General features: G+C 36.3%; 42 protein-coding genes (2 of these 42 cut by a window edge). 19 read left to right on the top strand and 23 right to left on the bottom strand.

Features of this window, described 5'->3' with window-relative positions; translation table 11 throughout:
• A protein-coding gene (locus tag IPJ53_02355) for a gliding motility-associated C-terminal domain-containing protein (GenBank protein ID MBK7797932.1) crosses the window boundary here: on the bottom strand, positions 1 to 1,294 show its 5' portion. It extends 1,979 nt beyond the left edge of the window; 1,294 of the gene's 3,273 nt are visible here — the first part of the coding sequence; its start codon is at positions 1,292 to 1,294; its stop codon lies off the left edge, out of view.
• 304 nt (positions 1,295 to 1,598) lie between these two features.
• Between IPJ53_02355 and serC the strand changes: the two genes are divergently transcribed.
• The 7 genes from serC (at position 1,599) to IPJ53_02320 (ending at position 7,757) form a co-directional block, all read left to right on the top strand.
• Complete coding sequence (gene serC / locus IPJ53_02350) at positions 1,599 to 2,669, top strand: 3-phosphoserine/phosphohydroxythreonine transaminase (GenBank protein ID MBK7797931.1); 1,071 nt, start codon at positions 1,599 to 1,601, stop codon at positions 2,667 to 2,669.
• Positions 2,662 to 3,414, top strand: a complete 753-nt coding sequence (locus IPJ53_02345; GenBank protein MBK7797930.1) for a M48 family metallopeptidase — start codon at positions 2,662 to 2,664, stop codon at positions 3,412 to 3,414. The genes serC and IPJ53_02345 overlap by 8 nt, the downstream gene beginning before the upstream one ends.
• Positions 3,415 to 3,543: 129 nt before the next feature.
• Positions 3,544 to 4,119 (top strand): RNA polymerase sigma factor, encoded by a 576-nt coding sequence (locus tag IPJ53_02340; protein MBK7797929.1) that lies wholly within the window; start codon positions 3,544 to 3,546, stop codon positions 4,117 to 4,119.
• Positions 4,082 to 4,939 carry a hypothetical protein gene (locus tag IPJ53_02335; GenBank protein MBK7797928.1) on the top strand — a complete coding sequence of 286 codons (858 nt, stop codon included), beginning with the start codon at positions 4,082 to 4,084 and terminating at the stop codon, positions 4,937 to 4,939. Before IPJ53_02340 ends, IPJ53_02335 begins: the two co-directional genes overlap by 38 nt.
• Before the next feature lie 33 nt (positions 4,940 to 4,972).
• On the top strand, positions 4,973 to 5,863 hold the full coding sequence (locus IPJ53_02330) for an outer membrane beta-barrel protein (GenBank protein MBK7797927.1): 891 nt from the start codon (positions 4,973 to 4,975) through the stop codon (positions 5,861 to 5,863).
• 129 nt (positions 5,864 to 5,992) lie between these two features.
• A complete protein-coding gene (gene queG, locus IPJ53_02325) occupies positions 5,993 to 6,910 on the top strand; it encodes a tRNA epoxyqueuosine(34) reductase QueG (protein ID MBK7797926.1) in 918 nt (305 codons plus the stop codon).
• Between the two features lie 94 nt (positions 6,911 to 7,004).
• Positions 7,005 to 7,757: a succinate dehydrogenase/fumarate reductase iron-sulfur subunit gene (locus IPJ53_02320; protein ID MBK7797925.1), complete on the top strand. Its 753-nt coding sequence runs from the start codon at positions 7,005 to 7,007 to the stop codon at positions 7,755 to 7,757.
• On the opposite strand, the gene IPJ53_02315 is transcribed toward IPJ53_02320, so the two are convergent.
• Entirely contained in the window at positions 7,758 to 8,294 is a 537-nt protein-coding gene (locus IPJ53_02315; GenBank protein ID MBK7797924.1) for a putative metal-dependent hydrolase, read from the bottom strand.
• 104 nt (positions 8,295 to 8,398) lie between these two features.
• Here IPJ53_02315 and IPJ53_02310 point away from each other — a divergent pair, with 104 nt between their 5' ends.
• Positions 8,399 to 9,649, top strand: a complete 1,251-nt coding sequence (locus IPJ53_02310; GenBank protein MBK7797923.1) for an OmpA family protein — start codon at positions 8,399 to 8,401, stop codon at positions 9,647 to 9,649.
• Between the two features lie 17 nt (positions 9,650 to 9,666).
• On the opposite strand, the gene uvrA is transcribed toward IPJ53_02310, so the two are convergent.
• Complete coding sequence (gene uvrA, locus IPJ53_02305) at positions 9,667 to 12,525, bottom strand: excinuclease ABC subunit UvrA (GenBank protein ID MBK7797922.1); 2,859 nt, start codon at positions 12,523 to 12,525, stop codon at positions 9,667 to 9,669.
• Between the two features lie 105 nt (positions 12,526 to 12,630).
• Here uvrA and IPJ53_02300 point away from each other — a divergent pair, with 105 nt between their 5' ends.
• Together IPJ53_02300 and IPJ53_02295 are read left to right on the top strand one after the other, a co-directional pair.
• A complete protein-coding gene (locus IPJ53_02300) occupies positions 12,631 to 13,197 on the top strand; it encodes an MGMT family protein (protein ID MBK7797921.1) in 567 nt (188 codons plus the stop codon).
• Positions 13,181 to 13,720 carry a hypoxanthine phosphoribosyltransferase gene (locus IPJ53_02295; protein MBK7797920.1) on the top strand — a complete coding sequence of 180 codons (540 nt, stop codon included), beginning with the start codon at positions 13,181 to 13,183 and terminating at the stop codon, positions 13,718 to 13,720. The genes IPJ53_02300 and IPJ53_02295 overlap by 17 nt, the downstream gene beginning before the upstream one ends.
• 52 nt (positions 13,721 to 13,772) lie before the next feature.
• Here the strand turns inward: IPJ53_02295 and IPJ53_02290 are convergent, their stop codons facing one another.
• Positions 13,773 to 14,591, bottom strand: a complete 819-nt coding sequence (locus IPJ53_02290) for a hypothetical protein (GenBank protein MBK7797919.1) — start codon at positions 14,589 to 14,591, stop codon at positions 13,773 to 13,775.
• 516 nt (positions 14,592 to 15,107) lie between these two features.
• Between IPJ53_02290 and IPJ53_02285 the strand changes: the two genes are divergently transcribed.
• Entirely contained in the window at positions 15,108 to 15,452 is a 345-nt protein-coding gene (locus IPJ53_02285; protein ID MBK7797918.1) for a hypothetical protein, read from the top strand.
• Between the two features lie 881 nt (positions 15,453 to 16,333).
• Here IPJ53_02285 and mscL read toward each other — a convergent pair.
• Entirely contained in the window at positions 16,334 to 16,735 is a 402-nt protein-coding gene (mscL, locus tag IPJ53_02280; protein ID MBK7797917.1) for a large conductance mechanosensitive channel protein MscL, read from the bottom strand.
• Positions 16,736 to 16,815: 80 nt separating this feature from the next.
• Positions 16,816 to 19,086 (bottom strand): aconitate hydratase, encoded by a 2,271-nt coding sequence (locus tag IPJ53_02275; GenBank protein MBK7797916.1) that lies wholly within the window; start codon positions 19,084 to 19,086, stop codon positions 16,816 to 16,818.
• A 192-nt stretch (positions 19,087 to 19,278) separates the two neighbouring features.
• Here IPJ53_02275 and IPJ53_02270 point away from each other — a divergent pair, with 192 nt between their 5' ends.
• Positions 19,279 to 19,794, top strand: a complete 516-nt coding sequence (locus IPJ53_02270; protein ID MBK7797915.1) for a hypothetical protein — start codon at positions 19,279 to 19,281, stop codon at positions 19,792 to 19,794.
• A gap of 116 nt (positions 19,795 to 19,910) precedes the next feature.
• On the opposite strand, the gene IPJ53_02265 is transcribed toward IPJ53_02270, so the two are convergent.
• From IPJ53_02265 to IPJ53_02245, 5 genes are all read right to left on the bottom strand, one after another.
• A complete protein-coding gene (locus IPJ53_02265) occupies positions 19,911 to 21,581 on the bottom strand; it encodes a peptide MFS transporter (protein MBK7797914.1) in 1,671 nt (556 codons plus the stop codon).
• 92 nt (positions 21,582 to 21,673) lie between these two features.
• Positions 21,674 to 23,347 (bottom strand): peptide MFS transporter, encoded by a 1,674-nt coding sequence (locus IPJ53_02260; protein ID MBK7797913.1) that lies wholly within the window; start codon positions 23,345 to 23,347, stop codon positions 21,674 to 21,676.
• 180 nt (positions 23,348 to 23,527) lie between these two features.
• Positions 23,528 to 25,138 (bottom strand): M28 family peptidase, encoded by a 1,611-nt coding sequence (locus tag IPJ53_02255; protein MBK7797912.1) that lies wholly within the window; start codon positions 25,136 to 25,138, stop codon positions 23,528 to 23,530.
• The gene (gene rpiB, locus IPJ53_02250; GenBank protein ID MBK7797911.1) at positions 25,135 to 25,572 is read right to left on the bottom strand and encodes a ribose 5-phosphate isomerase B; all 438 of its coding nucleotides are present in this window, start codon (positions 25,570 to 25,572) and stop codon (positions 25,135 to 25,137) included. The genes IPJ53_02255 and rpiB overlap by 4 nt, the downstream gene beginning before the upstream one ends.
• A 6-nt stretch (positions 25,573 to 25,578) precedes the next feature.
• Positions 25,579 to 28,638, bottom strand: coding sequence for a DUF2723 domain-containing protein (locus IPJ53_02245; protein ID MBK7797910.1), 3,060 nt, complete (start codon positions 28,636 to 28,638; stop codon positions 25,579 to 25,581).
• Between the two features lie 177 nt (positions 28,639 to 28,815).
• Between IPJ53_02245 and IPJ53_02240 the strand changes: the two genes are divergently transcribed.
• The 4 genes from IPJ53_02240 (at position 28,816) to IPJ53_02225 (ending at position 31,718) form a co-directional block, all read left to right on the top strand.
• Complete coding sequence (locus IPJ53_02240; protein ID MBK7797909.1) at positions 28,816 to 28,956, top strand: hypothetical protein; 141 nt, start codon at positions 28,816 to 28,818, stop codon at positions 28,954 to 28,956.
• Positions 28,957 to 28,963: 7 nt separating this feature from the next.
• Entirely contained in the window at positions 28,964 to 29,626 is a 663-nt protein-coding gene (locus IPJ53_02235) for an RluA family pseudouridine synthase (GenBank protein MBK7797908.1), read from the top strand.
• A gap of 11 nt (positions 29,627 to 29,637) precedes the next feature.
• Positions 29,638 to 30,660, top strand: a complete 1,023-nt coding sequence (gene thiL, locus IPJ53_02230) for a thiamine-phosphate kinase (protein ID MBK7797907.1) — start codon at positions 29,638 to 29,640, stop codon at positions 30,658 to 30,660.
• 233 nt (positions 30,661 to 30,893) lie between these two features.
• Positions 30,894 to 31,718 carry a hypothetical protein gene (locus IPJ53_02225; protein ID MBK7797906.1) on the top strand — a complete coding sequence of 275 codons (825 nt, stop codon included), beginning with the start codon at positions 30,894 to 30,896 and terminating at the stop codon, positions 31,716 to 31,718.
• Here the strand turns inward: IPJ53_02225 and IPJ53_02220 are convergent, their stop codons facing one another.
• Entirely contained in the window at positions 31,719 to 32,447 is a 729-nt protein-coding gene (locus IPJ53_02220) for a glycosyltransferase family 2 protein (GenBank protein MBK7797905.1), read from the bottom strand.
• Between the two features lie 49 nt (positions 32,448 to 32,496).
• On the opposite strand from IPJ53_02220, the gene IPJ53_02215 reads away from it, so the two are divergent.
• Positions 32,497 to 33,582 (top strand): 2Fe-2S iron-sulfur cluster binding domain-containing protein, encoded by a 1,086-nt coding sequence (locus IPJ53_02215; protein ID MBK7797904.1) that lies wholly within the window; start codon positions 32,497 to 32,499, stop codon positions 33,580 to 33,582.
• Positions 33,583 to 33,591: 9 nt separating this feature from the next.
• Here IPJ53_02215 and IPJ53_02210 read toward each other — a convergent pair whose 3' ends face one another.
• The 11 genes from IPJ53_02210 to IPJ53_02160 form a co-directional block, all read right to left on the bottom strand.
• Positions 33,592 to 34,011, bottom strand: a complete 420-nt coding sequence (locus tag IPJ53_02210) for an SET domain-containing protein (protein MBK7797903.1) — start codon at positions 34,009 to 34,011, stop codon at positions 33,592 to 33,594.
• Between the two features lie 146 nt (positions 34,012 to 34,157).
• On the bottom strand, positions 34,158 to 34,790 hold the full coding sequence (gene pdxH, locus IPJ53_02205; protein MBK7797902.1) for a pyridoxamine 5'-phosphate oxidase: 633 nt from the start codon (positions 34,788 to 34,790) through the stop codon (positions 34,158 to 34,160).
• Positions 34,791 to 34,915: 125 nt separating this feature from the next.
• Positions 34,916 to 35,362: a 50S ribosomal protein L9 gene (locus tag IPJ53_02200; GenBank protein ID MBK7797901.1), complete on the bottom strand. Its 447-nt coding sequence runs from the start codon at positions 35,360 to 35,362 to the stop codon at positions 34,916 to 34,918.
• A 21-nt stretch (positions 35,363 to 35,383) separates the two neighbouring features.
• On the bottom strand, positions 35,384 to 35,650 hold the full coding sequence (locus IPJ53_02195; GenBank protein MBK7797900.1) for a 30S ribosomal protein S18: 267 nt from the start codon (positions 35,648 to 35,650) through the stop codon (positions 35,384 to 35,386).
• Between the two features lie 26 nt (positions 35,651 to 35,676).
• A complete protein-coding gene (gene rpsF, locus IPJ53_02190) occupies positions 35,677 to 36,129 on the bottom strand; it encodes a 30S ribosomal protein S6 (protein ID MBK7797899.1) in 453 nt (150 codons plus the stop codon).
• A gap of 128 nt (positions 36,130 to 36,257) precedes the next feature.
• Positions 36,258 to 36,566 carry a hypothetical protein gene (locus IPJ53_02185; GenBank protein MBK7797898.1) on the bottom strand — a complete coding sequence of 103 codons (309 nt, stop codon included), beginning with the start codon at positions 36,564 to 36,566 and terminating at the stop codon, positions 36,258 to 36,260.
• Positions 36,567 to 36,571: 5 nt separating this feature from the next.
• Positions 36,572 to 37,762 (bottom strand): class I SAM-dependent rRNA methyltransferase, encoded by a 1,191-nt coding sequence (locus IPJ53_02180; protein MBK7797897.1) that lies wholly within the window; start codon positions 37,760 to 37,762, stop codon positions 36,572 to 36,574.
• Between the two features lie 329 nt (positions 37,763 to 38,091).
• On the bottom strand, positions 38,092 to 38,301 hold the full coding sequence (locus tag IPJ53_02175) for a hypothetical protein (GenBank protein ID MBK7797896.1): 210 nt from the start codon (positions 38,299 to 38,301) through the stop codon (positions 38,092 to 38,094).
• Between the two features lie 269 nt (positions 38,302 to 38,570).
• Positions 38,571 to 40,097 (bottom strand): GH3 auxin-responsive promoter family protein, encoded by a 1,527-nt coding sequence (locus IPJ53_02170; GenBank protein ID MBK7797895.1) that lies wholly within the window; start codon positions 40,095 to 40,097, stop codon positions 38,571 to 38,573.
• A 61-nt stretch (positions 40,098 to 40,158) separates the two neighbouring features.
• Positions 40,159 to 41,073 carry a lytic transglycosylase domain-containing protein gene (locus tag IPJ53_02165; protein MBK7797894.1) on the bottom strand — a complete coding sequence of 305 codons (915 nt, stop codon included), beginning with the start codon at positions 41,071 to 41,073 and terminating at the stop codon, positions 40,159 to 40,161.
• A gap of 38 nt (positions 41,074 to 41,111) precedes the next feature.
• Complete coding sequence (locus tag IPJ53_02160) at positions 41,112 to 42,881, bottom strand: DUF4153 domain-containing protein (protein MBK7797893.1); 1,770 nt, start codon at positions 42,879 to 42,881, stop codon at positions 41,112 to 41,114.
• Between the two features lie 86 nt (positions 42,882 to 42,967).
• Here IPJ53_02160 and IPJ53_02155 point away from each other — a divergent pair, with 86 nt between their 5' ends.
• Together IPJ53_02155 and IPJ53_02150 are read left to right on the top strand one after the other, a co-directional pair.
• The gene (locus IPJ53_02155; protein MBK7797892.1) at positions 42,968 to 43,747 is read left to right on the top strand and encodes a TIGR02757 family protein; all 780 of its coding nucleotides are present in this window, start codon (positions 42,968 to 42,970) and stop codon (positions 43,745 to 43,747) included.
• A gap of 138 nt (positions 43,748 to 43,885) precedes the next feature.
• Positions 43,886 to 46,129, top strand: partial view of an insulinase family protein gene (locus IPJ53_02150; GenBank protein ID MBK7797891.1) — the 5' portion only. It continues 534 nt past the right edge of the window; 2,244 of the gene's 2,778 nt are visible here — the first part of the coding sequence; the start codon lies at positions 43,886 to 43,888; the stop codon falls past the right edge of the window.

Below are 46,129 nucleotides of genomic sequence, written 5' to 3'. Positions count from 1 at the left end.
GCAGATTGGAACAGCCATCAATAGCTTCTGCATTTCCATTTTGATTAAGCCATCTTTTGAGAGAATCCCGTGCGGATGGTGAACATTGAAGTAAAACAGGAGTAGCTGGCTTAACTAAAATTGGTTTAACAGTATCATTAATAATGTAATGAGCAGAAAAATACGTTTCATTATTACAATCATCAGTGGCCACAAAATCAACCGTAGTAGTGTCACAAGGCCTAGTTGGTATACTGTCATATTGGGCGTTGATATACACCTTTCCACAGTTGTCCTTGACTGAAGCCCCGCCAGTAGTCGAAACCCAACTTAAAAATAAATTTCTATTATGTGTTTTACAATCGACAATTTTGTCCTTAGGGGGTGTAACAATTTTAGGTGCTTCTTCATCTTTGATAATTATTTCCTGATCAAGGACTTTTGTATTGCCGCATTTATCTGTAATGGTCCATTCTCTAGTCAAAATTTGTTCACAATCATCAACTTTTCGGGTGCTGGACTTTATTTTTACAACCGGATTAGGGTCACAATTGTCGCTTATTTGTAAAACAGCAGGAGGTAAAACGTCCTTCAGACAAGAATAAATTTCATCAAGAGGCTCATTTATCACCATGGGTTCTTCCTTATCAGCAGGGCACTCAAATATTTTAATATCATCTACCAATGTTCCAGCATACACCAAATCACCTACACTACTAAATTCCATATCAGCAGTAGGACCTTGTGCTATAAACATATATGATTGCTTAAACCAGGCTACTGCACCTGAAATGGTAACGGTCCAACTTACATCCAACCATGCACCACCCGCAATTTGTAGGGTACCTGTTGAACTATGTCCGCTTCCATTCTGAGCCGTCCAAAAATCAATTCTATAATTATTTCCGGCCGTAAGTCCTGTAAGCATGTAGGAAATTCCTCCAAAACCAGGAGAACCATGCAAATCGATAAAATTAGTTGCACCATTTGGGTTGCCGTTTCCCAAATTGGCGTGGCTGCCTTCTACATGGTCAATCGTTGCACGAGTTACTCTCCAACCTGCGAAAACCGATCCAGCACCATAAGTAATAAATCCTCCAATGGGAGGGGAAGTTCCTTCTTCAAAATCAAGATTGGGAAAACTTAACTCAGTAAAATTTCCACAACAACAGGTCCCTCCCTGCACAAATCCAAATGGAAGATTAATCTTATTATTTACAGTGTTCAATTGGGCGTTCAGACAAAAGGCAAAAAGTCCTGATAAAACTAAAACTAACCCAATATTATAATTTACTTTATAACGGTATTTCTTCATAGCTTAAAATATCAGGTTAATTCCGTTAATGATAAAAAAAAATCAGGTGTGTCTTCACGGTGGCATGTAAGTATACCTCTGGTATTACCAACCTCGACAATTTTGCAAATAAAGTTTTCTAACCAAACATCCATGAAACTGGTTGAAATTTTTACTATTCTTGACACAGATGAAATTTTAGATAAAATTAGTGGAATTTGATTAATAAAAACAACATTTGTTGACTCTGTTAAAAATTGAACTTTATCCTTCTCTTTATCAAGTAACAATACATAACTTTGCCAATAGATATTTAATGATCCAAATGAAAAAACACAATTTCTATGCAGGACCAGCCATTCTGCCACAATCGGTACTCAATCAGGCAGCGGATTCGGTAATTAATTTCAGCAACATGGATTTGTCCTTACTGGAGATTTCTCACAGAAGTAAGGAATTTGAAGCGGTTATGGCTGAAGCTGAACAACTTGTGAGGGAGCTGCTTTCTCTGAATGACGATTTTGCAGTACTGTTCCTCTCCGGTGGTGCAAGTAGCCAGTTCTACATGGTTCCAATGAATTTGCTTGGCGAAAATGAAAAAGCATATTACATAAATACAGGGACCTGGGCTACAGGTGCAATTAAAGAAGCAAGGCTTTTTGGTGATGTTGAGGTCTTGGCATCTTCAGAAGCCGACTCTTTCAGACATATACCAAAAGGATTTACTGTTCCAGGAGATGGTGCTTATCTTCACTTAACTTCCAATAATACTATTTATGGAAGTCAATATAAATCTTTCCCGAAAGCCGAAATTCCTATTGTCTGTGATATGTCTTCAGATATATTTAGTAAAAAAATAGATGGCAAAGATTTTGGATTGATCTATGCAGGTGCGCAAAAAAATATGGGTCCGGCAGGAGTCACACTCGTAACAGTAAGAAAAGAACTGATGGGTAGAGCGAAGAGGAAGTTGCCGACCATGCTGAATTATAAAACACATGCTGAAAAGAATTCCATGTACAATACGCCACCAGTTTTCCCAATATATGTTTCCATGCTAACCATGCGGTGGATTAAAGAAATGGGAGGTTTGTCAGCAATGGAATCCAGAAACCAGGCTAAAGCTGAAATGCTCTATAATGAAATTGACAAAAATCCTTGTTTTACAGGAACAGTTGCAAAAGAAGATAGATCATGGATGAATGTGGTTTTTATTCCCAAAAAAGTAGAACATGAAACGCTATTTCTTGAAGAATGTAAAAAAGCAGGATGTGTGGGTTTAGCAGGACATAGATCTGTTGGTGGTTTTAGAGCTTCATTGTACAATGCGCTAGATCTTGAAAGTGTAGAAGTACTTGTGGATGTTATGCAAAGTTTTGCAAATAAATATGCTTAAACTAAAACCTTTCAAGGAAATACAAAAAATCAAATTCCTTGATTTTGAATTACCGCTTGAAATTCACTTTGAATACAGAATGTCTGCCAGAGTGTCGCTTGGTAAAAATAAGGCAATTGTACGTATTCCAATTATAGCCAGCAGCGGCCAAAAAGACCAACATATATTATGGGCAAAGGACTGGATCTATAAAAAAATTGCAAAAGATCCGGAGTTTAGTAAAAAATATCAACCTCGCGCGTATGAAAATGGATCGAAGATTCAGGTTAGACAAACTGAATTTACCATCTTTATATCGGAGTCAGACAAAAGAATAACAGGCACAGGAAAAAGAATTGGAACCAATATTTTTATAGAGTTACCTAAGAATATTGACGCATCTGTTAAACAAAAAATGATGAGTGACATCATGAGCAGAGTTATGTCTGCTACCTATCTAAATGGAGTCAAATCGAGAGTTCAATCAATCAATGAGAAGTTTTTCAGAAAAGAAATTAACGTTGTAAGATTAAGAAACAATAACAGCAATTGGGGTTCATGCAGTACCAATAAAAACATCAGTCTATCCTCCCGGCTTTTGTTATGCCCGGATTTTATTTTTGATTATATAATTATTCATGAATTGGCACACCTGCAGCATCACAATCATTCAAAAGCTTTCTGGAACCTGGTAGAATGCGTTATGCCTGAATTTAAATTAGCTGAAAAATGGTTGAAAAAACATGGTGAAGAATATCACTGGTAAATTTTATACAATTGAATATCAATCAATTATATTGATATTAGCCATTAATTTTATAAAGGAAGTAAATATTTTGCAACGTTTTTGCATCAAACACCTCTTTATATTGCAAGACAACCACAATCAAACAAAATGGAGTCCCTTGTAGAAAGAGTAAAAAGAGCCGACCAAAGAGCGTGCAGGGAACTGTATGATCAATTCAGTAAACCCATGTACAACCTCTGTCTGAGGATGATGAATCATGAGCACGATGCTCTGGATGTCTTGCAGGAAGCTTTTGTCAAGATTTTCCAGAACATAGGTCAATTGGATCAGGAAGGATTATTGCCGGCATGGATTAAAAGAATTTGTGTGAACACATGCCTTCAATCAATTGAAAAAAAGAAAAAATTGAGATTTGAAGACATAGAAAATACGCCTGTCCTTATAAACATGAATGATGAAGAAAATTTGGTAAATGAGGAGGAGTTTGAAAATAATCTTAATAAAATAATGTCATCTCTTAGTCTGCTGCCGGAAAAATACAGAATTGTTTTTACGATGTATGCCATAGAAGATTTTTCCCACGAAGAAATAAGCCAGATGCTGGGGATAGCAAATGCAACATCAAGAAGTCAATATTTAAGGGCCAAACAAAAGTTGGTTGAAATTTTAAAAAAAAATGAAAATTATGAAAGATCGACTCAAAGAATATATACAACTGCATAAAACGGAACTTGACCAAAAGACACCTCCTGCAGATCTCATTGATAAAATCCTGGATAAGTCATTTCCATTAAATAAAAAGGAGTCTGGTAAAACATATAAACTATTCTTTTCATCACCTTTCAAATACTATTATGCAGCTGCTTCTTTAATTCTCGGCATTGGACTGTTTTATTATTATCAAAACAATACATCCAGTTCTCCTTCTTTTACCAACAATCCAATGCAAGAAATTAGTCCTCTGTTGTCCAACCAGGGATCGGTCATTGAACAAATCAATGGTTCCGAAACTGATTTAAACGCTGATACCAATCTTATTAGCCAACAAGAAATCATTTCAAACCAAAATAATATCGGTACCAAAATACTCAATAACAAAATCAAGTCACCTACTGAAAAACCAAATAAACTTTCATCGTTGCCATCAGTTGAAAAAGATCATCTAAATATTGAGTTTAATACACAAGTTGCATCCACAATAGACACTAACGAAAAATTCATTTCAAAAGATGTTGTCGTCAACGATTCGGAAATCAAAAATAATGAAACTGATAATTTCAATGACAATGTTTTAGAGACCAGAAATGCCCAAATTGAGAGCAATATAAACAAAGACTTGGCATTGGAAGACAATCAAGCCCAGTCACTGGGTAAGACCATTAGAAAGGGAATCTTTAATATGCTGTCCAAAAAGACAAGTGAATGGACAGACAATACACTCACAATCAAAGAATCAGAATCTCAACATAAAACGACTATTGCAGTAGATTTTAAAAGCGAAGCTTTTGAAATGTCAAAGTCATTATCTTTTACTACTAAATAATTTATTTAAAATTTTAATCATAAATCTGAAAATATGAAAACTGTTTTTTTATCTCTATTTCTAGGTATCCAAATGATGCTCAATGCTCAAGTAACTCCCCCTCCTGCTCCCCCTTCTCCACCTTCACCACCTGAACCACCTTCAATGGAAAAAAAAGAAAATGGCGACACAGTCAAAATAAAACTTGGTGACCGCGACATCTTTATCATTGAACGTAAAAGTGAAGATAAGAAGTCAAAAAAGGAGGATGATGACAAAAGCATAGATCGCAAACATTCAAATAAAGAAAATATCAATCCAGAAAAGAAACATAAGAAATCAAAGGGTGCAGATGTTGATTTTCTTGACATTGACTTAGGATTAAATCTACTACAAAGTAATAAGGTCAATAATGAAGTTTTGGTCAATGATCTTGAAAATAAACCTTTTAGCTCATGGTCATGGACTTTAAACTTTCTCCCAACTAAAATTTATTTGGGTAGCAAGAATGTACAACTCATGACTTCATTAGGTTGGAGAATTGGTGAATTAACTTTTAAGGAAAAACTAAGTTTTGAACCAAATCAAACCCTGGTGTATACTAAGGACGATAAAGTTAAAGTCTCAAGTATGGACTTTCAACATCTTCAAATACCCCTGATGTTATATTTCCAAAGCAATAAAATTAAAGGCTTGGGAAGAATTGGGATTGGCGTTGGTGGTTATGGAGGCGTATTGGTACACCAGGAATCAGAAGTGCGCAGAGAAGATGTCCGGAGAAAAATTGAAACTGAAGAAGATTTTGGATTTAACACTTACCGCTATGGTCTCAGCAGTAGGATAGACATTGGTGCCTTGAAATTCTATGCTAATTATGACCTTAGTCCAACCTGGGAAAAAAATGATTTTAGAACGCTGGAATGTGGAATCTGGTTAGATTTCTAATTGATATAAAAATTAAGGTATCGTTTTACTTTCTTCTAAATGTGGTAAGCCTGCAATGATGATTGCAGGCTTTTTATTTAAATTAAATTTTACTTGAAACCATCTTAATTTTACTTGACAAATTAGCTTGTGAAAGTAAGCAATTCTTTAATATATGAAAAAGTTACCCAATTAGGTTTTGACCAAATTGGTATTGTAAAGGCACAAAAACTGGATAAGGAGGCAAAACAACTTGAAGAGTGGTTGAATAAAAATTACAATGGTGAAATGCACTATATGGAACGATATTTTGATTTGCGCACCGACCCAACCTTGCTCTTACCCGGGTGTAAATCTATTATAGTATTAAGTCTAAATTATGACCAACCTAAGGTAAAGTTTAAACCAAATAGTCCTAAAATTTCAAAATATGCAGTAGGTAAGGATTACCATAAGGTTATAAAAGATAAATCCAAACAACTCATTGCATATATGAGGAATTTATATGGAGACATTCAAATCAGGGGATTTGTCGATTCAGGTCCGGTAATGGAAAGAAGTTGGGCGGAAAAAGCAGGAATTGGATGGAATGGTAAAAATACCCTTAACATTCATCCTAAAAGGGGTTCCTATTATTTTTTATGCTGCATACTTACGGACCTTGAATTTGAATATACACAATCTATTAAGGATCATTGCGGGACTTGCAAAAGATGTATCGAAGCTTGTCCGACAAGCGCCATACATCAGGATGGTTATTTGTTGGATGCCGCTAAGTGCATTTCTTATCTTACCATAGAGTTAAAAACAAAAATACCAGAAGAATTCAGACCCAAGATGGAGACTTGGGCATTCGGATGCGACATTTGTCAGGAAGTATGTCCCTGGAACCGTTTTTCTAAACCAACAAGAGTGGAAGAGTTTGCTCCTAATCCAGATTTAATAAATCTCAGTATGTCAGATTGGCTGGAAATTTCGGACGAAACTTGGAACAAAGTGTCCGTTGATTCACCAATTAAGAGAGCTGGAAAGGAAAATTTTCAAAGGAATATTCGGTTTATTGTCTAAAAATCTTGACCCTTATTGATTTTGTTTTGTTCTCTAAATGTAGGATATCACATCAGAATCCTTACTTTTACGCCATTATTTACAATAGCCGAATATGAAGCTGAATCTTAAAATATGGAGACAAAAATCACCTGATCAAAAAGGTGGTTTTGAAAAGTATTCTGTTGAAGCCAATGAGCACATGTCATTTCTTGAAATGCTAGATGTTCTGAATCAAGACTTAATAGATGAAAAGAAAGAACCGGTGGCATTTGATCATGATTGTAGGGAGGGGATTTGTGGAGCTTGCAGCATGGTCATTAATGGAAGGCCTCATGGCCCAAATCCCGGAACCACCACTTGTCAGCTCCACATGAGATTTTTTAAAGAAGGTGATACCGTAGTCGTTGAACCTTTTCGAGCCAGATCGTTCCCTGTCCTTAAAGATCTGGTGGTGGATAGAGGAGCCTTTGATAGAATAATTCAGGCAGGTGGATACATATCTGTCAACACAGGTCAAGCGATGGATGGAAATTCCATCCCAATTGAAAAAGACCTGGCATCGAAGGCATTTGATGCTGCTGCTTGCATAGGCTGTGGAGCTTGTGTCGCGGCCTGTCCCAATGGGTCTGCCATGCTCTTCACTGCTGCCAAAGTTTCTCATCTGGGATTACTGCCCCAGGGTGAAGTGGAAAACTCAAGGAGAGTCTTGAATATGATTAAACAAATGGATGAAGAAGGTTTTGGGTTGTGCTCCAATGTCGGTGCATGCGAAGCAGAATGTCCAAAAGAAATCTCCATTGAAAACATTGCAAGAATGAACCGATACTATACCTCTGCTGTGTTGACTTCGGATTTCAAAGATTAATTAACTAATATTTGGTTTGTCAAGAGCCAACTTGATGTGTGAAAGATGGTGTTTGCCATGCCAGCTATACATTCCTATGGACTCACTTATAGTGATAAATCTTTTATGCCCAGGGTGATAAAACGACTTTTCCAAATCAGCTTGGTGTAAACTGTTCAAAAACACTGTCCACCTTTGATGAATTGCTTCCAGTAGGTTCAAGGATACTTTGATGTCCACCTCTTTCACATCTGCCATTTCTGCCCACAGCACCTCATTGTATGGATTAATGGTTGGTGTTTGCTCAGATACTGCCAGCTTATGACGAATGTACGCATTAATGTGGCTGTCGGCGATGTGGTGAAGCAATTGACGGACAGTCCAACTACCCGGCCTGTAAGTTAGTTCATAATCAATAGGCTCAATGCGATTTAATATGTCCGAAAGATTAGAAGGTAACATGGCAATATCCCCGATCCATTTCTTTATTAAGTCCAGGTCAACGACTTCCGGAGCCGACCACTTACCTATTGGATACTTTAATTTTTCTAAATTCATCTAATATTTATTAATTAACTACGAATTTACGAGAACCAATGTGACAGTATTAATAAATTGCAGCGTCAAATCTATAAAATTTAATTTCAAGAAATTAATTAAACATGAACTTAATCGAATCGCTCAAAGCTCACTTAACTCCTAACCTAATCACCGGAGTTTCTGAATATTTAGGGGAGTCAGAACTAGCCGTTAAAAAGGGTTTTGATGCCGCAATTCCGACCATCTTAGGCGGAATACTTCATGCCTCCTCAAACAAAAGTACCATGGATCAGATCTGGGATTTGATCAACCAAATGGACAACGAACCTTCCTCCTTAGAAAATTTATTTGAATTGAATGCGTCGGAATCGTTTGGAAATAGCTTACTGGAAATTCTGACTGGTCAAAAAGATCAAGCAGTAACAGCTGCTCTTGCCAGTTTTGCTGATTTCAAGAGTGAAGCCTCTTCTGCAAAAATTTTGACTTTGGTAGCGTCGTTTGTTCTAAACTATTTAAAAAAGAAAGTTCTCTCAGAGGATTATGGTATAAGTGGATTGACAACCTGGTTAGGTGGACATAAAAATGAAATCCAAACTTCAGTCCCTTCATCCATATTTTCAATATTGAACCTTGGAAACCCCGGGGAAATGGTAGAAGTTATAAAATCTTCTCAACCTCAAGAATTTATCCAAACGGGTAATAATTGGATCATGTGGTTAATTGGTTTGCTCGCACTTTTGTCCTTTCTTTGGTTAGTTATGAAGGGTTGTAATAAAAATGAAAGGGCTGATAAAGTAGGGAGTACTGTTATGACGGTTGATTCAACATCAATGAAGACTGCTGAATTGAATAAAAATGCTTCTTCACAAATATCAGGGATTGATTCCATTATTCAGGCAAAATGGGCTTTATTAGGAAACATGACCAAGCTTTCCTTACCTGGAGGAGTAGAGATAAATTTCCCTGAAAATGGAGTGGAAGGTCGTTTAGTTAACTTTATTAAAGATAAAAACAAGAAAATTGATAAAACAACGTGGTTTGATTTTGACAGAATCCTTTTTGAATCTGGTTCAAGTAATCTTAACCCCGCCTCTATTAATCAAATCAATAACATAACTTCCATTTTGAAAACATTTCCTGATGTTCAAGTAAAAGTGGGTGGATACACTGACAATGTCGGAGACCCAATTGCAAATAAAAAACTTTCCCAAAATAGGGCAGAATCAGTAACGTCCGCTCTTGTTGCAAATGGAATCGAAGCTAAAAGAATGGAAGCAGAAGGTTATGGCCAGGAACACCCCGTAGCGGATAATAATACAGAAACCGGAAGAGATTTAAATCGCAGAGTGTCTTTGCGCGTAACAAAAAAATAATTTAGATTAGACCACTTCTACTTTGGAGTGGCTTTTCTATTTTGATTTAGTTCATCAGCTAAATACTGTCCTGTAAAAGAATCTTTTACTTTGGCTACCTGTTCCGGAGATCCATAGGCAACAACTTTTCCCCCGTGTTTCCCACCCTCCGGTCCCAAATCAAGTACGACATCAGCTACCTTGATAACATCCAGATTGTGTTCAATTACCATCACAGTATTCCCTCTGTCAACAAGTTTTTGTAATACATTTAGTAAATGCTTGATGTCTTCAAAATGCAGGCCAGTAGTTGGTTCATCTAAAATATACAAGGTCTTTCCGGTATCTCTTTTAGAAAGTTCTTCCGCCAATTTAACACGCTGAGCCTCCCCACCTGATAAAGTGGTAGCCTGCTGCCCCAGAGTAATATAATCCAGACCTACGTCTCGTAAAGTTTTTAATTTTCTAAAGATGGCGGGCAAATGCTCGAAAAATTCGGTGGCTTCCTCTACAGTCATGTCCAAAACATCTCCAATGGATTTTCCTTTATACAGCACTTCCAGAGTCTCTCTATTATAGCGTTTTCCATTACAACTTTCACAATGAACCTGGACATCCGGCAGGAAATTCATTTCAATGATTCTCATTCCCCCACCTTCACAAACTTCACATCTTCCACCGGACACATTAAAAGAGAACCTGCCTGGTTTGTAACCGCGAATTTTTGATTCAGGATGATTGGAAAACAGGTTCCTAATCTCTGTAAAAACTCCCGTATAGGTTGCTGGATTTGACCTAGGCGTTCTACCAATAGGGTTTTGGTCCACCTCGACCACTTTATCTAAGTACTCCAGGCCTTCAATTTTATCAAATTGCAGGGGTCTTTGAAGGCTGTTATAAAAATGCTCTCTTAAAATCGGATACAAGGTTTCATTGATCAGACTTGATTTTCCACTACCGGAAACACCAGTTACACAAATGAAACATCCCAATGGAAATTTTAAACTTAAGTTTTTTAAATTGTGACCTTTAGCTCCAATCAAACTTAAAAAATGGCCATTCCCTTTCCTTCTTTGATCAGGGATTTCAATTGATTCATTTCCCGAAAGATACTTTGCTGTTAAGGAATGTTGATTTTTTATGAATTGGGAAGGAATGCCTTGAGCAACGATATCGCCTCCGTGCTTTCCGGCACCTGGGCCCAAGTCAATGATATAATCACAGGCCATCATAATATCCTTATCATGCTCTACAACGATGACGGTATTCCCTATTTGAGTTAGTTCTCGAAGTGATTTAATTAACCTGTGGTTGTCTCTCTGGTGCAGTCCAATTGAAGGTTCGTCCAAAATGTATGTTATCCCTGTGAGCTGGGATCCGATTTGAGTTGCCAATCTTGTTCTTTGGGATTCACCACCGGACAGACTCATGGTAGGACGATCAAGGGATAGATAATCCAGTCCTACGTAAAGTAAAAAATCCAGGCGAATTTTAATTTCCTTAATGATGTCCTTACTAATAAGCCTTTGTCTTTCCGTCAATCTCTCATCCAGTCCACTAAACCAGGTTATAAGATCTGAAATATCCAATTTGGACACCTCGGCAATATTTTTTTCATCTAGTTTAAAAAACAAAGAATCTTTCTTTAGTCTGGTGCCTCCACATGCCGGGCAGTCCTGGATGGACATAAAATCTTCAGCAAATTGTCTGATTTTCTCAGAACTGGTATCCTTGTACCATCTCTTCAACATATTACACAAACCTTCATAAGCCAGATGATAAGTCCCTTCAAACCAGGTGGAACCTGGTGGGGCGGGAAAACTGTCATCTCCACCATGTAATATGGTATCCAAAGCTTTCTTTGGAATTTTTTTAATTGGTGTTTGATAATTGAATTTATAACGATCGGCTATTTGCTTGAGTTGTTTGTAAGTGAGTGTATCACGTACTTCGCCAAGTGGAACAATACCTAATTCGGAAATAGATTTTGAGTCATCGGGAATGATCTGATCTAAATCTGCCTCATGAATTTGACCCAGACCTTTACATTCCGGACAAGCTCCATAGGGCGAATTAAAAGAAAAAGTATTTGGAGATGGCTCATCATAAGATAGTCCGGTTACTGGATCCATTAACCTTTTACTGAATGGAAGCAACTCTGCATTTTCCTGATCCTGGATAAAAACCACGTCATTTCCCATTTTCAAAGCAGTAGATAGACTATAGTTAAGTCTTTCTTCTCTTTCCTTTACTACTTGAATGCGATCAATGACAACTTCAATATCATGTGTTTTAAATCTGTCTAGCTGAAGTCCAGGCTTAAGGTCAATAACCTGTCCATCAACCCTCATTTTGTTAAAACCTTGCTTTCGTACTTGATCAAAAAGTTCTCGATAATGGCCTTTTCTTGCTCTGACTAAGGGTGCGAGAATTGTAATATGCTTTTGGTCAAATTTTTCAAAGATGTATGAAATCATTTGATCCTCTGTATAGCGCACCATCTTTTTACCGGTTGCGTGGGAATAAGCATCCGCGGCCCTTGCATACAACAACCTTAACAAATCGTATATTTCGGTAGTAGTGCCCACTGTTGACCTGGGATTCCAACCGGTAGTCTTTTGTTCTATGGAAATAACGGGGCTTAACCCATCAATTTTTTCCACATCCGGTCTTTCAATGGATCCAATAAATTGTCTGGCATAATGGGAAAAAGTCTCCATGTATCGACGCTGACCTTCCGCATAAATGGTGTCAAAGGCCAAAGAAGATTTTCCACTTCCTGAAATTCCGGTGATAACCACCATTTCATTCCTGGGAATTTTGACGGACACATCTTTCAAATTGTGCTCCTTTGCCCCAAAAACCTCAATAAATTCTGACTCTACTTGTTGCTTCATGAAATAAAATCCCAAAGGTATTACATATTGTGTGGCCAAACCAGCTGACTGATTGTAAAATAAATAAAAACTATCTTTAGAAGCTGTGTCTTAATTTTGTCAATTATGCTAAACTTTCAGTTATTTAATGATTTAAAATTTATCGAAACCATTCAATATGAATCAGGACTATGTAAATATGGCCCATTGAGCATAGCCTACATCAGAGATGGTTTGATAAATTGTCATTTCATGGCTAAAGATCCTTTCTTAGGTCAACTGAAAAATGAATTTCCAAATATTCATTTAACAGCAACAAATACATCTTATTTCACCAGCGTATTACAATTTATAGAAGGTACAGCTGAAACTTCTTTAAATTTAATTATCAGAGGCACCCCATTTCAATTGGATATATGGAAAAATATTGTAAACATTAAGAAAGGTCACACAATAAGTTATAAAAAATTAGCTGAACGATCCGGCTACCCAAATGCCATTCGGGCAGTTGGTGCCGCAGTAGGCGCAAATTCATTTGCATTTCTCATACCTTGTCACCGAATTCTCTATTCAAATGGAAAGACAGGTCATTATCGGTGGGGTAATGGTTTGAAAATAAAAATTTTAGAAGATGAAATTCCTGGTTTGAAATTACAATACTCTAAAACACTTTTTGATGAAGGAGATCAATAAAATGAATTTTGAATTGTTATTATCCAAAGAAGAAATTAACCAAAGGGTAAGCGAGCTCGCTAAAGAAATTGATCATTTCTATTTACTTCATAATACAAAACCATTACCCATAATCATTATGGATGGAGCCTTCATCTTTGCCGCTGATTTATTAAGACAGATGAATTTGGACCTGAATCCGGCCTTCACAAAAATTACTTCTTATTCAGGAATTCAACAAGAAAAAGTGATTCAATTTAAAGAATCGGATTATAGTTACTTGAAAAATAAATCTGTTTTGATTATTGAAGACATACTCGACAGCGGAAATACGATGCATGCATTTGTAGAAAATTTAAATAAATTTGGCATTCATGAAATAAAAATATGTTCCCTATTGGTCAAACCTGAAATACTTAGAAAGGATGTGAAAGCCGATTGGCTTGGATTTGAAATTTCCCCATCATTTGTAATTGGATATGGAATGGACTATGATGGTTATGGAAGAGGATTGCCAGATATTTATCAATTAAAATTAAACTAAATCACTTACTTAAATCAACAATTTATTGCGTCCCTTAGGAAAATAAAAATAATTACCAAATAGCCATGTCGAATAGTTTTCTGTTTTCCTTTGTGATGTCGGCCTGAGACCCCCAAATATGAAATAACGCTATTCCTAATCTTCGGGCAAGACCGTTCATATTATTTATATCTTTAGTAACTGATTCAATGATTTGCTGAATAACCAATTGTGTCTCACCGGCGAGCAGATTGATTTTTATTTGATCCAATAACATACCATTTTGTGATTTAAGGTCAAATTCAGTCGCCATAAATTCCTTAACCACTTCAAAATCTTCTTTTAATTCATTCAGTTCTTTTTTATCCTCACCCATATTTATCCTCAATAAAGCTTTTTCAGGCTCATAGAAGACTTCGTGCTTTGCAAGTGCAATCAGTGCTTGTTGATGATCCGGGGAAGACTCAACAAAATTTTTAAGTTCTTGCATAAATTTAGGATCCGGAATACTTTTTTGATTACTCATTATTTCCAAAAAGTACTCATCAGTAGGCTCTACATCATCCGCCAATAATAGGGCCATATTTTTATCAATAAACTTTCTAACCACCGCTTTCGTTTGGGCTCCTGAAAATTCATCTGCAATTTTTCCTTCATAAATAAGTTTGCAATGTGGTATACTTTGTATTTTAAAATAACTGGCAATTTCCTGATACTCTTCAGTATCAATTTTAACCAATTCCCATTTGCCATTATCCTCCCTGTATAATTCATCCAGCACCGGTCCAAGCATTTTGCATGGCCCACACCAATCTGCCCAAAAGTCAATTAAAACCGGTTTGACAAAACTCAGGTCAACTACATCCCTCTTAAAATCAAAATCCTTTGCCATATTTATTAATAATTATATCCCTGAAATCCAACAAGTAAAAGCTATAATTCGTTCACCCTTTATCTTGATATTAGCATGGTATTTTCTAAATCCGTATAAACGAAGCCCCATATATTCTGTGTGAAATGTCATCATCTCTGCAATCGTTAGAATTATCCCTTCGATTTTGCTACTTGCAATACCAGAAATGTACACCCACCAGGAATTAACAGATGCTAGTCTGACTGAACCATAAGCTGTAAATCAGCTTACCTGCGTGTTTGAAAAGACAGGGCTCCATTCTTCTCCTTTGAATAAGACTTTTATTAATTTTTTTGATTAAATCAATTTTGTCCATTCCGCTTTAAGCTATTTCAACAATCGTTCCATGATTTATAGTGATATTGACTTATAAGGAGGCTAATAAATTTAACAGTTAGATAAGTTGAACAGGTCATTTAAATTAGAAAAGTAATTCGTCTTCAAATTCAATTTATTATAAAATACAGATTACCTTTGCTTAATTAAAAGTTTACTATGCGTTTGGTAATTTATCTCATATCCATATTTTTTATTGCCTTTTCTTGCAAAAATAAAATAACAGAATCTAAACCTGAATATTTAGAAATAAACAAAGAAAATCTTCAGGGCGTTTGGCAAAATCGTACCAGTAATAGTCCCGATTTTGAAATTGCTGGTGACAGCATGTTGTTTTTGCAAGGCGACCAACCCAAAGCTTTTCCATATAGGTTGAACATAGATAGTCTCTCTATTTACTTTACAAGTTTTGATTACTCCTACAGAGTAATACTCTTTAAAGGAGACTCTCTTCATTTATTAGATGAACAAAACCTAAACACATTTTTCCGTGTCAAAAAATAATTCTTAAGATTTAATTTTATTGCCAATTAATATCGGCTCGAAACAGCATTGCCGTGTCTTCTTTCTCTTTTTTTAAATGACTTTTAGGAAATTATCTAATAATTAATTTGGCAAAACTTCCCTCATTACCTTAAGCTGTATTTACAATTTTCCGATAAACCATTATTGTATTTCGAAATTTACAAAGACAATTCTATTATCTCAATTGCACTTTGCAATAATTGGTTTTGGATTTTCATCAAGAAATAATGCTTCCTTTCCATAGGCTTCTAATAGATACAGAAATCTTATAAATATATTTCAAAGGATTCAAATCGTCAGGGGAGATCCCGAGCAATTTTCAATTTACCCTTTCCACGTCATTAAATGAGGCAGGCTGACTTCCGATGCATTCCCTTGACTATCTCTAAACTACTTAAATAAGGATTGTCCTTCTTCTTAAATTTCAAAAGTTATATATTCTCAACTTTCCAAATGAATCAGTATTCATGTAAATTATTGAAATAAATTTAACAGTGAGTGGAAACTTGAGATTCAAAAGAATGCTTTACACAATTCTACATTATCAATTGGAACATAGTCCAAATTCCAAAGTTTTTCCTATGGAATTTTACAAATTATATACTTAATTAATAAAAACAATCACTTAAACAGAAAAGTCAATAAAATGCATCAATAATTTTTAAGCAAAGATTTTCTAAAATGTAATCACATTAAGATTCTAAAATACTCTTTAATATTAAGATAAAATTGAATTAAAATAATTTTTATAGAAGTGTGATATAATGAATAATTTAACCATTCAAATTACATGGCAATAGACACTGTAAAATAAAATGTATACGATAATACAAGGTAATGAACCGAATCCCTAAATAATACTATTTCTTGGATAACAGGTCTCTGATTTCAGTCAATAGACTTTCTGATGTGGGGCCTGCAGGGGCAGCAGCTTCTTCTTTTTTCATAGAATTCATCAACTTAACAATAGAAAACATAAAAAATGCAATGATGACGAAGTTAATGATTGCAGAAAAAAAGTTACCATAAAAAATTGCATTCTCAGGTTTTATAACTTTTCCTTCAGCGCTTAATACAGCTTCATCTAAAATTATTTTTGCCTCTTTATAGTCACCTAATTGAAAAATCTTTGCTACCAGTGGCATAAACATTCCATCCACAAAAGATGTCACAATACCGGTAAAGGCAGTAGCCATTACCAAACCAACAGCAATATCAATTAGGTTTCCCTTTAACGCAAATTCTTTGAATTCCTTAAACATGGGTTAAGTTTTAAAGTATGAAAAAAATTCGACTTAAGTATTTCATCAAGTCACCCATAAAAATATATATTAATTTATTATCAGACAAGTTCTTTCCTAATTTTATTCAATGCGGATCCTTCAACCAGCCATTCTATCTGTTGCTGGTTATAGGTATGATTTAATAAAATGTTGTCTTTTTGTCCATCCGCATGCACCAATACCAACTCCAATTGCTTCCCAGGCGTCATGCTTTCGTAACCTTTAATTTCCAATAAATCATCCTGCCGGATTAAATCATAGTCCGAAGGCTGAGCAAAAGTTAAGGCGAGCATTCCTTGTTTTTTCAAATTGGTTTCATGAATTCTTGCAAACGATTTTACAATTACGGCTTTAACGCCAAGATGTCTTGGTTCCATAGCTGCGTGTTCTCTTGAAGAACCTTCACCATAGTTTTCCTCTCCTACTACAACCGTACTTATCCCTTGAGCTTTATATACCCGGGCGGAATCAGGGACCCCCATGTATTCATTATTATAAAGATTCAACACTTTATTTGCTTCGCCATTGAAATAGTTTGTTGCACCTATGAGACAGTTATTCGAGATATTTTCCAAATGGCCTCTGAATTCAAGCCAAGGTCCTGCCATTGAGATATGGTCAGTGGTGCATTTTCCTTTTGCCTTAATGAGTACACGCATTCCCCTTAACTGATCAGATTTAATGGGTTCAAATGGGGTTAGGATTTGAAGTCGTTTACTGGAGGGATTAATGTTGATTTGAATTTCATGTCCATTTTCTGCAGGGGCAACATATCCAGCATCTTCCACATCAAAGCCTTTAGGTGGCAATTCGTGCCCAACTGGTGGGTCTAGGCGCACCCACACACCTTCTTCATTTTCTAATGTATCTGTCAGTGGATTAAAATTTAATGTACCTGCGATGGCCAGCGCTGTTACAATTTCCGGAGAAGCCACAAATGCATGAGTATTGGCATTTCCATCGTTTCTTTTTGAAAAGTTTCTATTGAAAGAGGTGATGATGGAATTCTTTTTTGATGGATTTGCATTGTGTCTGGCCCATTGTCCAATGCAAGGACCGCAAGCATTTGCAAGGACAACACCACCCATTTTTTCAAAATCATTTAGCAATCCATCACGGTCTATGGTATAACGGATCTGTTCAGATCCGGGTGTCACAGTAAATTCGGATTTAACTTTTAGTTTCTTTTCAACAGCCTGACGAGCTAATGAAGCTGCTCGGGATAAATCTTCATAAGAAGAATTAGTGCATGATCCTATCAGCCCAACCTCAAGCTTTTCGGGATAACCATTATCCTTCACTGCTTTTGCAAATTCGGAAATAGGCCAGGCCAAATCCGGTGTATAAGGTCCATTTACATGCGGTTCGAGTGAAGAAAGATCTATATGAATAACCTGGTCAAAATATTTTTCTGGTGAAGCATAACATTCAGGATCACCGGTTAAATCACTTGCAATTTTATCACAAAGGTCAGCGACGGTTGCTCTACCTGTTGCTTTAAGATATTTTGCCATTGACTCATCATAACCAAAAGTGGAGGTGGTGGCTCCGATCTCAGCTCCCATATTACAAATAGTTCCCTTCCCTGTACAGGAAAGTGATTTGGCCCCATCACCAAAGTATTCAACAATTGCTCCTGTACCGCCTTTTACTGTCAGAATACCGGCTACTTTAAGAATTACATCCTTTGCAGAAGTCCAACCACTCAGCGCGCCAGTTAGCTTTACTCCAATGAGTTTAGGCATTTTGAGTTCCCAAGGCATACCGGCCATAACATCTACGGCATCTGCTCCTCCTACCCCTATTGCCACCATGCCAAGTCCTCCGGCATTTGGAGTATGCGAATCGGTACCAATCATCATTCCTCCAGGAAAAGCATAATTTTCAAGTACAATTTGATGGATTATTCCGGCACCGGGTTTCCAAAAACCAATTCCATATTTTGTTGAAATGCTTTTCAAAAAATCAAAAACCTCCGAATTTTCAATATTGGAAGTTTTAAGATCTTGGTCTGCCCCATCTTTTGCCAAAATTAAGTGGTCACAATGTACTGTGCTAGGTACAGCAGTTTTCGATTTTCCACAAGTCATAAATTGAAGCAGAGCCATTTGCGCCGTTGCATCTTGCATGGCAACCCTATCTGGGGCAAAAAAGACATAATCTTTTCCCCTTGCATATTCTTGAATAGGGGATTCTGGATGAAGATGTCCATAAAGAATTTTCTCACTCAGACTTAATGGTCTGCCTAAAATGGATCTTGCTGATTTAACTTTATTGCTAAAGTTTTCATAATGATTTTTTAAGAGATCAAAATCAAATGGTTGTGACATGAGCCTTTATGTTAAAATTATTTAATTATACTTTCATTTGCGCTGCAAATCTACTCGTATCTAATGGTAATACAAAGCCAAATTAACTTTTAGCCCTATAGATTCACAAACAAAAAAATTATAAAATAGATGAGATTTAATTAAAATTTGTTCCAACAAAACAGAAATCTCCATAAAACGTTTGATAAACTAATGAAACTAATCCAGGTCCTGTTCCTCAGTTTATGGTTTCTTTCTTGTCAAAAACAAGAGAACGGTCAATATAAACTAGAATACCTGATGGATTTTGACATCCTGGCAGGTTCAAACCCATTATTAACCCATGTTTATACCAGCCTGGTACCGAGCTTTTGGACAGGATTCCTTGCACCAAATATGCTTGATGATGGGAAGATTTCAATGGTGAGGATAAAATCAATAAAAATTGAACCCCTGCTTTCAGGCCCAGTGAGTTATGGCTTTTTTGAAGAGGTTAGAGTTTTCATTTCCAATCCAGCAGACTTAGGTTCTAAAATTCAAATTGGAAGTGCGTATCCAGTTCCCAATGAATCGGTGGGAGAACTTTTTTTACTCCCTGGTCTAACTGATGTTCACCCATATGTCCGTCTTGAGGCTTTTGAATTGAGCATAAATCTAAGGTATCGCAACATACCACAATCTAATTCTGACCACAGGGTTACTGTCGAATTTGATGTGTTTATTAAATAATTAAATTAATCCTATTAAATCTCTGTTTCAGATTTTCTTGATTTAAATAAACTTTATCTAAAAGTGTTCGAACAATTAAATTAAAATTTCTCCGGAATACACCTTAGATTGACCACTTAATGAATATTTTTTTCTTTCATGATTCCATTAAGCCATCGAAGCATTATAAAACCAATTAGAGCAGCAGCACCCAGTAATCCAAAATTTACAAGAAAATAAACCGATTTGTCGGTATATCCATCCCAACTGCTGGCTAATACCCCGGAAAGTTTATTACCAATACTTGTAGCTAAAAACCATCCACCCATCATCAAACTGGTGATGTGTGCCGGGCTTAACTTGGATACCAGTGATAATCCCATTGGACTTAAAAATAATTCACCTACCGTGATCACTCCATAACTGGCTATCAACCACCAAACACTTACCTTCTCAGTGCCGTTGGCACCAGATTTTACTGCAGCCACCATAACCAAAACGGCTAATGCAGATATTAATAATCCATAAGCAATTTTTGTAGTGGTATTTGGTTCCCTGTTTTTCCTTCTGAGAAATGTAAAGAAAGCAACAACCAAGGGGGTAAGAATAATGACCCAACCTGGATTAATAGATTGGCTTAAACTGGTAATCCAAAGGCTAATTTTAGAGCCTTCTTCCGGAAGCTTTTCTTTTGGGACATTTCTAAAATAGACTGGGTAATTATACTCTTTGACGATTACCCCGGATACCTTTTGTATTCGAAACAGTTCATCATATTTTGCAATGGAATCAAGTTTGTATTCCAATGGTTTTGCCTGTTTCAATGCAAGAAATACTTTTTCAGTTGTACCTGTAACTTCTCTGTTAGTATATCGATCCGCCCATGTATTTAAAGCTGATCCATTTTGCTTAAAGACTGCCCAAAATAATATGACAACCAAAAAAATGGCCAACAATGCAGCAATGGGGCGTTTATCTTCCAAAGTTGCTTTTTTCCACAATGAAAAATAAAAGTACAAAACCGGAATGCATGCAAAAATAAAAGCATCGGTACTGTCACTACCAAAAATATTTCCGCCTGGATTGCTGTCCGTAGTCACACCATTGATCAACCAACCTAAAATACCAGCGATCAAGCTTGGAAATAAAATTAAGAAAAGTATCCTCGTAAAACTCATTTCTCCTTCTCTTACTCCTTTAATTACATCAGCATCTTTATAATGTCTGGTCCCAACAATAAATACAATTACACCAATAACCATTCCCACTCCTGCAGCAAGGAAAGCATAACCCCAACCCAACATAGTGTACAAAGCAGCTCCAAAAAAATTGCAAATAAAAGCTCCAATATTAATTCCCATGTAAAAAATATTATAACCTTCATCCTTTCGATCAATATACTCCGCCTTGTTATAAACATTTCCCAATAAAGTAGAAATATTAGGTTTAAAAAAACCATTTCCAACAATAACCATTGTCATGGCTATATACAAAATGGGTAATGAATGGAAAAACATCATGCAATATCCAATGGCCATCAATATTCCACCAAATATTATTGATTTTCTATACCCGAAATACCTATCTGCTAACAATCCTCCAAGAAAAGGTGTAAGAAACACCAAAGCAATAAAAGTACCATAGAGATCGGAAGCTTCAGCCTCTGTCATTCCAAATCCCTCCTTTACATCTTTTAAATACAAAGTAAAGATCCCAATCATGAGATAGTATCCAAACCTTTCCCACATTTCACTAAAGAATAGAAAAGGAAGAGCTTTTGGATGTTTTCGATCTTGAATTTGATTCATGATACGGTTAGTTTTTTCGAATACAATAAAAAAGGGTGAATGATTAGATTCACCCTATAATTTTAATTCAACAATTTCAATATAATTCAAAATTAATTAACACCATGCATCATCTTTTTTAACCTTGGTGTCAATGAGAATAGTAGTAATGCCGCTATACCACAAAGGACCACAAATACCATAAAAAATTCATACAAACTATGGATGGTAAATCCTGCAAAAACTGGATAATGATCGCTAATCTTATTGGTTGCAAGTAATTGTAATTGTTCAGCGGTTGGAGTAACTGTTTTATCCAAGATTGCCTTTAAGTCTATTCCCAATGAAGTTGCTTTGGTGTATTGTTCACCGGTAGCAGGTAATATTGCACCCAGTGTTCCTGCAAGTGCATAACCCGAAGCGTTTGACAAAAAGAAAACACCAAATAATAACGAGGCAAATCTTTTAGGTGCTAATTTTCCTACGAGCGATAATCCAATTGGTGAAAGACAAAGTTCTCCTAAAGTTTGAATCAAATAAAGTAGTATCAACCATTTTATTGCCAATAAACCATCGTTGCCCAGATCTTTAACATTGTGTGCAATTATGAAATAACTTAAGGCAATGAGCGCAAGACCAATTGCTTGTTTCATGGGCGAAATAGGTTCTTTATCATGAGCCCTTAATTTATCCCATAACATACTGAATGGTATGGCTAACATCACTACGAAAATCCCATTAAAAATCTGTACCATAGATGGAGGCATGTTCCATCCAAGAAAATTTCTATCCGTTTGATTATCGGCAATAAAAGTCAGAGATGATCCTGCCTGCTCAAAAGCAGCCCAAAAGAAAATAACAAAAAAAGATACAATATAAATTACCAGAATCCTATCTGTTTCCACTTTTGTAAGTGATTTATCACTTAAGATTAAACCAGCCAATGTAAGACCACTGGCGTAAATTAATGAATATATATAATTCTGTCCAAAGAAATAATGGAAAACAAACCCCAAAACGGAAAAAACACCAAAGGCAATAAGTATAGAGGTCTGAGTAAATGTCGCTTTAGTTGCTTCACCTTCTTCAAAATCTGAGCTGATGTTTCTCGATGGTAAATCACCAATCGGTCTTCCCTCAGGTGTTTTCACATACTTGTCTTTTAAAAGGAAAAAAGTCAGCGTTCCAATTACCATCGCACAGGCAGCAGCTAAGAATCCCCACTTAAAAGCAAACACGTCTCTTGTTCCATTTACATCCACTACATCACCTACGATTGGGCAAATAAATTGACCTAAAAAAGCACCAATATTAATTCCCATATAAAATATGGTAAAGGCTGTGTCTAATTTATTCTTTTCTCCTCTTGGATAGAGACTACCAACCATACTCGATATGTTTGGTTTGAAAAAACCATTTCCCAAAATAATAACTCCAAGAGCAACATATAAAACAGTTCTCGCCAATTCCAAATTGGTATCAAATATATTTGCACTGGTAAAAAGTAATAATTGTCCAATTGCCATCAATAGACCACCTAACATGATGCAATAACGATTTCCCAGAAATCTATCTGAAATAAAGCCGCCGAGCATCGGTGTCAAATAACACAATCCCAGAAAGCCTCCATAAATAATTGAAGACTCTTCTTTTGACATGGCTAAAGCATTTACAATAAAAAGAGTGAGTATGGTCCGCATGCCATAAAAGTTGAATCTTTCCCACATCTCTGTACCAAACAGGACCCATAATCCCTTCGGGTGGCTTTGTTTTGTTTCTGCATTCATAAGTAGTTGGTTTTGTTGTTATATCTTGTTTGAAAGTCTAAATATAGAGGATTCTGATGATTGAATAAGCAATACATTTAAATTAAATGCATTATACAAATTTGCATATATAAATGCATTACCTATAATTTTACTATAAGAGATAAATTTATAAAACAAGCAAAATAAGCAAGTCCGGGTTTAATTGTTGTCCCGTGAAATTTTGTGATCCCGGTTTGCTAATTCCCAGGCTAGAATAAAGATGTGTCTTCCAATGAGTTCCATCTTATTATAATCAATTTTCCAGGCATCGTCTCCTATCCGGTGATAATCCTCATGCGTGCCATTAAAGAAAAAAATGGCAGGTATTCCCTTTTCAGCAAAATTATAATGATCCGACCGATAATAATATTTGTTGGGATCATTCTCACCATTATAAGTGTAATCCATTATCAGATGACTGTAATCATTATTAACTTTTTCATTTACTAGATGTAACTCACTGCTTAATCTATCAGAACCTATTACATAAATATACTTTCCATTAGGTTTATACTTTTCATCTATCCTACCCACCATATCCATATTGATATCAGCAATTGTTTGCTGTAGTGGAAATCTTGGATTGCCAACATAATACATACTGCCCAACAGACCTTTCTCCTCCCCAGTAAGCAGTAGACACAAGACAGATCTTCTGGGGCCTTTTCCACTGTTTTTTGCGACTTGAAATGCCCGTGCAATCTGGGTCAGTGTGGAAGACCCGGAGGCATTGTCATCTGCGCCATTAAAAACATCCTTACCTCTCATCCCAATATGATCGTAATGAGCTGTAAGAATCAAAATTTCATTTTTCTTATCTGTGCCCTCTATATACCCCATAATGTTACGACCAGTCACCGATCCAATCTCCCTTTCCTGTTCGATCTTTACAATTTGCTTTATGTTAAAATGTCGTGGTTTGCCTTTTGATTGAATTTTATCTCTGGTAGAAATTGCCTTTTTTAGTGATTTCCCCAACAACTTTACAGCCATTGATGATGACAGATGAATTGAATTACACAATTGATTTTTTGCAGTTTCATCTTTATCCAATAATACAGTAGGAGATAGCATAAGTGCTCTCTTTGCATCCACTAATTCCTTGAATTTGTCTTCTATAATGAATACACATTTGACGCCATTTTTTTTAGCAGCCATCAATTTCAGTTCCAAACTCTCTGACCAAATAGATGCTGTGGTTTTTCCATTCACATAACTCAATCCTTTTTTTGAAAATGGCTCGCCATTATAAATAAGTATCACTTTATCTTTTACATTGACATTTTTGTAATCGTTGTATTGAGAAGATTCAATACCATAGCCAAGGAAAACTATTTCATTCAGATTAAAATTTAAATCTTCATTGTCAGTTGGCAAACTGACAAAATCCCAAATATTTTTATACGGGAATCCATTAATTTCTACATTAATGTTTTTCCAGGAAATCCATTTAAAACCTACTTGTTGAAAATAATCTCCCTTATTCCCTATCTTTTGGATTCCATAATCATTGAATTTAGAAGCCAGGTATTCTGCTGCCCTGTCGTTGCCTCTGGTGCCAAGTTCTCTACCCTCACAAGAATCTGAGGCAAGAAATTCTAAAATTGGTTTCAATTCTGAAGCCTTGATTACTTCAGATAAAACCGAAATTTCATCTCTGATAATTTTTTTTGTGGTATCCGGAAAATGAACAGAACTTATAAATTTCTTTTGTGCAAAACCCGGAAAAATTACTAATATTAAACAGAGGTTTAATAAAATGGATTTCATGCAATCTCAATTTTATCTACTCTCCTTTGATGTCTTCCTCCTTCAAAATCCTTCAAAAGAAAAGTTTCTACAATAGATAGAGCTACTTGTTCATCAATAAACCTTGCCGGCAAACTCAAAATGTTTGCATCGTTGTGAGACCTTGCCAGACTGGCAATTTCAGGTGTCCAGCATAAGGCACATCTAATTCCAGGATGACGATTGGCAGACATGGCTATTCCGTTTCCGCTACCACAAATAACGATTCCCAATTCTGCAACATGATTCAATATTGCTGCGCTTACCAAATGACCAAAATCAGGATAATCAACAGATTCCATATCAAAACAACCTTGATCCATTACCTTATATCCTTTGGACTCAAGATTTTTTATCAGTAAGTTCTTTAAATCAAAACCAGCATGATCAGATCCAATTGCAATTACTCTGGACATTTTACATCAATTATTAACCGGTGCTAAGTCATATTTGGAAAGCAATTCTTTCATTTCTTTTTCAAATTCCGGATCTTGGAATTCACTGCTTCGCAAAATTATTTCTCTGACCGAAGAATTTGCATAAGCTTTCTCCTGCTGGAAGCTCGATTTTAGTTCTTCCGCAGAAAGTGAATTGTAAAAATTCATCATGTCAGCTGTCTCTGTAGCCAAAATTCTTAAGTGTTTCTTTGCATCATCCAATTTTCCGGCGCTTACCAAACTTTGAATAAAAGGCATGACTCTTAAATCATACTGAAAATTCATATTTGGAAAACTTTCAAAATATCTCAAAGCAACAGCGGCTGCTTTTTCCTTATCTCCTCTTGCTTCATATAAAGAGGCAAGACGCATCATCATCATTCGCAATCCCTGTACACTTGGTGCGTAGGAATGATCTACAAATAATTTTTGCTTATCAAAATTACCCCATTTAAATTTATTCATGAGTGCGCCATATGTCTTATCTACATCCATTTTACCGGAACCATAAATAAACATGCTACGGTCACTGGGTGTTCTAACAGGAACTATCCTAAGTGCAAGACCTTCCATACTGGTGTAGTCTTCCAAACCCATTAATTTTTCAATTTGACAAGTCACAGAGAAATAGATGGGCCTGTCATTGATGTTTGAATGAATGATGTCCAATACAGCAAGGTCATCCTTGGTAATGTAATTTGCATTCAATGAAAGTGGAATGCGATTCACAATACTTGTATCTCCAGGTTGAATCATCCCACTGGATAATGCTTTGGCAGGATCATATTCAATGGCAACTTTTTTGGTTGGCATAAAAGTTTCAAATTCACGTCCTGAGCCTGCTGAAATTGGATGATCTTCTCCGATGAATTTTAAAAACTGGCCGGATGACATTTCTACATCTGGAGCTCCCTCTCCTGCAGGATTAAAATAGAAAATCTGATTTCTTAAAAATCCTCGATACTTTTCTGAAGGAATGGACATTTTTATTGGAGGAGAGTCATTTACTTTTCTTCTTTGAGATTCTATATACCAATCTACCGCAATCAAACTTAAATTAATAACTCGTACATCTCTTCTGATGCCTTCAACTTCCTGCGCATACCAAACCGGATAAGTATCGTTGTCGCCATAGGTAAAAATGATGGAATTTGGCTGACAAGATTCAAGAATATTAATTGCATAATCTCTGGCTGCGGTAATTCCGTTTCTTGAATGATCATCAAAATTCTGCATACCCATTATAACCGGTGCAGATAGCACAACACAGGTTGCAATTACACCGGATAAAGTATTAGACATTTTTATTTGCCGCCTGAATAAATCAACAAGAAACAACACCCCTAATCCGATCCAGATACAGAATGTAAATATCGAACCAACCAACACGTAATCTCTTTCCCTAGGCTCGTTCGGCGGAGAATTATTAAAAAAACACAACCCCAATCCTGTTATCAACCACAATACCAACAGGGCTAAAAAATCATTACGATCTCTACGAGCATGAAATACCACACCCAGGAGACCAAAAATTAGGGGCAAGAAAAAATAAGTGTTACGGGACTGATCTTCGCGAATTACCCTTGGTAGCTGTGATTGATTGTATAATCGTTGGCTGTCTATTGCAGAAATTCCGGATAGCCAATGTCCATCCTTCTTATCCCACGGAAAAAATCCCTGCTCTCCGTTTTCCTTTCCTACAAAATTCCAATAAAAATATCTCCAATACATCCACCCAAACTGATAAGCCCATAAGAATTTTAAATTATAAAGCATGGTTGGTGTACCAGTTTTATTGTCAACCAGGTAATCCATCCACATCCTGTGCAATTGCACTCTTCCCTGATCATTATGACCAATCCGAGGTAAGAAAATTTGATCCCTCTTGGAATATACATAATCAAATTTTCTATCCACTACTACATATTTGCTTCCAACGCGTCCGTATCGGTCTGTAGATTTTGTATCAATTGGTTTTGCATCAAAGTGCGGTCCTTTCAATAAAGATCTGTCACCATATTGTTCTCTGTTGATATAGGGTAATAACCTAACTACATCATTAGGTGCATTCATATTGATCGGCGGATTAGCCATCGCGCGCAACAAGACCACTCCAACAGGGGTATAAGAAATAGTAATTAATAAACCTGTTAAAAATAATTTATAAACCAAATCATTTCCTTTCTCTTTGCTCTTCTTCAATCCATAATAAAAAATATAGGCAAGCAAGGCAACTGTTGGAATTAAACCAGAGTGAAATGGTAGACCAAATGAATTTACACACAACATTTCAAACATACTCCATAGCTGAGGAATCCCTGAAACAATTAGAGCTTGAAATAGTATAATACTTATAACTCCCACTGATCCGGCTACACAGAAGCCAAGGAAACTTTTCTTTTCCCATTTCTTGTAATAATACAAAATCGCAATGGTCGGAAAAGCCAATAAACTAAGCAAGTGTACTCCAATTGAAAGTCCTGCACTGTATAGAGAAAAGATCAACCAACGATCATTTTTAGGCTCATTTGAAAGGTAATACCATTTTACAGCAGCCCAAAGAGTCATCGTAGTAAACATCGTAGACATTGAATAAACTTCACCTTCTACAGCTGAAAACCAAACCGATGTGGCAAAAGCGGTTGCAAGTCCTGCTACAAGACCCGCACCCATTACTCCAAGATCTTGAGAAGCTTCCTCATCTCTACCTCTTCCGTATAAAGAAATTTTACCAAATATGATGGTAACCCAACATATAAATGTTGCAGCCAAAGCAGAACAAATTCCAGACATCAGGTTGACTGCAAATGCAATTTTTGATGGATCATCCGATAATACATCCGCTACCCAGGTAAACATCCTGCCTATTATTAGAAAAAGGGGTGCGCCGGGTGGGTGAACAACTTGCAATTTATAGGCTCCAAGAACAAACTCTCCGCAGTCCCAAAGGCTACCTGTGCGTTCTACAGAAAAGAAATATACTGTGAGGGTTATTAAAAATACCAACCATCCGGTAAGATTGACCTTATTAATCTTTGAATTCATCAGATTATCAATAGCTTATAAATTTTAAATAAATATATTTATGTTAAAAACATGTAAAAGTATAAAAAAGAAAACATCCCACCAAATAACTAAAATTCGATAGGAATGTCAATAAAACGTTGTTCTGGCCTTTGAATTGCCTGAATGCTTAACTTTGCCCAACATTGAAGTTCAATTATGTTTAAATTAATTATTTACGGGCTTGCAGCTTATGCTGTTTATATTCTTTTTTTTCAAAAGAAAAAACCAACCATTAGGAACAAAAGCACTACTCCTGGAAATGCTTCAGATTTTGCTGAATATGAAGAAATAAAATAGGATCATTTTGAATCAGATATCCACCTATATTCTATACAAAGACCATCACTTTATTTTAGCATTAAAACCTGCAGGAATACCTGTGCAGGAAGACAAGACTGGTGATGCAAGTTTCTTGCGAATGTTGCAGGCCTATTCCAACAGAGATCTCTTTTTGTGTAACCGCATTGACAGACCTGTTTCTGGACTGGTGCTTTTAGCCAAAACTCCACAGGACCAGACTTCTATTAATGCGCAAATGGAAAATGGGCTTTTTCATAAAACTTATCTTGCTCTGATCCAAAAAAAGGACATTTCAAATGCAGGACATTTTAAAAATTATATGATTCATGATACCCAAAACAATAAAGCCAGGATTGTTGAAAGTGCAGACATTCCTGGTGCCAAATTGGCTGTTTTGAACTATAAATGCCTCCTTGAGCTGGACAAATATCTATTAATTGAAATCACAACGGAAACAGGAAGATTTCATCAAATCAGATGCCAATTGGCTCATCATGGACTTTTTATCAAAGGTGATGTGAAATATGGAGCCCGTAGAAATAATAAGGACCGCAGCATAGGTCTTCATTCATGGAAACTAAGCTTTCATCACCCTACTTTAAACAAAGAACTCAGTTTTGAAGCGCCATTACCTGATCACGATATCTGGCCAAATATTAAATTTTAATTCATAAAGCAATGTCCAGAACAGAAATCAACACATTTGGAGAATTCAAATTGATAGAACATCTTACCGATCAGTTTAGTATCTTTCATGACACCACTTTAAAGGGTGTGGGCGACGATGCTGCAGTACTTGACCTTGGGGCAGAAAATGGTCTGTTGAGTACAGATTTACTCATTGAAGGAATCCATTTTGATTTGATGTATTTCCCATTAAAACATTTGGGATATAAATCTGTGATAGTTAATCTTTCGGATATCTGTGCGATGAATGGCATCCCACAACAGATTACTGTTTCTGTTGCCATGTCCAACCGTTTTTCAGTAGAGGCTTTGGAGGAATTATACAGTGGAATTAAATTGGCTTGTGATCTATACAAAATTGATTTAATTGGCGGCGATACGAGTAGTTCTCAAAAAGGTCTCATTATATCTATTTCTGTTTTTGGTCGCCAAGCTAAAGAAAAGGTAGTTTATAGGTCCGGAGCCAAATCCGGGGATTATATTTTTACTACAGGAAATTTAGGTGGAGCTTATCTCGGTCTTCAATTATTGGAAAGAGAAAGACAGCTTTTCCTTTCAGATCCAAACATAAAACCAAAACTGGAAGACCATAAATTAATTGTTGAACGATTTCTAAAACCTGAAGCGAGAAAAGATATTGTGCTTCTCATGGAAAAAGCTGGTGTAATTCCTACCGCCATGATTGATATTTCCGATGGTTTATCTTCTGATTTATTTCATATTTGTAATCAATCTAAAGTGGGTGCATTATTGGAAGAAGCAAATATACCCATTCATGAAGAAGCCCAGTTGATGGCTCTTGAATTCAATTTGGATCCGGTAACCTGTGCATTGAACGGTGGAGAAGATTATGAATTATTGATGACCGTAGATCCAGCTGACTTTGAAAAAATTCGGTATCTGCCTGGGTTCTATTACATTGGAGAAATCAAACCCATTGAAGAGGGCATAAAGATTAAAACTACTGGCGGAAATATTCATACACTTAAAGCGCAAGGTTGGCAGCATTTTTAAAATCAATCATCCATTTTGTTAATTTGATTTAGTCAATCAACGTCTGTCAAATTCAATTTTAATGAAGTGAAATGTTTGAAACGATTACAGAAAATTCAAATTATTTAAATTGGGCTCCCGGACTTGAGAAGGATTTTTGAAGTGGAATAAATAATCCGCATTTTTGATACTTTTGCAGCTTTTACAATTTTTGATTCCTTTTTGCGTTAAAATATATCTCCACAAACGATTTCATGAATTCTACTTTTAAAGCAATTTTTACTTTTCTTATTATCTCTAACTTTCTTAATGCCCAAAGAGGTGCTGAGATTGGGGCTTGGGTCGGAGCGGCCCACTATTTTGGAGATCTCAACAATTTATATCGGCTTAACGAACCAGGGTTAGCTGCAGGTGGCATCTTCAGGTTTAATTTAAACAACAGGGTCAGTCCTCAGATCATGTTGAATTACAGCAGAATTCGAGGTAATGATGCAAAATCTTCCAATTCATTTGATGTTCGTAGAAATCTGGGTTTTTATTCTGATATCATCGAGCTGGCCCCTTCCGTTTCTTTTAATTTTTTTCCATACATCCATGGTAAACAAGATTATACTGTTACCCCACACATGGTGATGGGTATGAGTATATTTTATCACGATCCAAAAAGAAAATATAATGGTGAAGTCTACCAGCTGAGAAGTATTGGAACAGAGGGTCAATTGGCAGGTCAGGAATATGGAACTATTAGCTTGGCTTGGTTGCTGGGTTTTGGGGTTAAGTTTGATTTGAATTACCGTTGGAGTGTCAATGTAGATCTTGATGCACGATTTGCAGTTACGGATTACCTGGATGATGTCAGTACGGTATACCCTGATATTAATTCCTTGCTCAATGCAAAAGGAGCTGCTGCTGCTTTTCTCTCAGATCCCTCTATTACCGGCTCGGACCAGCAGAAAATTGGCCAAAAAGGATTTCAGCGAGGTGACAGCAAAGACAAGGATATGTTTGCAACGTTGGGTATTGGTTTGCTTTATTATTTTGGACGATTGAGTTGCCCGCCTTTAGCCTATCCTGAATAACTATCTGAAAAGATTATACTTCAGAATACAATAAATAGCTCTGAAACCATCCTTCCAATTGATTTTTTTACCTTCCGAATAGGTTCTTCCATAATAGGAAATACCAATTTCATAAATTCTAATATTTTCCACCCGCGCTATCTTAGCGGTTACTTCCGGTTCAAATCCAAACCTCTTTTCCTTTAAATCCAGGGATTTAATAATGTCCGTCCGAAATAATTTATAACAAGTTTCCATATCTGTCAAATTAAGATTGGTAAACATATTAGAAATAAAAGTCAGAATTTTATTGCCAATTGAATGCCAGAAAAATAAGATACGATGTGGTCGCCCCCCCATAAATCTTGATCCGTAAACTACATCAGCAAAATCATCTAGAACCGGTCTAAGCAAATCATTGTATTCATTAGGGTCATACTCTAAATCTGCATCTTGAATAACCAGATAATCACCCGTTGAAAGCTTGATACCATTGTGCAACGCTGCTCCCTTTCCCTGATTTTTTTCATGTTTATGATAAATGAACTTTTGTTCCGGATGGTGATTTATGTAATTTAATAAAACGGTTTCTGAATTATCATTGGAATAATCATTCACCAGCACAATTTCCTTTTCCATTTGGCCAATGAGGCTTACCGCTAATACCTTATCAAGTATAAGATGAATTGTCTTCTCTTCATTGTAAACTGGTATTATAATTGACAATCTTTTTAATGGCACTCCTTCCATAAACCAAACAATAGTATTTGCGTTCTTTATAGTGTAAAGCTACTAAAAAATGAATTTTTATCCCCTTGAGATTATAGGTAAAACACAGGAGTCCAAAGATGCAGTAAGTTTTGAGTTCAGGCCCGAATCCGATCATCCGTTGCTTAACTTTGAGGCTGGTCAGTATGTAACCGTTAAATTTAATCACAATAACGGTGATTTATTGAGATGCTATTCCTATTCCTCTCAACCAGGCCAGAAAAGCTTTTCCATTACTATTAAAAAAGTCAAAAAGGGCAAGGTATCTTCTGCATTATGTGATGATTACAATATTGGGGACACGGTTATGATGGCCGGACCTCATGGTAAGTTCACTGTCAAAACGGATTTTTCAGCCCGAAGAATTTTTTACTTTTTTGCTGCAGGGAGTGGGATCACACCTATATATTCATTGATTCAAAGTATCCTTGAGCAAGAGCCAAAGTCTGAAGTCCATTTGCTATATGGTAACAGACACGAAGAAGACATTATTTTCAAAGACCAATTGGACCGATTGACAAATAATTATCACGGACAATTGTTTGTTGAACACGTTTTGTCTAAACCAGATGGAAACTCTTTGTTTTCCGTTTTTAAAAAGTCTGTCAAAAAATGGACCGGTCTCAAGGGGAGAATAGATTTTAAACACATAGAAAAATTTCTTGAAAATCATCCTGCTAATAAAATTCCGGCAAATTATTTTCTTTGTGGTCCGGGATCATTTATTCAGAATACAGAAAAGATTCTAACTCAGCTTGGAATTGATCGTAATCATATCCATCGGGAGTTTTTCAATCTTGAAAAAGAAATCAACTTTTCTGGTGAAGTAAATACCTCTTTTGTTTTTTCCCAACTGAAAGCAACTTTAGATGGAAAAACTATTGAAATCGAAGTGAATCCTGGTGAAAAAATCATTGACGCATTACTTAGAAAAAATTACAACCCTCCGTTTTCTTGTTCCAGTGGAGCTTGTGCAACCTGTATTGCAAAATTGGTATCCGGAAAAGTTAAGATGGATGTTTCAATGGCTTTGGAAGCAAATGAAATTGAAGCTGGTTATATTTTAACTTGTCAATCAAGGGCTCTGACTGAAGAAGTCGAAATTGTATTTGAATAATTGACCAATTTAATTTGCTTCCTCATCATATTCACATAGTTCCCCGTAATCAATTGTGATTTCTTCTCCTTTTTCAATGTCTCTAATTGCTTCAAAAAAAGCGCCACCATTCACAGAGCGAACGTTTGGTTTGTCATCGTGATTCAGAAATAAAGATAGATCCATCTCCTTAAATCCATTGGCAGGGACATAATATCGATCGCGATCAAAAAGACAATACGTTTCAACTAAATCTTTTGATTCCGGACGCAACTCAGCAACTTCTTTTTTACTTAATTCCACCCATTCTCCCGGAACTTTAGAGAACATCTTCTGACATCCTTTTGGTATGTTTCGTATTGCGAAGACACCGATTCCATGTATAGAGGAAGGCAACAATCTTACATAGGTGTGATGTGATAACTCATTTATTAAATTCTCTTTAAGCATATATTACGATTCAGAAAAATAAATCAATAACCAAAGTAGATTAGAAAATAACTTAAGTCGAATGAGCAAATTTGATTTAAAGGTGTAAATAATAAATTCGTAAACTTCTTCATTCTCAAATTATGAAATTATCCTTTCCGAAAATATCAGGGTGCCAGAATTTCCTTATTCCAATGTCCCTCAAAATTCCGCTTGTAGCAAATGCGATCGTGCATACGCGACTCCCTTCCTTGCCAAAACTCAATGCATTCAGGAACCACCAGATAACCTCCCCAGTGCTCGGGCATGACTACTAATTCTGGATGTTCATTGAGAAATTTTATTTTTTCTTCCAATACTTTTCTATTCGATATTGACTGACTCTGCGGTGAGGCAATTGCTGAAATTCTAGAACCCAGGGGTCTTGAATTAAAGTATTCCTCAGATTCATCAATAGAAATCTTTTCAACTCTTCCTTCGATCCTTACTTGTCGTTCTAATTCTCGCCAGTAAAAAACCAAACATACATTTGGATTTGAATCCATCTCCAGCGCTTTTCTACTCTTATAATTGGTAAAGAAAACAAAACCTCTCTCTGAAATTTCCTTCAACAGCAAATATCTGGAGGATGGTCTTCCTTCTTTGCTTACCGTCGAAAGCACCATTGCATTCGCTTCATTGGCATGAGCACTGATTGCTTCATCAAACCAGTTTCTAAATTGGTCAAAAGGAGAATCAACCATTAAATCGGGATCCAATTGATGCAGTATATATTCTTTACGCAAATCTTTATAATTCATGAAATGACAATTTAAATTTGTTTTGAATTAACCTCCGGTAAAAAAATTAGTTGGTAAAATTAAATAAAAAAGCCGTTCATGATTTTCATCATCAACGGCTTTGCTTATGATTTATAATAATCTAATTATTCAGAAATAACTTCAAAAGCTACTTTAGATACAACCTGCTTATGAAAATCAATTTGGGCATGGTAAGTACCCAATTCTTTAACCTCCTCCAGAATATGAATCTTTTTTCGTTCTACATCTAAGTTGCACTGATCTTTCAGTGCCTGTGCAATCTGAACATTTGTAACAGATCCGAAAATCTTTCCACTGGTTCCTGTTTTGGCTCCAATCTTAAGTGTAACTCCTTCAAGTTGTGCAGCCAAATCTTTGTAAACGTTCAGTTTTTTATTTTCCCTGATTTCGTCCTGGCGTTTTAGTTCATTTAGCCTTCTCATGTTGCCTTCAGATGCAACAATAGCCAATCCCTGCGGGATGAGGAAGTTTCTACCAAAACCCGGTTTGACGCTGACAACTTGATGCTTGTCGCCAACTTTATCTACATCATTTAATAATATAATTTGCATAGACTTAATCTTTTGGTTGAATTATTTAAGAAGGTCTGATAAATACGGAAGAATAGCCAAATGTCTGGCTCTTTTCACCGCTGAAGCAACTCTTCTTTGATATTTAAGAGAGTTCCCGGTAAGTCTTCTCGGAAGAAGTTTACCTTGCTCATTAACAAACTGAATGAGAAAATCTGCATCCTTGTAATCAATGTGCTTCAGGCCGAATTTTTTAAATCGGCAATATTTTTTTTGCTTTTTCCCGATGTTGGGATTGCTGAGGAATTTTATTTCATCTTGCGTAGCCATGTACTTTAAATTAAATGGTGAACAAATTAAACTTCAGGATTTTCGATTTCAGGAGAGGCAACTGCCTCAACTGGGGCTGCTGCCCTTGGCGCCTGATAAGGTCTTCCGGTAGGTTCTTTTACCGGCTTTTCCTTTCTGACTTTTTTACCAATCTTTCCGTTTCTCTTGTCTTCATTGTACTTGACGCCATACTTGTCAAGGCTAACTGTAAGGAAGCGCATAATGCGCTCGTCTCGTTTCAAAGCCAGTTCAACTTTGGCTATGAAGGAACCACTTTCTGCGGAAAACTCGATGCAAAAATACACCCCTGTGGACCGCTTGTTGATAGGATAGGCTAATGGCCTGAGTCCCATTTCATCTACGTGAACAATGCTTGCACCTTCGGTGACCAGCATATCCTGGTAGGTTTGGGCTGTCGATTTAACTTCATCGCCCGACAGCACTGGATCTACGATAAAGCTTACTTCAAAATGTTTCATTTGACTTAATAATTTTTATTAAAGGGCTGCAAAGATATGACTAAGTCCTGAAAACCACAAAAAAAATTGAGTTTTGGCCTATTAAGTTTTAAAATCGCATTTAAACAGACTGTTTAAGTGCCTGAAATTCAAAACTCCCATCCCTTATCTTGAATTGGTTTTACGGAAGTATGCTTTTTATGGTACATCCTTTGCTTTTGACGACGCCAGATCTCCTGTGCCAACAAGTTGGAAATTTGATCTGGCGGACTAAATTTAAGAATCGTGTTTATGACATGCTCTTCAATGTCAAGGCGGTACATATGACTAAATAAAAGACCTGGATCTTTTTCTAATAATTCTTCCACTCTTTCCAAAATCAATTCAATGTACCTTTCTTCATCAGAGGGGTCTGATGGAATGTCAGGGGGTAATGGAGGAAGGTTTAAATTTTCCATTTTCTTCAGTCTGTGATTTCAAGCAATAAACCTTTAAGATAAGATCCTTCAGGGTGGAAAAGGCTCACCGGATGGTCCGGAGCTTGACTGAGCCTTTTAATGATTTTTATCCTTTTCCCGGATTCAATGCCCGCAGCTACTACAGCACTATAAAACAATTCTTCGGTGACCACTTGTGAACATGAAAAAGTAAACAAATAACCGGGACATTTGATTTTGAGTATTGCCCCCAAATTAAGCCTTTTGTAGGCTTGTATGGCTGTATGGCGTTTCGCTAATGTTTTGGCAAAGGCAGGAGGATCAAGAATTATAAGGTCAAATTCATGCTCTTTGATTTGCTTAAAATAACTGATTACATCCTCAGTTTGACTTTGATGTCGACCATCTTGTAAGTTGTTTAATTGAAGGTTGTGCTCCAGTAACTCCATAGCTTTTGCAGAACTGTCAATTGAAACAACTCTTGTGGCACCACCTCGCAATGCGCTTAAACTAAATCCTCCGGTGTAACAAAAGGCATTTAGGATTGTTCTTGATTGAGACAGCACTTTAACCAATAACCGATTGTCTCTTTGGTCTAGGAAAAAACCTGTTTTTTGACCCTGGACTATGTTAATTTCATAAAGTAATTCATTCTCGGTTATTTGTGGCAGACCTTCATTCCCCAAAATAAACTTATTGCCCACCAGTCGGGCGTATTCAGTGGGAAGACTGTCACAACTTTTATCAAATACTGAGTTTATAACCAATTGGTCAACTGATTTAATTGCTTCAACAATCTGGTCTATATGTCTGTGCATGCCTATGGTGTGACATTGAATAACCGCAACATCTTTATATACGTCAATGATTAACCCTGGTAATCCATCAGATTCACCATGCACCAGCCTATAAGCATTTGATGGTATCAAGCCAGCAGAAATAAGTTTTTGTCTTGACTGAAAAGCCTCTAACAATCTCACTTTCCAAAACTTATCTGTAAAATGTTTAGACCCAAACGAAAGCATTTTCACAGCAATACTACCCAAATGAAAATGTCCGAAACCTAGAAATTGTCCTTGTTCATCAAAGACATCGACCATGTCACCATCAGAAATCTTATGATCTTTTTTAAGAATTGCGCCAGAAAAAATCCAGGGATGCTGTCTTTTTATAGAAAATGTTTTGTTTTGGTGCAGAATAACCTTTTGTAACTCCATCTTGATTGATTACTTGGCCCAAATATAGCTCAATGAAATCCAAGGTAGCTTTTGAAATCACTTTCAGTCGCTCAAAAAATGAAACCACCCAGTGAAAAAAGTTTTTTTAGGTAAAAATTCAGGAATATTGCATTTTTTTTGCCCAACTAAGGTTTTTGATTTTATTTTGCAGCTTAAATAAGATCCATGGAATTACATGAACTCAATAAAGGAAGTAAAGGAAGGTGTTTTGTATTCTTCCTCATTTTTCTTTTCCTTTTTATCACCCTGTTGGTATGGGTGTACAATAAAAACTTCCAGCTTAGTTTTTAAAGTAAGTCAGCCGGTAACTAATCTTCCTCGTTTTCAAACAAGAGGATTGTGGCTATTTCATACTGGCCTTCTTTCACATACAGATCTACTCCACCAAGCGAGACCTGGATGGCTCCTTTACTCTTAGCCATTAACATAGCCTCAATGCCGTTTTTAATCAGTTGAATTTTCTTAATTTCAGCTTTGTAGCTGTCTCTAAGAGTCATAATTTTCTTCCAACCTTGCATAACAGAGTTTTTTATATAAAAACAAATTTATATATATATTTTTATTAATATGTAATATTTGCTAAACTATTTTTCAAAAAATATTTATATTATATATTTTTATATATATTATTAATTGATATTGTATGTATTATTAAATATTAAAATTTATAAAAAAATTATTGCATTTGCCCAAATATCCTTCTGGCAAAGGTAATCTCCAGCATAAAAGGGTTGAAAACCCTTAAAAAATTAGGACTTCAAAATAAAAGTGGAAGGATAAATTCAAGTTATGATTTTGAATTCATCATGTTTAGAATTTCATCAATATACTGACGCGTATTTGACAGTCTAGGGACTTTTTGTTGTGCCCCAATTTTGTTTCGGAATTTCATCCATTCCATAAAAGTACCTTCAGGGGCAACGTTAAGTTTAAGGTTATCTAGAGCCAGGTTCTTATACCTTTTGGCTTCATAATCAGAATTAACCCTTTGTAGATTTTGATCGAGGGCTTTGGCAAAAGCAATTGGATCTGAAGGTGATTTCTCAAATTCAATGACCCACTCATGTCCTCCTTTACTTTCATTTTGGAGAAATATAGGCGCAACGGTATATTCCTTTACCATTGCCTTAAAAGTGGCACAGGTATCCGCTAAAGCCTGATCAGTGTTAGATACCATTACTTCCTCACCAAACACGTTGATAAATTGCTTTATCCTACCAGTGATCTTAATTTTATAAGGTTCTGTGGATGTAAAGCAGATGGTATCCCCTATTTTATATCTGTATAAGCCTGAGTTGGTCGTGATCACCATTGCGTAGTTCTTACCTATTTCTACCTCCGACAACAAATGGGTTTTTGGGTTCTCCTCCTCCCATTCACTCATTGGGATAAATTCGTAAAAAACACCATTATCCAAGAGCAGAAGCATGTCATCGTGGTCAAAATCATATTGCACAGCAAAATATCCTTCACTCGCATTATATGTCTCCATATATCGCATGTCCGGGGAAGGAAAAAATTGTTCAAAGGGTTTACGGTAAGGAACAAAACTCACTGCGCCATGAACAAAAACCTGCATGTTTGGCCAAACGTCATGCATATTATCTTTCCCTGTTAATTCAAGGATTTTCTTAAACAATACCATAGACCAGGTAGGCGTTCCTGCAACCATTGTAATGTCTTCTTTACTACATATACTGGCAATTTTATCAAGCTTTTCTTCAAAGTTTTCCAATAAATTGATTTCAAGACCAGGAGTTATAAAATTAAGAGCGATCGGATTCAATCTACTAAAAATAACCGCAGAAACATCTCCAACAATACTCCCTGGAAATTCGGGGATATCATCTCTCAAACTACCTGCAAGCAAAATACTTTTCCCAACTACAATCCTGGGATTTACTAAATTATCATACAATCGTGAAACCAACCGCCAACCTCCCTTAGTGTGGCATTCTTTATGATTTTCATTGGTGACTGGGATGTATTTACTCTTATCTGAAGTTGTTCCTGATGACTTTGCAAAATACTTAACTCTTCCAGGCCAGAGTATATCCCTTTCACCTTTCATCATCCGATGGATATCGGCTTTTATGTCATCATATTCAAAAATCGGAAGTGTAGACTTCCAGTCCTTTGCCTCATCCACATCTTTAAACGAATACCGTTGTCCCCATTCAGTGGATTCTGCCCTTTTAAGAATTTTCTTTAACTGCTTCCATTGAACTTCATGAGGATGCCTGATAAACTCTTCAATCTCTCCTTTATGAATTTTGAGGTACTGCGCCCAGAGTGAGTTAATAAGGTTTTTCATAATTCAGTGACAAGGTAATATGCCCAAAATTAAAAAATTAACCCACTATTTTATGTCAATTTTATTTTGGGATCCAGATTTTATAGCTCTTGCCTGATTTTATAGGCAAGGTTGATTTCAAAAGCCAGGGATTATATATCTTCAATTGCCGATATGTAATATCATACTGATGAGCAAAATCAGCTAAACTGCTTAGGGTAGTGTCGACCTCTACAATTTCATATTTATTTAAAGGTTCATACAAATCTACATTGGTTAGAAAATAACCAAAACGCTCGGGATCCTTCATAATCTCCTTGATGGCCAGAATTCTAAAAACATACCTGTTCGTTTCTTCGCTTAAATTTAAATCATAATAGTTGTTCTCCTTTTGTTCATTCAGCGCATTTTGAAGAGCTGTAGGTCCCATATTGTAAGCAGCTGCAGCCAAAGTCCAGCTGCCAAATCTATCTTTTAGTTTTTTAAGATATTTGGCAGCAGCCCTGGTAGATTTCTCAAAATGATTTCGCTCATCAATATACTCATTTATCTCAAGGCCAAATTCACCTGCAGCCAATTCCCTGAATTGCCAAAATCCCTTAGCACCGGAGGAAGAAACTGCATTTCTAAGTGAGCTTTCAGCAATAGCCAAATATTTTAGGTCATCAGGTACTCCCTCCTCTCTAAATATGCTCTCGATAGTTGGAAAAAACCTCTTGCACAATTTAAGATTAAGAATGGTTGAAGAATGCTGGTAAGTATTTAATAAAAGTTCCCTGTCTAATCTTTCTGCCACATCAAAATAATCAACTGGAACAGTCTCTCCAGAGAAGCTTATATGGTCTCCCAACTTAATTGCGTATATCCTTTGAGGTAAAGGATCAAAAGAAAAATTATAAGGGGTTTTAGTGGCTACAAACAAAACACCTACAACAAAAAAAAATGTAATACTAAAAATTACCCACCTAAATCTAATCCTAGAATATATTTTTCCCATGACCTTACAAAGTTACATTAATTAAAATAATACTGGTTTTACTTCAATAAATTCAATCGCAAGCTTTCTATTTTATAGCCATCCTCCGATTCCACAATGGAGAACTGACGCAAAAGAACCGTAAATTTCGATCCATTTAAATTATAGGTAAAATAATACAACTTAAGCTCATCTCCATTCTTGTGCCCTGGAATTTGCCAAAGGTTGGCATATTTAGACTGGAGGCTATCTACAATGTTTAAATGTAAAGGCTCAAAATTTTCAACGGTCACGATTCCATCCTTTCTATCTTCCGATATAATTAAATTATATTTTTCCCTTTGTTCTGATTTCAATTGGTCAGCATATGCCGACATTTCAGCAACCAGATTTCCACTTAATTTCTCAAAAGAAACCGATGAATATCCATCCATACTGTAACTTATGCTCTCATTGGATAGCTCATTTCCAATAGTCTTATAATTTAATGTTTTAATCATAAGATCTGTTTGGAGATATTTATCAGACTGATTGATCATTTTTATTTCCTGTTCATTGTTCAATTTTTCAATGTAGGGATTCAACTTACTTCTGGATGATAAATAATTTAAAATGTTTTTAAATCTTTCCATTTTTTCAGCATCAAGTTCTACCCCCCTTGTCCATGCCCCGTCTTGAAACAGTCCATTTTGCTCAATAAACTTATCCAATTGATTTGTCTGACTTTTCCATGACAATTGGTAAACATTAAATGGACCAAAAGCCAAAAGCAAACAAATAATTGACAGACTGATGGGGATTAGCTTCAATAATCCTTGTTGAAAAATAAAATGTACACTAATGATGAATAACCAGATAGCTGCAGAGGCAACCAGAATTCTTTCTTCAGTCAATCCATAATCGGAAATCCTTTTAATAATAGCCACTGCCAAAAGGAGTAATACCGGTATCAAGGAAATAAAAAAATATTTCCTAAACCACCACAATATTTTTGAAGAGTTGTATTCCGGTAATAAGTAGTTTAATAGATAGGTAAATACACCGACCATTGAGAATCCAAGGCATAAACTACCAACCCATCCCTCAGGTAATTGCCATTGAATTAATATTTTCAATCCATAACTATATAAAATCAAAAAATACAAAATTGTCAAAGGAATAAGGATAAATTTTACAACTATTAAATTCTGTTTATAATAATCGAACTCTTCCTTTTCTTGAATTAATTTTTCGGGAACATTAGCGGCCCAATAGGTGGTACTGAAAAATCCAATTACCAGGATAGGAATATCGGAATAAATCTGTTCATACCATTTAAATTCAAATAATGCCCTTATGGCTGCAACAGCACCTTCAAGTCCTGCAATTAAAAGTATGGTGTATAAAACGGTCAAAAAAAGGCTGATAAAGACTTCCTGATTAAATATCCAATAGGTGGAGTTCTTCCTTTCCAGGAAAAATCCATTGAATGAAACCATCAGGATAGATGTTATGAAACTTAAAAAGCAAGCATACCTATATTCCGGAGAATCTATATCCTTAATATACAAGGACAGAAAGACGACTATTATTACAGCCAAAAAATAAATTATCCATCTTTGTATTTTCTGTCTAAATATGGATTCATGAATCAATTGTGCCGAAACAAGCAAGGGAAAGCCAACATGAAGACCAAACAAAATGGGACTCCAAGATTGAAAATGCTCCTCTTCTCTTGATAGCCATAAGTAAAGCATGGCAGCTGTATAAGCCATTAGGAGGCTGATTGGAAACCGCTTGAATGCAATCAGGAATGCGGGTATTAGACCTTCTAAACTCAGAAATTTCATAGGCAATGTTTAGATGTTGTTAACGTATTTGGTTCATAACCTTGTATTTTTGGCCGGAAAATTAAATTTACTAACTTTTGGATGAAATTCTAATTAAAGAGATACTTGAGCGCTATTCGGCACATTATAATAACCTGAGTTTCATTAACCTAGATCCAATTCAAATTCCACACCGATTCACAAAACCTGAAGATATTGAAATAATTGGATTTTGGGTAGCCATGCTTTCATGGGGAAATCGTAAAACAATTATATCAAAAGGAACGGATTTGTGCCGATTAATGGAAGACGCCCCACATGACTTTGTCCTAAACCATCTGGATTCTGACAGAAAGAAGTTTAGCACATTTATTCATCGTACTTTCAATGCTGCTGATAGCTTTTACTTTTTAGAATTTCTACAAAATTGGTACGGTAAGAACAAAAGTCTCGAATCTGCTTTCCTTCCCACTTTTCACCATCAGGATCTAAAATTGGAGGTACTTCTTGAACAGTTTTATCATAACTTTTTCTCTATGGATTTAGTACCTGGCAGAACCCGGAAGCATGTCTCAAGACCCTCTTCAGGATCAAGATGTAAACGTTTGTTGATGTATCTGAGATGGATGGTCAGGAAAGACCAAAATGGAGTAGATTTTGGACTTTGGAATAATATCAAACCATCACAATTAATGATTCCTTTGGACGTTCATGTTGAGCGTACTGCACGAAGGCTGGGTATGCTCACCAGAAAGCAATTGGATTGGAAGTCTGTTATAGAAATCTCAGATTTTTGCAGTCGTCTCAGACCCGAGGATCCTGCATATTATGATTACGGACTTTTTGGAATAAGCCTTGAGAACAAAATCCTTGAAAAAAATATTTAAATCAACTACGAACATATTCGTAGTTTTGTCGTTTAGATCTTAGTGTAAATTTTAAATTTAATATTTTATATGCGAAAACAGGTTATTTTAATTGGATTATTGCTATTTTCTTTCAACTGCTTCTCCCAGTCAAAGGGAATGAGCATAAAGAATAAAAAGGTTGTGGAAGCAGCCACCAACAAACCGGCTCCTACAGAATCAAAACCGAACTTGTCAAATGCTGTTTCCAATAGCTCTGGTTTAACTACCAGTTTGCCCAGTGCAACAAAATTGACAACAGTAGAAGGAATTACAGAATATTCCCTACCCAACGGCTTTCGATTTTTGGTTTTTCCAGATAATTCGAAGCAAACCATAACTGTCAACATTACCTATAAAGTAGGCTCCAGGCATGAAGCATACGGGGAAACAGGGATGGCTCACTTACTGGAGCATTTAGTTTTCAAAGGTACTCCCAATCACCCGGACATTCCCAATGAGCTTTCCAGTCATGGAGCCAGACCAAATGGGACGACCTGGTACGACAGAACTAATTATTTTGAAACATTTTCTGCAACTGAGGAAAATCTAAAATGGGCACTTGACCTGGAAGCCGACCGAATGGTTAATTCCTATATTGCCAAAAAGGATTTGGATAAAGAAATGTCTGTTGTGAGAAACGAGTTTGAATCTGGTGAAAATGATCCCGGTGGAGTACTGATGGAACGTGTCATGTCCACAGCCTTCCTATGGCATAATTATGGAAATACTACTATTGGTTCAAGATCAGATATTGAAAAAGTCCCAATCGAAAGACTTCAGGGCTTTTACAAAAAATACTATCAACCCGACAATTCTGTATTAATGGTTGCGGGGAAAGTAGACGAAAAGAAAGTCGTTGAATTGGTCACTGAATATTTTGGTAAAATTCCTAGACCGCAAAGAGAATTAATCCCTACCTATACTGAAGAACCAGTCCAGGACGGGGAACGATTGGTAACACTTAAGAGAGTAGGAGATGTTCAGGTTGCATCTTGTATGTACCACATCCCTCCTGGTTCGCACCCTGACGCTGCTGCCATGGACATTCTTACTGACATACTTACCATCGAACCATCCGGAAGGCTTTATAAGGCATTGGTTGAAACTAAAAAGGCCTCACAGATTTATGGGTGGTGCGCTACTTTGAACGAACCTGGATTTGTATACTTTAATTCACAGGTGAGAAAAGAAAGCAATTTAGAAGAAGCAAAAAATATTCTTTTGAATACCTTGGATCAACTAGGAAGTAACCCAATTTCGAAAGAAGAGGTCGAAAGGGCTAAAAACAAACAATTGAAAGATTTGGAATTCTTGTCTCTAAATACTGAAAGATTAGGAACCTCAATCAGTGAATATATTGGTATGGGAGATTGGCGTCTCGCATTCCTTTACAGAGATAACATTAGAAAAGTTACAGTTGAGGATGTTCAAAGGGTGGCTGCAACCTATTTAAAACCATCTAACCGTACTGTAGGTCTCTTTATTCCTGAAGATAAACCAAATCGTGCAGAAATTCCTCAGGCTCCGGACATTGCTGCTCTGCTGAATGGGTATAAAGGAGACCCTCCTAAAGCTCAAGGTGAAGAGTTTGATCCTTCCCCAATGAATATTGAAAGTAGAACCCACCGGGGTCAGGAAAGCAAATCAATTAAATGGGCATTCCTTCCGAAAACTACAAAAGGCAATATGGTAAATGCTACATTGACTCTGCGAATGGGTGATGAAAAGAGTTTAAAAAATATGGCTTTAGTCAGCCAATTCACAGCATCCATGCTTGACCGTGGAACTAAATCCTTGAATCGTCAACAGCTAAAAGATGAATTTGACAGATTGAAAGCCAGAGTTAATGTTTTTGGGTCAGGGGGAATAGTAAATGTCTCTGTTCAAACCACCAAGGATAACTTGCCATCTGTTATGAAAATCGTTGCTGATATGCTAAAAAATCCGGCTTTTAGTGAGAAGGAATTTGAAGAACTGAGAAACGAACAATTGGCTGGAACGGAGGAACAAAAATCAGATCCACAAGCTTTGGCCAGTAATGCACTAAGCAGACATCTTAATCCATATCCTAAAGGAGACATACGATATGTGATGACACCGGAAGAAGAAATTGAAGCCATCAAGGCTCTTAAACTGGAGGAGTTGAAAAAATTTCATACCGATTTTTACGGTGCGAATAACTCAACAATGGCTGTGGTAGGAGATTTTGATGAGTCAACCATCAAAACTCAGGTTAATAAAGATTTTGGTAAATGGAACAGTAAAAAACCATTTGCCAGAATCGAAGACAAATACATAGAAGTTCCCAAAACGGAACTTAATATTGAGACTCCAGATAAAGCAAATGCAATCTTCTTAGCC

It is taken from the genome of Candidatus Vicinibacter affinis, from assembly GCA_016714365.1.
In the GTDB taxonomy this organism is placed as follows: Bacteria; Bacteroidota; Bacteroidia; order Chitinophagales; family Saprospiraceae; genus Vicinibacter; species Vicinibacter affinis.
Note: the sequence above shows the minus strand (reverse complement) of the source record. Positions and strands in the feature narration are given on the sequence as shown.

Bases quoted from the DNA above. Each gene is read 5' to 3' on its own strand.
- serC (MBK7797931.1), top strand. From the start codon at position 1,599: ATGAAAAAACACAATTTCTATGCAGGACCAGCCATTCTGCCACAATCG.
- IPJ53_02345 (MBK7797930.1), top strand. From the start codon at position 2,662: ATGCTTAAACTAAAACCTTTCAAGGAAATACAAAAAATCAAATTCCTT.
- IPJ53_02340 (MBK7797929.1), top strand. From the start codon at position 3,544: ATGGAGTCCCTTGTAGAAAGAGTAAAAAGAGCCGACCAAAGAGCGTGC.
- IPJ53_02335 (MBK7797928.1), top strand. From the start codon at position 4,082: ATGAAAGATCGACTCAAAGAATATATACAACTGCATAAAACGGAACTT.
- IPJ53_02330 (MBK7797927.1), top strand. From the start codon at position 4,973: ATGAAAACTGTTTTTTTATCTCTATTTCTAGGTATCCAAATGATGCTC.
- IPJ53_02320 (MBK7797925.1), top strand. From the start codon at position 7,005: ATGAAGCTGAATCTTAAAATATGGAGACAAAAATCACCTGATCAAAAA.
- IPJ53_02315 (MBK7797924.1), bottom strand. From the start codon at position 8,294: ATGAATTTAGAAAAATTAAAGTATCCAATAGGTAAGTGGTCGGCTCCG.
- IPJ53_02310 (MBK7797923.1), top strand. From the start codon at position 8,399: ATGAACTTAATCGAATCGCTCAAAGCTCACTTAACTCCTAACCTAATC.
- uvrA (MBK7797922.1), bottom strand. From the start codon at position 12,525: ATGAAGCAACAAGTAGAGTCAGAATTTATTGAGGTTTTTGGGGCAAAG.
- IPJ53_02300 (MBK7797921.1), top strand. From the start codon at position 12,631: ATGCTAAACTTTCAGTTATTTAATGATTTAAAATTTATCGAAACCATT.
- IPJ53_02295 (MBK7797920.1), top strand. From the start codon at position 13,181: ATGAAGGAGATCAATAAAATGAATTTTGAATTGTTATTATCCAAAGAA.
- IPJ53_02290 (MBK7797919.1), bottom strand. From the start codon at position 14,591: ATGGCAAAGGATTTTGATTTTAAGAGGGATGTAGTTGACCTGAGTTTT.
- IPJ53_02285 (MBK7797918.1), top strand. From the start codon at position 15,108: ATGCGTTTGGTAATTTATCTCATATCCATATTTTTTATTGCCTTTTCT.
- mscL (MBK7797917.1), bottom strand. From the start codon at position 16,735: ATGTTTAAGGAATTCAAAGAATTTGCGTTAAAGGGAAACCTAATTGAT.
- IPJ53_02275 (MBK7797916.1), bottom strand. From the start codon at position 19,086: ATGTCACAACCATTTGATTTTGATCTCTTAAAAAATCATTATGAAAAC.
- IPJ53_02270 (MBK7797915.1), top strand. From the start codon at position 19,279: ATGAAACTAATCCAGGTCCTGTTCCTCAGTTTATGGTTTCTTTCTTGT.
- IPJ53_02265 (MBK7797914.1), bottom strand. From the start codon at position 21,581: ATGAATCAAATTCAAGATCGAAAACATCCAAAAGCTCTTCCTTTTCTA.
- IPJ53_02260 (MBK7797913.1), bottom strand. From the start codon at position 23,347: ATGAATGCAGAAACAAAACAAAGCCACCCGAAGGGATTATGGGTCCTG.
- IPJ53_02255 (MBK7797912.1), bottom strand. From the start codon at position 25,138: ATGAAATCCATTTTATTAAACCTCTGTTTAATATTAGTAATTTTTCCG.
- rpiB (MBK7797911.1), bottom strand. From the start codon at position 25,572: ATGTCCAGAGTAATTGCAATTGGATCTGATCATGCTGGTTTTGATTTA.
- IPJ53_02245 (MBK7797910.1), bottom strand. From the start codon at position 28,638: ATGAATTCAAAGATTAATAAGGTCAATCTTACCGGATGGTTGGTATTT.
- IPJ53_02240 (MBK7797909.1), top strand. From the start codon at position 28,816: ATGTTTAAATTAATTATTTACGGGCTTGCAGCTTATGCTGTTTATATT.
- thiL (MBK7797907.1), top strand. From the start codon at position 29,638: ATGTCCAGAACAGAAATCAACACATTTGGAGAATTCAAATTGATAGAA.
- IPJ53_02225 (MBK7797906.1), top strand. From the start codon at position 30,894: ATGAATTCTACTTTTAAAGCAATTTTTACTTTTCTTATTATCTCTAAC.
- IPJ53_02220 (MBK7797905.1), bottom strand. From the start codon at position 32,447: ATGGAAGGAGTGCCATTAAAAAGATTGTCAATTATAATACCAGTTTAC.
- IPJ53_02215 (MBK7797904.1), top strand. From the start codon at position 32,497: ATGAATTTTTATCCCCTTGAGATTATAGGTAAAACACAGGAGTCCAAA.
- IPJ53_02210 (MBK7797903.1), bottom strand. From the start codon at position 34,011: ATGCTTAAAGAGAATTTAATAAATGAGTTATCACATCACACCTATGTA.
- pdxH (MBK7797902.1), bottom strand. From the start codon at position 34,790: ATGAATTATAAAGATTTGCGTAAAGAATATATACTGCATCAATTGGAT.
- IPJ53_02200 (MBK7797901.1), bottom strand. From the start codon at position 35,362: ATGCAAATTATATTATTAAATGATGTAGATAAAGTTGGCGACAAGCAT.
- IPJ53_02195 (MBK7797900.1), bottom strand. From the start codon at position 35,650: ATGGCTACGCAAGATGAAATAAAATTCCTCAGCAATCCCAACATCGGG.
- rpsF (MBK7797899.1), bottom strand. From the start codon at position 36,129: ATGAAACATTTTGAAGTAAGCTTTATCGTAGATCCAGTGCTGTCGGGC.
- IPJ53_02185 (MBK7797898.1), bottom strand. From the start codon at position 36,566: ATGGAAAATTTAAACCTTCCTCCATTACCCCCTGACATTCCATCAGAC.
- IPJ53_02180 (MBK7797897.1), bottom strand. From the start codon at position 37,762: ATGGAGTTACAAAAGGTTATTCTGCACCAAAACAAAACATTTTCTATA.
- IPJ53_02175 (MBK7797896.1), bottom strand. From the start codon at position 38,301: ATGCAAGGTTGGAAGAAAATTATGACTCTTAGAGACAGCTACAAAGCT.
- IPJ53_02170 (MBK7797895.1), bottom strand. From the start codon at position 40,097: ATGAAAAACCTTATTAACTCACTCTGGGCGCAGTACCTCAAAATTCAT.
- IPJ53_02165 (MBK7797894.1), bottom strand. From the start codon at position 41,073: ATGGGAAAAATATATTCTAGGATTAGATTTAGGTGGGTAATTTTTAGT.
- IPJ53_02160 (MBK7797893.1), bottom strand. From the start codon at position 42,881: ATGAAATTTCTGAGTTTAGAAGGTCTAATACCCGCATTCCTGATTGCA.